Origin of the sequence: Nocardia sp. NPDC051911 (assembly GCF_040681035.1) — a bacterium.
Classification (GTDB): Bacteria; Actinomycetota; Actinomycetes; order Mycobacteriales; family Mycobacteriaceae; genus Nocardia; species Nocardia sichangensis.
The window spans coordinates 55,978-112,164 of the sequence record NZ_JBFAXY010000005.1 but is presented as its reverse complement, the minus strand read 5'-3'; the positions used below and the strand labels follow the sequence as shown (position 1 = coordinate 112,164).

Here is a 56,187-nt window from a genome sequence, read left to right as displayed (position 1 = left end):
GAGCACATAACTGGGAGGTGATGGCGTCCGGCGCGGCTCACCTGAGCGGTCGGCCGTGGCCCGATACGCCCCGAAATCCTCCCGTGACCGGTTCAGGGCGCCTCGAACGCGGCGTAGATTGTCCGTATCCCTCGGTTACTCACAAGTAGGAGGCAACGATGCCCGCGCCGGAAGCCGATGTATTCGACCGCCTCAGCGCGCTGGCCGCGATCGAGGCGCCCGCAGATCGTCAGCGCAGGACGATCGCCGAGACCTTCACCGGAAAGCCGCTCGGCAGCGTGCCGGTCGGCACGGCAGCTGATGTCGCCGCCGCCTTCGAGAAGGCCAGGGCCGCGCAGCGGAGCTGGGCGGCCAAGCCGGTGGCCGAACGCGCCGCCGTGCTGGATCGTTACCGCGCGCTGGTGGTGGAGCACCGTGAATTCCTGATGGACGTCGTGCAGGCCGAGACCGGCAAAGCGCGCTGGGCGGCCCAGGAAGAGATCATGGGCCTGATGTTCGCGGCCCGCTATTTCGCCAGGATCGCACCGAGCCTGCTGGGCGGCCACCGAGTACCGGGCGCCTTTCCGGTGCTCAACCGCGCCTCCGTGCGGTACCAGCCCAAAGGCGTGGTCGGCGTCATCGCTCCGTGGAACTACCCGCTGCTGCTGTCGATCGGCGATTCCATACCGGCGCTCATCGCGGGTAACGCCGTGGTGGTCAAACCCGACAGCCAGACTCCGTTCTCCACGCTGGCCGGTGCGGAATTGCTCTACCGGGCCGGTCTGCCCCGGGAGCTGCTCGCGGTCGTCCCCGGGCCGGGCGGCGTTGTCGGCACCGCGATCGTCGAGGCCTGCGACTACCTGATGTTCACCGGGTCGTCGGCGACCGGCCGCACCCTGGCCGAACAGTGCGGCCGCAGGCTGATCGGCTTCTCCGCCGAACTCGGCGGGAAGAATCCGATGATCGTGGCCGCCGGCGCCGACCTGGACAAGGCCGCGCGGGCGGCCGTGCGCGCCTGCTTCTCCAACGCCGGGCAGTTGTGCATCTCGATCGAGCGGCTCTATGTCGAGCGGCAGGTCGCCGCGGCGTTCACCGAAAAATTCGTCGCCGCCACGAACGCCGCCAGACTCGGTGCCGCCTACGATTATTCGACCGACATCGGCAGCCTCATCTCCGAAGCGCAACTGGAGACGGTGTCCAAGCACGTCGCGGACGCCACCTCCAAGGGAGCGAAGGTCCTCACCGGCGGAAAGGCCCGCCCGGATCTGGGTCCGCTGTTCTTCGAGCCGACCGTCCTCGCCGAAGTGACCGACGAGATGGAATGCGGCCGCGACGAAACCTTCGGACCGCTGGTGTCGATCTATCCGGTCGACGATGTCGAGGAGGCCGTGCGCCTGGCCAATGACACCGCCTACGGTCTCAACGCCTCGGTGTGGGCGGGAAGCAAGTCCGAAGGCGAGCGGATCGCGGCGCGGCTGCACGCGGGCACGGTCTGTGTGGACGAGGGCTACGCGCCGGCATGGGGCACCACCGGGGCGCCGATGGGCGGTATGGGTATCTCCGGTGTGGGGCGCCGCCACGGGCCGGACGGCCTGCTCAAATTCACCGAGCCGCAGTCGATCGTAGTCACCCGTTTCATGAACCTCGACGCGCCGAAACTGTTCCCCAAGGGCAAGTGGCAGCCGTTCCTGATGACGGTGGCCCGGAGTCTGCGTTTCCTGCCCGGGCGCTGAGACACGACGTCCGTCCGGGTGGTCGTGCCCACCCGGACGGACGACCCGCCGGTTCGGTCGTGCAGGGGTCACGCCAACCGGTCGGCTCCGGTGCGCGGCGGCCCGCCCGCCGCCAGCGCCGCTGCTTCTTCGTCGGTGAGCAGCCGTGATCTGATGACGAAACGCATGTCCTCGAGTGCGTCCGAGGGGCCGCCGCCGGGCTCGTCGGCCACGTCCACGGTGAGGTGGGCGTGCTTCAAGTGCTCGTATTGCTCCCCGCTGATCCACAATTCGGTGTGCCAGGGAAGGCTGCCCAGCAGAACGTCCTCACCGCCGATCCGGGACTCCCGGATGGGCAGGCAGCGCGGCGAGCCGCTGTCGTGGTGTCCGCCGGATTGGTGCAGCAGCACGGCCCCGTGCTGGTCGATCACGTGGCGCAGCACGGCCCTGGCGCGGTCGGTGATGTCCACCCGATGCGTTCGGTGCGCCGCCGTACCGCGTGGGCGACGGAGCCGGGCATCGGGTAGTCGGCGATGCCGGAGTCCGGCCCCCGGTCTGGTGTAGCTCATGATTCCTCGCAGATATCTCGGACCGACCCACTATGGTCCGCCGAGGTTGGTGCGAGGTTGGTGGGAAAATCTCAGTCGCGCAACGCGGTATGCAGCCGAGCCGCGACCAGGGGGCGGCGCACGTCGTCAGGCGGCAGCAACCGCAGCGCGTGCTCGTGCACCGCGATGTCACGGGGCACGCGTTCGCCGAACGCCACCGCGTGCTCGGCGCGGTCCCCGGCGAGCACGGCGGTGCGCACACCCACGTCGAGATGATCACGCCACTGCAGCACGGCGGGCGCTTCCGATCCGGGCAGCAGCGGCCCCCGGTACAGCCAGACCGCCGAGGTGGTGTCGCCCGCGGTGACGGCGGCGAGCAGGTCGACGGCGTCGCAGGACACCGGACCGGTGAGGGCATAACGGCGATTGCTGATCTCGCCGCCGATCGCGCGGCGCAGGTGCGAGACGTCGGCTTTCAGCGTGCTGATGGAAACCGCGCGGTCGCCGTAGAGGGCGGCGTGCAATTGCTCCGGGGAGAAGCCGTCCGGCTGGAGCGCCAGCAGCGCGAGGATCTCCAATTGCCGAGGCGGCAGGGGCAGCGGCACGCCGTCGCGCACCAGTCGCGCGGCGCCGAGGCATTCCAGCCGGATTCCCGGCTCGGGCACGGGCGCGGCCGTGCGCAACATCGTCTCCACCGCCGTCACCAGCGCGCGCACCGAGGTCCGCACCGCGGGATGGGAACGGTCCCAGGTACTGGACAGATCCAGCGCGCCGACCTGCCTGCCGTCGGGGCCGTGGATCGGTGCGGAATAGCAGACCCAGCCGTGCAGGGCGGCGACCAGGTGCTCGGCGGAGAACACGGAGGCAGGGCGATCGGTGTGCAGCGCGAGGGCGAGGCCGTTGGTGCCCATATGGCTTTCGTCCCAGCAGCCGCCGGGTGCGAGATTGACCTGCTCGGCCTGCCTGCGCAGGGTGCGGTCACCGCAGGACCACAGGACGGTGCCCGCGCTGTCGGTGACCACGGCCAGATAACCGGAGTCCTCGGTGACGGCGCGCAGTTCACCTGCCAGCGCCGTCACCGGATCGCGCAACGGGGAAGCGGCCCAGCGGTCGCCGATGTCGTCCACTCCCGGCGCGCCGGTGGTGCCCGGATCGACGGTGTGCAACGACCGCCGCCATGATTGCGCTACTTCGTTGCGCAGGACGGTGTTCCGTGGCTCCGGTGTCGCCCGCGGAGCCGTCGCCCAACGCTCCCATTCTCTTTCCAGTTCGACCCGCTGTTGCGTGAGGGTGCGGAACCGCGCCACGTGGAAGACCCATCGTCGTGTGAGCTCGTAATCGCACTCTCATTCTGGCGGACGCCGGTGACGGTGGCGAACTGTTCGAGCCCTACCGGCCGGTCACGCCATAAGCTGCTGGCATGGCGACCGGTACTCCACGTGCACGGCTCGCCGACGTGCACGCAGTGGCCTCGGGCATGCCCCACGTGACGCGCGTCGACGGACCACGCGGCAACCCGATCTACCAGGTCGGGGGCAAATCGTTCGTGTTCTTCCGCAACCCGCGTCCGGACGCGGTCGACCCGGCGACCGGCGAGCGCTATGCCGATGTGATCGTGATCTGGGTGCCGTCGGAGTCGGACAAACAGGCGCTGGTCCAGGACCCGGACTCGCCGTTCTTCACCACGCCGCATTTCGACGGACATCCGTCGGTCCTGGTGCGCGCGGCCGAACTCGGCGAACTGAGCCGTCGGGAACTCACCGAGGTCATCCAGGACGCCTGGCTGGCCCGGGCCTCGCGTAAGCGCGCGGCGGACTGGCTTGCCGCCCATCCGCCGCGCTGAGCGGTCACTTCCGGATGAAAATGCCTGCGACGTCGGCGTTCTTGATCGGGGTGTCGGCATTGGCCTGGGCGCCGCACAGCAAGTCGACCGAGACCATCGTCGCGTCCACCACGGTCCCCGCCGGCTCGCGGTCGTCCTTGCTCTGTTGCTTGACGAACTTGGTGATCGTCGTGCGCTTGGTGTCCTGGTCCTGCTTGATGTACTCGCTGCACGGGGTGTCGCCGCCGCGGTTGAGCGCGCGTTCGATGTCGGTGCAGCCCGCGAGCGCCATGGCGACCATCGCGATCCCGAGGCCGGTTCGGCCGGTCCGTGACAGCGTGGCGTTCATGGGACTCCTCCTGAGGTTCGGCGGCGCTGCCCGCCGCGATCGGACTCCAGACTAGAGCGCTCCCGGGCGTATGTTCACCACGACAGGGGCTAGGCGCGAAAGACGCACAGCGGGACGTCGATCTCCGCGGGGGTGAGCGAACCGTGGTGACCGACCAGCCGGGACTGCAGCGGTTCCGCGCCGGTCCGGATGACGCCGCGCCGCCCGTGGGCGACCACGACCAGATCGCCGATGCGCTGGGCGATCGCGGGGTCCACGGTGGGCCCGAACCAGCCTCGGCTCACGGCTTCCGCTTTGCCGAGCACCTCGAAGTCCGCGCCGAGAGTAGCCTGCCAGGCTGCCGCGACATCGGGTTCGGCGCCCGGCTCGGTGTAGACGTGCCGGGCGCGGGCTTCACCGCCGAGTGCCCGGACACCCTCTTGCAACACGGGAGTGGTGTCGAAATCGATACGGTCGTCCAGCAGCACCATGCCGTGATCGGCGGTCACCAGCAGCGCCGCTCCGGCGGGCAACTCCTCGGCGAGCGCGGCGGCGAGCTGGTCGGCATGCGCGAGTTCCAACTCCCAGGATCGCGAGGCGGGTCCGCGCACGTGTCCGGTGAGGTCGAGATCGCCGTGGTAGGTGTAGACCAGGGAGCGTGGACCGGCGCGCAGCGCCTCGCTCACATTGGCGACGAGATCGCCGAACGACAGCTGGGGACGGAACTCGCAGCCGCGCAGAACCGCCTCGGTCAGTCCCGATCCCGCCTGATCGCGCGGCGACACCTGTGCGACGGCGATGCCGTCGGCGGCGGCGCGCTGGAAAACCGTTGTGCGCGGCTGGAACTCCGTCGGAGCGAGTTCCTTCCGCAGATCGGACTTCGGTACGCCGTGCAGCCGCCAGGACAGCGGAGTGAACAGCGAGTCGTAGCCGGGGACGTGGAACAGATAGCCGACGATGCCGTGCTCGCCGGGAGGAACACCCACCCCGAGCGAGGCCAGGCTGGTGGCCGTCGTCGTCGGGAAACCGGCCGTGAGCGAGGTCGGCGCGAGACCGGACAGGAAGGGCGCCGCAGCGGGATTCGCGACCAGATCGTGGTAGCCGAGCCCGTCCACCAGCAGGACGCAGACCTGGTCGGCGTCGAGCTCCAGCCCGAGGCGGTCCGCCTCGCCGGGCACGCCGAGACCGGCGAGGACGGAGGGGAACAGGTCGGCCAGGGAACCCGTACCGTAACGCGGCGCGACGAACACGAAGGTCAGGATGTCAACGCGGACGGCAAACTGGCAAGGGCATTCACGCCTGCCCGGTCTCGAAACGGCTCACCTTGCCTTCGCGCAGGACGAATCGCCAGGTGGTTCGCATCGAGCCCCAGCGTGTATTGGTGTAGTCGGCGACCAGTTCGGTGCCGTCGTCGCCGACCGACTCGACTTGCATGCGGGCATTGCTGTCGAAGATCTCCGCTTCGGTCCACTGGGCGAGGTTGCGCTCCACACCGTCGTCGGACATGGTGGCGTCGTCGGTGAGCACCGCGTAGAACCGGTCTTGATCATTGGCGTTGAGCGCGTCGACGAACTCCTGCACCGTCGGATCCAGCTGCGCGGTCATCCGTGTCGTCCTTTCGGATCGGTGTGGGGAGCATCGGAGGAGCAAACGTCTGGCGTTCACTCTAGGGCAGCGGCGGCGCGCCGGGTTCGATCAATGTCGCGAAGGTCCGCATCACGTCGTCCACCAACGCCGAGCCGGTGGTGCCGAACTGTCCCGCGCGCTTCTCCAGCTGTCCGTCCAGCCACAGCGAGGCCAGGCCGTGGCCGAGTCCCCAGAACATGACGGCCAGTGTGTCGGCTTTGTCGGCGGGCAGCGCGCCCGCGCGAACGCACTCCGTGATCGCGTCGGCCAGCACTCCGAAAGCCGCGTCGCCGGCTGCCATGGTGTCGGGATGCTTGTCGGGCTGGGAGAGTTCGGGCCGGAACATCAGGCGGAAGTAGGCCGGTTGCTCACGGGAGAACCGCACATAGGTGTTCGCCAGCGCGGGCAGGGCGGCCATGGGCGTTTCCGCCTCGGCGCGGGCGGCCGCCAGTTGCGCTCCGAGCATCTGGAAACCCTGGGTGGACAGTGTTGCCAGCAGCGCGGCTCGGTCGGGGAAGTGGTGGTACGGCGCCGCGGTGCTCACGCCTGCCTCGCGAGCCACCCGGCGCAGGCTGACCGCGGCGAGCCCTTCGGTTTCGATCAAACGCAGGCAGGCGGCCAGCAGCGCGTCGCGCAGGGCGCCGTGGTGGTAACTGGTCCGCGTCACCGTCCGAGCGTATGCGACGTGTCCTGGACAACCTAACTATGCGGTGCTTAGATTATCTGAGCGTCGCTCAGATGAGTGCGGCGCAACCAGGCAAGTGGGGTCCAGTGGCGCGAAAAGTCGCGCTAAGCCTGTCCGGTGGGGTCGGATCGACCGATTCGGCCGATTGGTGAGTGTTGTTGCGGTGGGGGTGGTTTCATGAGCGGCTGTGCGGGATGAGGGTGCGACGCCGGGGTACGGCCAGTTCGGAGTTCTGACGCGGGTTGAGCTGGAACGGTTTTTCCATCTCGACGACCAGGACCATGAGCTGATCGCTCAGCGCCGTCGCGACAGTAATCGCTTGGGCTTCGCCGTCCAGCTGGTGACGGTCCGGTACCTGGGGATGTTCTTGCCGGATCCGCTGGACGTGCCCGCCGATCTGATCGACTACTTGGCCGAGCAGCTGGGCATCGACGATCCGTTGTGTGTAAAGGCGTACACCGACCGCAAGCAGACCCGGTACGACCATCAGGCCGAGATCATCGGCAAGCATGGACTGGTCGAGTTCGCCAAAATCGAGGGCGAGCTGTCGGCGTGGGTGGCTGATCAGGCGTGGATGACCGGCGACGGCCCCCGGGTCCTCGCCGCGGGCGCGGTGCGGTGGCTGCGGGAGAAGGGCGCGCTGCTACCCGGCGTCACGACGCTGGAGCGGCTGGTCGCCGAGTGTAAGCAGGCCGCTGATCAGCGGCTGTGGGCGCACCTGGCCGGCCAGCTGACCGCCGGGCAGTCCGGGGTGCTGCTTGGGCTGCTGGACACCCGGGAGGAGAACCGCCGCAAGTATGTGGAGCTGGAGCGGCTGCGCAAGGGTGCGTTCGCGCCGTCGTCGACGGGGATGCGCAATGCGCTGGCGCGGGTGCGGGATCTGACCGCGGTGATCCCGGAGTCGGTGGACCTCTCGCAGGTGTCGGCGCGTCGGCTGATCGTTTTGGCGTCGCACGGGTTGACCGGCAAGACCGCACATCTGCGGCGGATGCGGCCCCAGCGGGAGCGGCTGCTGGCGCTGTTGACCGCGACTGTGTTCACGTTGCGGGCCAAGGCGGTCGACGACGTGCTCGAGTTGTTCGACCTGCTGATTGTGACGAACCTGATGGCCAAGGCGGAGCGTCAATCGAAGGAGGAGAAGCTGCGTCGGTACCCGCGGATGAGCAAGAACGCCGGCAAGCTGGCGCGGGCGGTGCGGGTGCTGCTGGAGATGACCGAGGCCGAGCCGGAGCTGTCGTTGCAGCTGGTGTGGGATCTGATCGAGAACACCGTGTCCAAGGCGGAGCTGCGGGCGGCGGTCGCGGTGATCGATGAGCTGGTGCCGCAAGCGGATCCGGAGTTCGACACCCAGCGGCTCGAGGAGCTGGCGGGCCGGTTCGCCACGGTGCGAGTGTTCCTGCCGGCGATGATGCGGCACATCGAATTCGACGCCGTCGGTGACGGCGTGCCGGTGCTGAAGGCGATGCGGGAATTGGCGGACCTGATTGCGTCGCAACGCGGTCGCAACATTCCGGCGCGGTGGCTGGACGCGCGGCAGGTCGATCACGACCTGGTGGGCGGGGGCTGGTCGCGGCTGGTGTACCCGGGCGAGCGGCCGGAAGAGACGGTGGACCGGGCCGCGTACACATTGTGCCTGCTCGAGCAGTTCCACCGGCATCTGAAGTACCGCAACATCTTCGCCGAGCACTCGTCGAAGTGGCGTGACCCGCGGTCGCATCTGCTGTCGGGGATCGCATGGGAAGCCGCGCGCGGCGGCGGCATGAACGCGCTCGGGCTGCCGGACAATCCGCATGAGCTGCTGGCCGATCTCGGGGAGGACCTGGACGCCGCCTATCGGGAGCTGGCCGGCCGTCTCGGCGACGACACCCCGGCCTCGGTGGATGAGGACGGGAAACTGCATGTGGCCGCATTGGCGGCGTTGCCGGATCCGCCCAGCCTGATCGACCTGCGGCGGCGGGTCGCGGCGATGATGCCGCGCGTGGATCTGCCGGAGATGGTACTGGAGGTAATGAGCTGGTGCCCGGAGTTCGCCGAGTCGTTCACCCACGTCGCCGGGACCAGCGCGCGGGCGGCGAATCTCGGGGTATCGGTGGCGGCGGTGCTGTGTTCGCAGGCGATGAATGTCGGTCTGGCACCGGTGGTTTCGCCAGGCTCCGACGCGCTGACCCGCGACCGGCTCCGCCACGTCGACCAGCATTATCTGCGAACCGAGACGATGGCGGCCGCGAACACAGTTCTGGTCAACGCCCAAGCAGCGGTCCCATTGGCGCAGCTGTGGGGCGGCGGTGTCCTCGCCAGCGTGGACGGGATGCGGTTCGTGGTGCCGGTGCGCACCATCCATGCCCGCCCAAATCCTAAATATTTCGGGCGTAAGAAGGGCGCAACCTGGCTGAACATGCTCAATGACCAGGCCGCCGGCTTGAACGCGGTCGTGGTGTCCGGCACCCCGAAGGACTCGCTGAACTTCATGGACGTGCTGCTGCGCCAGCCTGAGGGCAGCAAGGTGCCTGAAGACATCGTCACCGACTCCGGGTCGTATTCCGACATCGTGTTCGGGCTGACGCACCTACTGGGGTACAAGTACCGGCCGCAGCTGGCGAACCTGCCCGACCAAAGGTTGTGGCGCATCGACCCGGCCGCCGACTACGGACCGTTGGACCGGGCAGCGCGAGGGAAGATCGACGTAGGCAAGATCGCCTCCCACTGGGAAGACATGTGCCGCGTGGCGGTGTCGATGTTCCGCGGCGAGGTGTCCGGCCACGAGGTAACGCGGATGGTGTCCAGGGACGGAAACCCGACCAGTCTCGGGCAGGCGATCGCCCACTACGGGCGGATCTTCAAGACCCTGCACATTCTGCGCATGGCTGACGACGAGCCGTACCGGCGCGAGGCCAAGGCGCAGTCGAATCTTCAGGAGGGCCGCCACGACCTGGGCCGCGCCATCTTCCACGGCCGCAAGGGCGAGATCACCCGCGGCTATCTCGACGGCATGGAGAACCAGCTCTCGGCGCTGGGCCTCATTTTGAACTGCATCGTGCTGTGGAATTCGGTGTACCTGGACCGTGCGCTCGACGAGCTGCGTGCCCAGAACTATCCGGTCCGCGACGAGGACGCCGCCCGCCTGTCGGCGTTCGTCCGCAAACACATCCGGCTCGAAGGCCACTACAGCTTCCACCTGCCGGATTTCGGCGGCCGCCATCGACCACTACGTGATCCAGACGCTACGGACGAGGACGACTGAACTACACCATCACCCTGCCGGACGGGACCCGTCTCACCGGTGGCCACGACACTCGTCTCCACGAGCTGGGAAAGATCCACATCGATCAATCCACCTCGAATCACAGTGTCCGCGACGGCTACTCGCAAGAACCTCCAGGCTGTAACAACTTCTCAGCGGAAGTGAGCGGGTCGTGTTCGGGCTTGGTCCACCAGGCCCGGATCGCTTCGCTCAACTCTTGTGGTGCGTCCGATTGCAGGAAGTGACCGACTCCGTGGAGCAGTGCGGTGGTGTGGTTGGGAAGCATCGCCTCCCAGCGTTCACGCTCCTTATCGCCAAAGGCGATGTCGGCGTCGGCCCACAGGATGAGCGTGGGGAGTTGCTCGAGGATCCTCAGGCGGTCAGCGACGCCGGTGAGAAACGTGCGACTGCCGATGATGGCGCCCGCAAGGACAGCGCTGGCTTGGCGGCGTTCCGGCGTGGGCAGGGCCTCGCGGTAATGAGCCATTTCGGTTGGGAATGGCTTCCTACGCTTGTGTCCCGCAGGAATAAGGGCGTTAACGAACAGATTGAACCGCCTGATGAGCTCGCGTCCGGCCGGTCCTCCCATGAGGCGGGAGGCCAGTTCGGCACGCAGGTCGCCGTTCATCGGCCACGCCCATGTGTTGGCCAGGACGAGGCGTTCGAACTTGTCTGGCTGCTGCTCGGCCACGTGCAAACCGATCGGGCCTCCCCAGTCGTGTGCAACCAGTGTCGCCTGCGACAGACCCAAGCGGTCGAGGAAAGAACCGACCACGGCGGCATGCTCCTCGGGCAGGTACCGGTAGCCGGGTGCTGCAACCGACAAACCGAACCCTGGATAGTCGAGGGCGATGCAACGGAACCGATCCCGCAGGGAGACGATGACCTGGCGGTATACGAAAGACCACGTCGGATTGCCGTGCAACATCAGCAGGGTCGGTCCCGAACCCTCATCGACGTAGTGAACGACGTGCCCGTCCAGCTCCACGAAGCGACTCTCGAAGGGAAACAACTCGTCGTCCACCCACGAAGGGCGTACACCGGCGGGCTGCTGGGTCGTCATATACGGACCTCCTCGGATCCTGCTCGCTTCAGGCAACGGTGTGGGTTAGAGGAATGCGGGTACAAAACGGTCGGCGGTACGTATCGCGAAGGCGAGAGGCCGTGCGAGGCTCGCCGCGAGCATGCCCTTCAGGCGTCCACGGCGCCTGGCCGACACCCGCGGCGGGAGCGCCGCGAACAGCGTCGCCAGCCCTGGCAGCGCACGGACGAAGACCGTGTAATCAACGATCTGTCCCTGTTCGTTGCAGCGCACCAGATTCATGGCCTCGAGTTCCACGCCGCGAACGCGCGCACGGAACGAGAACGATCCCGTGTCACCGACCGCGAGCGGTTCGCTGGTGATGAGGTCGTCCAGGACAGCGAAGATGTCGCGGTGCAGCGCCACGACCTCCTGCCTGCCCTCGAACCGTAGCCGCATCGTCATCGGAGAGTGAAAGACGACGTCGGGCGCCAACACCTCGGCGACCACATCAGCATCGCCGCTTTCCCCAGCGGCACGCAGAGCGGCGAGCGCCGCCGAGACCGGCGCGGCGGGACCGGAGACCGGCATGGTGAGCCCTTTCGTGAGACACATCGGATGTTGCTTGATAAAATCAATTCTTATGGAAGAAGTCAAGCAGAAGTCGGTGCGCTCCTACGGACAGTTCTGTGGTCTGGCGCGCGCGCTCGATGTCGTGGGCGATCGCTGGAGCCTGCTGATCGTCCGCGAGCTCCTGCCCGGCCCGCGGCGCTACGGCGAACTCGCGGCCTCGCTGGGCGGGATAGCCACCAACCTGCTCGCCGACCGCCTCCGGAGCTTGGAGTCCTCCGGGGTGGTCGAGCGGCGTCCGGGCCGGATCAGCGGTGTCGTGTACGCCCTGACACCGTGGGGTGAGGAGTTGCGTGAAACGATCGAGGCGCTCGTCCGCTGGAGCTTCCCGCTGATGACCAGCGGCCGAGGCGGCGATACTTTTCAGCCTCGCTGGCTGGCGGTCGCACTCGAAGCGCTGCTCCGCGGAAAGACAGCAGAGCCGTCGGCCGAGCTGGGCATCGAGGTAGCCGGTCTGTTCATGACCTTGCGGATCGACAACCATGGTCCCCATGTGATCGTTCAGCCCGACCAGCGCCCCGACACGATTCTCGAAGCGGAGCCGGAGGCGGTCCTGGGGCTGGCCACCGGTGCGATCACCCTCGACCAAGCACTCTCCTGGGCGAGCGTCCACGGCGATCCGAGCGTCGTCACCACGGTGCTGGCCGGGGCACAGACATGAACGAGCGAACACCAGAAGCAGCCGGGCTGCTCGACGAGGTCCTCACCGCCCACGGCGGCCTCGAACGGTGGCGGGCCGTAACTGCCCTGACCGCTCACGGGCGATTCGGCGGTCTCCTGCGCTCACGCTTTCCCGGAAACCGGATGGCCGAGGTGAGCGTGCGGGTGCAATTGGCGCACCAGCGCGCCGTCTTTCGCGGCTTCCCGCGAACCGACCAGCAAGCGGTATTCGATGGAGGCGCCGTACGGATCGAGACCCGCGATGGCGGCTTGATCAGTGCCCGGCGCAATGCCCGCGCCGCCTTCGCCGGGTTCAGCGGCCTGCGTCGCAACCTCCGCTGGGACGCACTCGACGCCGCGTACTTCGCCGGATACGCATTCTGGAACTACCTCTCGACACCCCTGCTTCTGACGCGGGAAGGAGTCGCCATCACCGAAGGCGATACCTGGCAGGAGGCAGGACAGCGGTGGTGGCGCCTCGAGGTCGACTTCCCGCCGGACCTCCACACCCACTCCCGACACCAAACCTTCTACATCGACGCTGCCGGCCTGATCCGCCGACACGACTACATTGCCCACCCAATCGGCCGGTGGGCACACGCAGCCCACTACTGCAGCGACCACCAACGCTTCGCGGGACTCGTCTTCCCCGCACGCCGACGGGTGTTCCCGCAAGGACCCGGCGGCCGAACTCTCCCTCATCCGATCCTCGTCGCACTCGACATCGACAACATCGAGATAGAGACATGACCGCAATCTGCTCTCACGGGTCAGGGGCGAACTCTTTCTCGTTGAGTTCGTGAATCACTTGCCGCACATGAGTGGTCGACGTCTCGCGGGCGCGGGCGTTCCCATCCAATCTGCGGGATATGCCGGAGCCGATCCTGTTGCTCGACGACCGCCACTGACCGCAGCCGAACTCGGGGCCCGAACCGCTCAGCGCCGCCGCCGGGCGGCGGGGTCGGTCTGGGCCTGCCACCGAATCAGCGCCTCCACGGATGGCCGGGAGTACTTACCCAGAGACCGCACCGAGGTATGTCCGCTCATTCGCATCAGCATCGGCGTCGACGCCCCATCCTCGGCGGCGTGCGTGAGCTTCGAATGACGCAGCTGATGCAGCGTGAACGGTCCGCGGCCGAAGTCGCCGGTGTGATGCTCGAACAACTCGGCCGCCCGCCGGTACGACAACCGCCCACGCAAGGTGGACGGGTCGATATCGCCCACGGCCACACCGGGTTTCGCCTTGCGGTCAGTCAGGAAAACCGGTCCCTTCTTCCGCCCTGCCAGCAGCCTCGGCAACAGACGCGCGGTGCCAGTCTGCCAGGCGACCACATCCCTGGCCCCTCCCTTGCGGGTGACCGTGCCGCATCGGTTCGCCATGTCCAGGTCCGGGATGTCGAGCAGCAGCAGTTCATCAGCGCGGGCGGCCGTCTCGTACAGCATGGTCCACAGCACCCGCTCCCGCAGCGGCACATCCTTCGTCAGCAGCCGGGCAACCTCGTCACGGACCATCGCCCGCGAGTGATCCGGCGGCACCTTCCGCGGCACCAACCGAACCAGCGGATCACCAACCAGCCACTGCTGCTTGCGCCAGTACTCGCACGCCCCACGCAACGAAGCGAGGCGTACGTTGAACGTCTGCGCCGAGCGGCTACCCCACTTGAAAATGAACCAGCCGCCGACCCGCTCGGCCTCCAGCAGACCCACATCGGAATCAGCACCGAAATCACGTACAAGCTGATTGAGGGCAATCGCGTAACCGCGGCGGGTGTTGGTGCTCGGGATCGTCGCAAGGTAGTTGGCCACCGCATCCCCCAGCCGCACACCCCGCACCGGCAGCGCCCGCACCTGTCCCACGATCATCCCTTCCGCCCACGTCGCCAGAACCCGATCGGCACTACCGCAGATAATTTGCGGAGTCGCCCCGCTCGACGCGGGGTGTAGCGCCTGTTCGCGATCGAGGCTACCACAGATAATAGGCCATTATCTGCGGTAAATCCTTAGCGCGACTTTTCACGGATTTGGGTAGAGCACTGCATCGGTCAAGCCGAAACGCATTGCTGTGCAATCCATCTTGTGAGTCACAGGCGTGTCAGAGATTGCTTAGCGTGACTTTTCTCGTCACTGGACCCCACATGCCAACCACTTCACGAGACGGATGAAGAAATGAGCACACGGGTATCGGTCACCGGCGCAACGGGTTTCGTCGCCGGTCACGTCATCGCCGAATTGCTGGAGCATGGCTACGCCGTGCGCGCGACGGTTCGCGACCTCGCCGACACCGGCAAACGGGCACACCTGGTCGAACTGGCCCGGCGAACCGGGGGCGAACTGGAGTTCGCGCAAGCCGACCTGAACGGCGACGACGGCTGGGCAGCCGCCGTCGCGGGTAGCGCCGCGGTGCTGCACGTCGCCTCGCCGTTCCCCACCACCCCGCCCGACGACGAGCGAGAACTCATCGACACGGCGGTCGAAGGAACGCTGCGCGTGCTGCGCGCCTGCGCCGCCGCGGGCACCGTCCGCCGGGTGGTGCTCACCTCCTCGATCGCGGCGATCGTCGCCGGGCACACCCAGGACGTTCTGCGCACCGAGGCCGACTGGACGGTGGTCGAGCGCAGCCCGGCCTATCAGAAGAGCAAGACGCTGGCCGAGCGGGCGGCCTGGGATTTCGTCGCACGGCTTCCGGCGGGCGAGCGATTCGAACTGGTCGTCGTCAACCCGGGAATGGTGCTGGGGCCGGTGCTGTCCACCACGACGAGCACCTCGCACGAGCCCATACGGAGACTGCTCGCCGGGGACGTGCCCGGCACGCCCCGCGTCGGCTGGGCGCCGGTCGACGTGCGCGATCTCGCCGTGGCGCATCGGCTCGCGCTGGAAACACCGGAGGCCGCAGGCAACCGCTATATCTGCGCGGGCGAGCACCTGTGGATGGGGGAAATGGCGCGCATCCTCACCGAGGAATTCGGGCCGCGCGGATTCCGGGTGCCGACCAGACAGTTGCCGAATTGGCTGGTGCGCGGCGTAGCGATCTTCGACAAGGGCGTCCGGCTGACCCTGCCGGCCCTGGGGCGCACCGAGTCGCTCAGCGCCGCGAAAGCCCGGCGCGAACTCGGCTGGACCATGCGCCCGGTACGGGAAACCGTGCTGGACACCGCCGAAAGCTTGCTGCAGCACGGGATCGTCGAACCACCGCGAGGCAAGTCCACCTCCCGGGCGGTCGCGCCGCGCGCCGTACGCGTCTGAGGGGGCGGGCATGCTGATCGCGACGTTGATCATCACCACGGTCGCCATGACGCGGCGCTGGTTCGCCCGTCGATCCCCGCGCGCGAACGCCGCAGCGCGCAACGCTCCCGGCCCGGTCCGTCGGGCGCTGCGCAGGCCGGTACCGGTGGTCGCCGCTGTCGTCGCGCTGCTCGGCATCGTGGTGGCCGCGGGTGCGCTCGCCCAGTGCTGAATCGGCCCCGAAGTACGGCGGTCCGGCCCGGTTCGCTAGACAGGACACGTGACTGCGCAGCGCCCCTTCCGGTTCGGTGTCAACATGGTGGTCCCCGAGTCCAGGTCGAATTGGATCGAAAAGTGCCGTCGAGCAGAGGAACTCGGCTTCGACGTGGTGGGTGTCGCCGACCATCTCGGCCTGCCCGCGCCGTTCCCCGCGATGATCCTGGCCGCCGAGGCGACCGAGCGGGTGCGGTTGAACACCTTCGTGCTCAACACCGCGTTCTACAACCCCGTCCTGCTGGCCCGCGACGTGGCCGGTGCCGACCAGTTCACCGACGGGCGGGTCGAACTCGGGCTCGGCGCTGGCTACGTGCAGGCGGAATTCGAGGCCGCGGGCATCCCCTTCGAAAGCGGGAGCAAGCGCGTCGAGCACCTGGAACAGACGGTGGTCACATTGCGCGGCCTGTTCGCCGATCCGGAGTATCAGCCGCAACCCGCACAGCCGTCGGGACCGCCCGTGCTCATCGGCGGATGGGGTGATCGCTTGCTCGCCGTCGCCGCGCGGCACGCCGACATCATCGCCTTCACGGGCGCGGCGGCCGCGCGCAATGGCGGACCACTGCAGATGGCCGGGCTCGACGAGATCGAGGAGCGCGTCGTCTATGTGCGGGATCTGCTCGGTCCGCGGCTGGACAAGGTCGAGTTCAACATCCTCGTGCAGCGGGTGGTGCCGCCCGAGGAGCGCGCGAGCGTGCTGGAGGTCTTCGGTCCGGCGCTGCCGCCCGACGTCGCCGACTCCCCGGAGGAACATCCGATCCTGCTCATGGGCACTCCCGAGGAGATGGCCGACCGCCTGCGCGATCGGCGCGATCGCTACGGCATCACCTACATCACCGTCCTCGAGGACAGCATGGAGAAGTTCGCCCCGGTCATCGCGTTGCTGCGCTGATCCGCCGGACGCGAGTCACGGCAGCGGATCGATGATGACGCGCGGATCGATCTGCCTGAGCCGTCTCGGGCGGCTGGTCAGGCAGGGCCAAGTGCGGGCGACCGCCTCGCGGGTGACATGGCCCGCGGCGACGAGGGCGTCGGCGGGGGCCGCGCCGCCGAGTGGAGTGAGCGGCGGGCTCACGGTGCGGTCGAACGATGGGACGACGGTGTGCGGCAGGCCGACCAGCACGGCCAGGATGTCGAGCCGATCGGCCGGAATGTGCGTGCGCGCCGCCGCGAGAACGGTGCTCGGAACGACGATGGTGTTTCCCGCGTCGACCGTCGCCCAGACGACCGCTTGGGCGTAGTTGGCGCGGTTGGCGAACGCGACGACGGCGGCGGCGTCGAAGACGACTCCGCCGAGTGCGCGGGTGGTCACGCCGCGCCTGCGTGCCGTACGTCCACCTCCTCGCCGGGTAGTAGCGGCGGCGTCGGCACGGCGTGGTCGGGCAGCGTGCGGATGGCCTTTCGCGGTCTGTGCTCCCGAAGCGGCGGCATGCCCACGACTCTAGCGGGGTGCGTCCTCGCGATGGACGATCACGCGGGTTTGTGCCACAGCAGTGTGTAGCGCCACATGAGCCGCCGCCGCATGCGCGCTCCGGGCAGGAGTTCCGCTGCGGCGGAGCGGATCTCGGCGTATCCGTCCACGGGGTCGCGCGTTCGCGCACTCGGCCAGGAGACGCGGTGCGCGAGGTCCATCGCCCGGATGAGCGGCACCAGCGGGAAGTAGTGGAAGTCCGTGCGCGGCGTCATCTTCCACAACCCGACCACGGCGAGCACGCCGCCGGGCGCGACCAGGTCGCGCAGTGCCGTGATCCCCGCCCGCAGCGAAACATGATGCAGCGTGGCCACGGTGGTGACGACATCGAAAGAGCCCGCGTAGTCGAGGAAGTCGGCCTGTTCGAGCGACACGCCCGTCGTGGCGGGGGCTGCCGCGATGATGTCCGGGTCGACGTCGATCCCGGTGACCGCCAGCCCGCGTCCGGCCAGTTTGCCCGCCAGCAGCCCGTACCCGCAGCCGATGTCGAGGGCGGTGCGCGCGGAGAGTGGCACCTGCTTCAACAGCCAGGAGTGGTAGCGGGTGTTGTGATTCCAGTAGGGATCGTCGCGCACGCTGTCATCGTAAGGCGGTGGCTAGCCGTTGGGCTCCGTCACCGTGAACCGCTGGGCACCGGTCACCCGGAGCAACTCCAGGGCCGACGCTTCCCGGCTGCCGGGCGCCGCCGAATAGACGACGACGGCTTGGTCGGTGTCCGGCACGAGCAGGGTGTCGCAGTCCAGCCGCAACGAGCCCAGGTCCGGGTGATCGATCGTCTTGGTCGCGCTGCGCCACTGCCCCGACCGCCGTGCGTTCCACAGTTGCTCGAATCGTGGACTGCGGGCGCGCAGTTCGGAGACCAGGCGTAGGAGGCCGGGATCGTCGGGGTAGCGCGCGCGGGCGCTGCGCAGGCTGGCGACCGAGAACGCCGCGGCATTGTCGGCCTCGGCGGGTGTCATCATCACCCGCCCGGGTTCGGTGCCGAGGAAACGCTGCCAGATGATGTTGCGCTGGGCGGGCGGCCACATGGAGAAATCGCCGAGCAGCGCGGTCGCCATCGGATTCCAGGCCAGCAGATCGGCTTTCGCCGACAGCACCAGCGCGGGCAGATCTGCCATCCGGTCCAGCAGACGCAAGACGCTGGGCCGCACCACCATGTCGATGCGGCCCTCCTGCGGAGGCGCCGCGCCCGCGAGCTGGAACAGCAGCGTGCGGTCCTCGTCGTTGAGCCGCAACGCGCGGGCCAGCGCGGCCAGCACCGAGCTGGACGGACGGGGACCGCGCCCCTGTTCCAGCCGCACCACGTAGTCCACGCTGACGCCAGCGAGCTGGGCGACCTCCTCGCGCCGCAGTCCCGGCACCTGCCTGCGCGAGCCCGCGGGCAGCCCGACGTCCACCGGACGCACTCGCTCGCGCGCCTGCCGGAGCAACGCGGCCAGCTCGGTTCGATCCACATCCCGATCATGCCGCAGCCGGTCGACGCCGGGGTGGGAGCGCTGCTCCCAGGAGTTGGCAGCCCTGGTGCGCGGTTGCCGGACACGTGACGCTGGCACCCGTGAACGATACGACTACGGCCCTGGTGACCGGGGCGAACAAGGGCTTGGGACGCGAAACCGTCCGCAGGTTGGCGGATTTGGGCTGGCGGGTGTTCCTGGCCGCGCGGGACGAGAAGCTGGGGGAGGCGGCTGCGGCGGAGCTGACCGCGACGGGGGCGCCGGTCGAGTTCATCCCGCTCGATGTCACCTCCGCCGCATCGATCGCGGCCGCGGTCGAGCAGCTACGGCAGCGCACCGCGCGGCTGGACGTGCTGATCAACAACGCGGGTATCGGAGGGACCCGGAAGCTGCCGGATCAAGTCGAGGCCGCGGACATGCGCGCGGTGTTCGAAACCAATGTCTTCGGTCCGGTGCAGGTGACGAACGCGTTCCTGCCGCTGCTGCGTGCCGCCGAGCAGCCGCGGATCGTGATGGTGTCCAGTGGTATCGGTTCACTGGCGCGAACCTCCGACCCGGCCCGGATCGAATCCACGTTGCTCGGCCTGCCGTATCCGGCGTCGAAGACGGCGCTGAACATGATCACCTCGCAGTACGCCCGCGCGCTTCCTGGCATCCAGGTCAACGCGGCCGACCCCGGCTACACCGCGACGGACCTGAACGGTCACTCCGGCTTCCAGACCGTCACCGAAGGGACCGACGCGATCGTGCGGCTGGCGACGCTCCCGCCGGACGGACCCACCGGCGGGTTCTTCGACCGCACCGGGCCGGTCCCGTGGTGAGCCGACGACGGGACCGGCTATCGACGCGAAGTCCGGACGGTGCGGGCCGATGGGTGCCTCGGTCCGGGCCTGCGCAAGTCAGCGGGCGCCTCCGTTGACATACAGCGTCTGGCCGCTGACGTAGCTCGCCTCGTCGCTGGCGAGGAACGCGATGACCGCCGCGACTTCGTCGGGCTGTCCCACCCGGCCCAGCGGCGTACGGTCCGCGGCGGCTTTCTGATGGTCTTCGGCCGTCACGCCGACCCGGTTCGCGGTGGCGGCGGTCATGGCGGTGGCGATATAGCCGGGCGCCACCGCGTTCACCGTGATGTTGTAGGGCCCGAGTTCGAGAGCGAGCGTCGCGGTCAGTCCCTGGATGCCCGCCTTGGCGGCGGCGTAGTTGGCCTGGCCGCGATTGCCGAGCGCCGACCGGCTCGACAGCGACACGATCCGGCCGTATCGCTGGGCCACCATGAACGTCTGCACTATCTGCGCACAGTGGTAGGCGCCGGTCAGATTGACCGCGAGTACCGCGTTCCAGTCTTCCTCGGTCAGGCGGAAGAACAGGTCGTCGCGCGTGATCCCCGCGTTGTTCACCAAGATCTGCGGACTGCCCAGATCGGTTGCGACACGGTCGAATACGTTCTGCACCGACGCGCGGTCGGTGACGTCGCAGACGTAACCGCGCGCCACGCCGCCCGCCGCGGTGATCCGCGCGGCGGTCTCGCTGGGCTCTTCGCGGTCGAGTACGGCCACGGCGGCGCCCTCGGCGGCGAGGCGCAGCGCGGTGGCCGCGCCGATGCCCTGAGCCGCGCCGGTGACAACGGCGACCCGGTCGGTGAAGCGGTGCATCGGATGTACTCCTGTCAGAACGCGGCGACGCCGGTCAGTGCGCGGCCGATGAGCAGTTTCTGGATCTGGCTCGTGCCCTCGTAGAGGGTCATCACCTTGGCGTCGCGCAGATACTTGCCGACGGGGAACTCGTCGATGTACCCGTAGCCGCCGAACACCTGCACCGCGCGATCGGCCGCACGGACCGCGGCCTCGGAAGCGAACAGCTTCGCCTTGGAGGACGCCAGGGCGAATTCCTCGCCGCGGTCGACGAGATCGGCGACCCGCCACACCAGCAGCCGCGCCGCGTCGACGTCCAGCGCGATGTCGGCGAGCAGTTCCTGCACCAGCTGGTGGGCCGCGATCGGCTTGCCGAACTGTTCCCGCTGGGTGGCGTAGCCGACGGCGGCGTCCAAGCACGCCTGGGCCAGCCCGACGCAACCGGCCGCGACCGACATGCGGCCCTTGGCCAGCGCCGCCATCGCCACCGTGAAGCCTTTGCCCTCGGCGTGCAGGCGGGCGCTGTCGGGGACGCGCACCCCGTCGAGCACGAGTTCGGCGGTGGCCTGTCCGCGCAGCCCGAGCTTGCCGTGGATCTCCCGCGCAGTGAAGCCGGGGGAGTCGGTCGGGACCAGGAACGCGCTGATGCCCCGATGCCCTTCGCCGCCGGTACGCGCGAACACCAGCGCCACATCGGCCCACGTGCCGTTGGTGATGAACATCTTCGTGCCCGACAGCACCCAGTCCGAGCCGTCGCGCACCGCGCGGGTGCGCAGCTGGGCGGCGTCGGATCCGGTACCGGGCTCGGTGAGCGCGAAACAGCCGAGCGCCTCGCCGGCGACCAGTCGCGTGAGCCAGGCCTGCTTCTGCTCCTCGGTGCCGAAGTGGTGAATCGACTTCGCGACCAAGCCGAGCGACACCGAGACGATGCCGCGCACGGAGGAGTCGCCGCGCCCTAATTCCTCCAGGACCAGGCAGTACGTGAGGTGGTCGCCCGCGCTGCCGCCGTACTGCTCGGGGATGGTGAGCCCGAGGAAGCCCAGTTCGCCGAGCCGGGCGACGATCGACCGGTCCACCTGTTCGTCGCGATCCCACCGGGTGGCGTGCGGCGCGATCTCCCGGTCGACGAAATCGGCCGCCAGCTGTCGCGCCGCCGTCTGCTCGCCGGACAGTTCGAGGTTCATGCGCGGTAGGCTAGCGAAGAAAAAACTTGCACCGCAAGTTTTCGGCGTGGAGCGTTCGCGGAAGGCTGGGCAGGCCGTCGTTTCACCCGCGAATGCCTCGTGCCGCTATCGGCCCGTCGCACATGGCCGTGGCGACCGCGCGAGCAGTCCCGAAGGGAGGAGCCGTGATCGGAGGTGGGTTAAGCGGTGACCGCTCCGAATTCCGTCGCGAGCCAGGCGGGGAACTCGGTGAGGTCGGCAAGCACCACGTCCGCGCCCGCCGCGCGCAGTTCGTCGGCCGAGCACGGCCCGGTGCTGACGCCGACCGCGAAGACGTCCGCGGCGCGCGCGCCGTTCATGTCGCCGACGTGGTCGCCGACGAACAGATTCGCTCCCTGTTCGCGCAGCGTCGCCGCCTTGCCTGCCGACCAGAGGTCGCCCGCGAGATGATCGACGCGCCAACCGAGTTCGGCGAGGTGCAGCTGTGCGAGCGGGGCGTGCTTGCCGGTGACGACGACCACTCGTCCGTCACGTGCCTCGACGGCCGCCAGTGCGGCTTGCGCGCCGGGCATGGGGGGAATGCTCGACACGATCGTCGGATAGAGCGCGCGGTAGCGGGTCACCAGGGCCGGGACGAGATCCTCGGGTGCGCCCGCTTCGACGAGCAAGGTGGCCAGCGGCGGGCCGAGCCGATCGGCGAAGGTCGTCCCGTTCAGCGGCAGATCGAATTCGATGCCGAGCAGGTCGATGGCCCGCGCGACGCCCGGCCGCGAGTCGATCAGCGTCATGTCGAGGTCGAATCCCACGGTCCAGGTCACCTGACCGACCCTAATCGCCCGTGCCGCGGCGTGCCGGTCCGGATGTTGTGATTCACAACTCGGCCGCGCGAGTGGTGGGATCGTCCGGAGCGTGTCGCCTGGTGGCGGTGCCCGTCGTGATCCACGTGGAACCGCCGATGCACTCGATGCCGGATAAAAGATTGTGCCGCAGAATGTTTCGGCAGTGAGTGCAAAGCGGCGTCAGGTGTATCGCCGAGTCAGGATCCCGTCGGCGGGGCGGCGTCCAGCCGCGGCTCGGCGAGGGTGGAGCGCTTGCGTCCGTATCCGAGGTAGACCGCGATGCCGACCAGCACCCACACGCCGAACCGCACCCAGGTCAGCGCATCCAGCGTGGTCGCAAGCAGCAGGCACCCGACCAGCGCGAGCACCGGAACCACGGGCACCAGAGGGGTGCGGAACGGGCGTTCGCGCTCGGGCTCCACCCGGCGCAGCACCAGCACGCCCACGCACACCACCGCGAACGCCGACAGCGCGCCGATGTTCACCAGTTCCACCACGATGTCGATCGGCAGCAGTCCCGCGATGACCGCGCCGAGCGCTCCCAGCAGCAACGTCAGCCGCACTGGAGTGGCACGTTTGCCGGTGGCCGCGAGGGAGTAGGGCAGCAGCCGGTCGCGGCACATCGCGAACATCAACCGCACCTGCGCGTACACGATCAGCAGCAAACCCTTGGTGAGCGCGATGATCGAGGCGATCACGATGACGTCGCCGATCCAGCCGATGCGCACCGCGCCGAACGCGGCGGCGATCGGTGCGCTGTTGTTCAGCGTCACGAACGGCACCATGCCGGTGAGCACCGCGCTGACCAGCGCGTAGAGCACGGTGGCGATGAGCACCGTGCCGATGATGGCGAAGGGTACGTCGCGCCGAGGGTTGCGCGCCTCCTCCGCCGACGCGGCGACCACGTCGAAACCGAGGAAGGCGAAGAACGCGATCGCGGCGCCGCCGATGATCCCACCGAGCCCGAACGGCGCGAACGGGGTCCAGTTGTCCACGCTCACGTGCGGGGTGCCGACGGCGATCACCAGCACCAGCACACCGATGGTCACCAGGACCAGCGCCTTGGTGATGCGGGCGGTGAACGTCACCTCACCCACCAGCACCGCGACGACGGCGGCGACGATCAGTACGGCGGGCAGGTTCACCACGCCGCCTTCTCCTGGCCCCGCGACGAGTGCGTGCGGGACGGTGATGCCGAACAGTGAATCGAGCGCGGACACCGTGGTCGCCGACCAGCCGATCGCCACCGCGGCGCCCGCGATGACGAACTCCAGCAGCAGGTTCCAGCCGACCAGGAACGCCGGTGCTTCGCCAAGGGTCGCGTAGGTATAGGTGTAAGCGCTGCCGGAGACCGGCACCATCGCCGCGAGTTCGCTGTAGCACAGCGCCACCAGCGCGCACACCGTTCCGGCCAAGGCGAACGACAGCATGATGGCGGGCCCGGCTTTCTCCGCTGCCGCCACGCCGGTGATGACGAAGATCCCCGCGCCGACGATGGTGCCGACGCCCATGGCGGTGAGATCGAGCCGACCGAGCCTGCGCGCCAGCGTGGGCGCGCCCGCTTCGGTCGCGGTGTCGGGCAGGCGGCGGCGCCATCGCCGGGCTGATGCGGTGGTCATGACTCCCTCAGGAACGGTCCGTCGGTCGCGGCCGGTGTGCCGGACAGATAGACCATTCTCGCCGCGTAGCAGCGCGTGGGAATAACTGGGGTGTTGCGCTCAGCTGCCGGATGACGTCGCGAAGGGCGTGGCGGCGGCGATGTGCTCGGTGCGGTTGGGATGCCGCCACAGGCCTTTGCGCTCCAGGATCGGCAGCACGCCTTCGCCGAACCAGTACGCCTCTTCCAAGTGCGGATAGCCGGAGAGGATGAAGTGGGTGATGCCCAGGCGCGCGTATTCGGCCAGCCGTTCGGCGACTTCGGCATGCGAGCCGACCAGTGCGGTGCCCGCGCCGCCGCGGACCAGGCCGACGCCCGCCCAGAGATTCGGCGCGATCTCCAGCCGTTCGGTGCTGCCGCCGTGCAGTTCCAGCATGCGCCGCTGGCCTTCGGATTCGCTGCGCGCCAGGTTCGCCTGCACCCGCTCGATGTCGGCGGGGTCGATGCCGGCCAGCAGCCGGTCGGCCTCGGCCCAGGCCTGCTCGGAAGTGTCACGGCTGATCACGTGGATGCGCAGGCCGTAGTCGAGGACGCGTCCGTGGTCCACCGCCAGACGGCGGATCCATTCCAGCTTCCTGCTCACCGCGAGCAGCGGCTCGCCCCAGGTCAGGTAGGTGTCGCTATAGCGGGCCGCGATCGGGCCCGCGGGTTCGGAGGAACCGCCGAAGAACACCGGCGGCACCGGGTCCGGTCGATTGCTCAGCAGTGCCTGCTCGACTCGGATGTGTTCGCCTTCGAACGTCACCGGCTCGGTGGAGGTCCACAGTTCCCGCACCACATGCAGGAATTCGCCGGTGCGTGCGTAGCGCTGGGACTTGTCCAGGAAGTCGCCGTAGGCCTGCTGCTCGTGCGGCTCGCCACCGGTCACCACGTTGAGCAGCAGCCTGCCCCTGGAATGCCGCTGGAAGGTGGCCGCCATCTGTGCCGCGAGCGTCGGGCTGACCAGGCCGGGGCGGAATGCCACCAGGAACTTCAGCGTCTCGGTGGTCTCCACCATCATCGCGGTGGTCAGCCAGGCGTCCTCGCACCACGCGCCGGTGGGGGTGAGCACGGCCTCGAACCCGTTGTCCTCGGCGGCGGCGCCGATCTGGTTCAGATACCGCAGGCTGGCCGGGCGATCACCGGACATGAAGGTGCCGTGCCCGCCCGCGACCAGTCCGCGGGAATCGCCGTAAGTGGGGAGGAACCAGTGGAACGACAGACTCATGCTGAGCCAACTCCCTTCCGGAGACCGCGGCCGAGCCACCGCGGTGACCAGCGCGCACGCGAAGCGACCCGAACCGGTGTCGCGGTCACAACGGCCCCGCGGCACCTTGGGTGGGACAGATCGGGCGGTGCGCCTTGTGGGCGCGCCGCAGTGATCCATGCTGGGCGCTCCGCCGGCTCAGGTCACGATTTGAAACCAGGCCGGTTTTTATTCCGGTCTCGGTACGTGTCACTATTCGTGACTAGACGTAACCACGAATAACACGTAATCTGGCCTCAGCACGCACCCTCAGGTGTGCGAGGCGGACCGGACGAAACGAGTACCTCAATGACGCGGCATGTCGACGTATTGATCATCGGCGCTGGGCTGTCCGGAATCGGCATGGCCTGCCATCTCACCAAAGAGCAGACGGGACGCAGTTACGCGATCCTGGAACGCAGGACCGCCATCGGCGGCACCTGGGATCTGTTCCGTTACCCCGGCATCCGCTCCGATTCCGACATGTACACCTTCGGCTACGGCTTCCGCCCGTGGAACGGCACCAAGATCCTCGCAGACGGCCCGCACATCCGCCACTACATCGAGGAGACGGCGGCCGAGTACGGCGTCACCGAGCACATCCGGTTCGGCCGCAAGGTCACCACGGCCCGCTGGTCGAGCGAGACGGCCACCTGGACGGTCGAGGCGCTCGACGAGCAGACCGGCGAGACCGAGATCCACACCAGCGACTTCCTGGTCGGCTGCACCGGCTACTACGACTACGACAACGGCTACCGTCCGCAGTTCCCCGGTGAGGAGAACTTCGGTGGGCGCATCGTGCATCCCCAGCACTGGCCGGAAGACCTCGACTACGCAGGCAAGAGGGTGGTGGTGATCGGCTCCGGCGCCACCGCGATCACTCTGATCCCGGCCATGAGCGACGCGGCGGCGCACGTCACCATGCTGCAACGCTCGCCGACGTACATCACCGCGCTGCCCGCCGACGACCCGGTCGCGGTGGGGATGAAAGCCGCCAAGGTGCCGGAGAAGCTGGCCTACCGGATCGGCCGGGCCCGCAATATCGCCTTGCAGCGCGCGAGCTTCCAACTCTCCCGCACCAACCCGGAGGCGGCGAAGAAGCTCCTGCTGGCCGCCGTGCGCATGCAGGTCGGCCCCGGCATCGACATGCGCCATTTCACGCCGAACTACAACCCGTGGGACCAGCGGCTGTGCGTGGTTCCCAACGGTGACCTGTTCAAGGTGTTGCGCAGCGGCAAGGCCTCCATCGTCACCGACCGCATCGAGACCTTCACCGAGACCGGCATCCGCTTGGCCTCCGGCGAGGAACTGCCCGCCGATCTGGTCATCAGCGCCACCGGCCTGAGCGTGCAGATGCTGGGCGGCATGACCCTGGAGATCGACGGCGAGCCGGTGGTGACCCGGGACCGGGTGGTCTACAAGGGTGCCATGCTCGACAGCGTGCCGAACGCGATGATGGTGCTCGGCTACACCAACGCGTCCTGGACGTTGAAAGCGGACCTGGCGGCCGAGTACTTCTGCCGGGTGCTCAACCACATGAGGAAGAACGGTTTCACCCGGGTCGAGGCCGTCGCCACCGAGCGCGACCGAGGCGCCGACTCGGTGATGGGCGGGGCACTGACCTCCGGCTACATCCAGCGCGGCGACGCGGTGATGCCGCGGCAGGGCACCAATGGCCCGTGGCAGGTGATCAACAACTACTTCCGCGATCGCAAGCTGCTGCGCAAGGGCGCGCTCGAAGACGGGGTGCTGACCTTCAGGCGGACCGAGAAGTCGACCGCCACACGGCCGCTGGAAGGTACGCGCAGCGCCTGATCGCGGGGCGTCGCACCGCGGCGGGCACGACGATGTGCCTACCGCGAGCGCGTGTCGTTTTCGAATCGCGCCGAAGACAACCCTGGACACGAAATAGCGCATGCTCAACGATCGCTGCACTGCGACGCGATGGCGCGTCGGCGGATGTATCGAGGGAGAGTATGAGCGTGATAACGCGCAGCAAGTTTCTGATAGGCGCGGTAGTCGCCACAACTCTGGCATTGCTTTCGACCGCATGCGGTGGCGGGGAGGTCCGCACCTCCGGCGGTGTGCCGGTCCTGCGGTATCAAGGCTGGGCCTCGCAAGTCGTCATTCCCGAACTCGCGGAGGATCTGGGCTTCTTCGACGGCAAAGTGAAGCTCGAATGGCAGGGCAATACCATCAGCGGTCCGCAGGACATCCAATCGGCGGCGACCGGTCAGGTCGATTTCGGCGGCGCGTTCGGCGGCGCGGTCGCGAAACTGGCGCAGGGCGGTGCGCCGATCACAGCGGTGGTGAACTACTACGGATCCGATGCGAAGACGTTCACCGGATTCTATGTTCCCGAGAACAGTCCGATCAGAACTCCGAAGGATCTGCTGGACAAGAAGATCGGGGTGAACACCCTGGGTGGTCAGTCCGAGGCGGACATCCACACCGCGCTGAAGAAGGTCGGTTTCACCGAGCAGCAGATCAAATCGGTTCAGCTGGTGGTGTTGCCCCCGCCGAATACCGAGGACGCCGTGCGGCGCGGCCAGGTCGACGTGGCCGCTCTGAGCGGACAATTCCAGCAGCGCGCGATCGCCAATGGCGGCCTTCGTCCGGTCTTCACCGACTACGAGGAGTTCGGTCCCTTCAACGGCGGCCAGTACGTGTTCCGCAACGACTTCATCGCCAAGAACCCCGACAGTGTCCGGGCATTCGTCGACGGGGTCGCCAAGGCGATCGAATGGCAGAAGACGACTCCTCGTGACCAGGTGGTCGCGAAGTTCACCGAAATCATCGAGAAGCGAAAGCGTTCGGGGGAGGACGCCTCGTCGGTGAAGTACTGGCTTTCGGTCGGAGTGCCTGCCGTCAACGGCGTGATCGTCGATGCCGACTTCGTGCGCTGGGAGGATTGGTTGCGGGATACCGGCGCCATCACCGGTTCGTTCGAGCCGTCGAAGTTCTACACCAACAAGTACAACTCGCAGGCTCCGAAGTAATGCATGCGACGGATCGGGCGTCGTTGCGCGCGAGCCCGATCCGTCTTCCTCATTTGGTCGGCTGAGAACGGTAACTACGGCTGAACTGCGCGATAGCTCGGTTTGGGCCAAGGGATGTACACCGGAATGTATCGCGCCATCACCCCGGCGCCGAGGGCCGACACGCCTCCGATGGCGAGGACCGCCACGACCAGCGGACCGATCGCCGCCAATCCACTGATCACCAACGGGCCCACGAAGAAGCCGCCGTCGTGGGTGAGCCGCCACGCGGCGAGGAACTCGGCACGGCTTGCGGCGGGCGCGATATCGGCGCCGATGGTCATGATGACACCGTTGCCGATGCCGTTGCCGATTCCCATGACAATCTCCTGCCGTACCGGTCCATCAAATGGCCTGCGGGATAGGCGCACAGTACATCGAGGCCCGCCCCGATGCCGAAAATCAGGCTCGCGGTAGCAGCGTCGACGCCGAGATGATCGGCCCAGAGCGGCAGTACGGCTTCCCGTGACGAACGCGCCGCACCCATCAACAACGACCCGGCGCCCAGCGTCAGTAACAGCGCGCGATGTGCTCGCGTGATCTCGACTAGGGACAGCGGCGGTTTCGGGGGTATCGCTCCGGCGGCCGAGGTCTGCGGGTCCGGCAGCCGAGCCATCAGCCATCCGGCGATCGCGATGGCGATCAACTGGACGACGAATCCGCCGCGCGTGCCGAGGCCGGTGATAGCGGCCGCACCGAGAAACGGTCCGGCGAAGAATCCCAGTCGCATGGCTCCGCCGAATAACGACATCGCCCGCGCTCGGCGTTCGAACGGCACCACTTCCGACAGATAGCTCATTCGAGCCAATCCCCAGACCGCATTGGACAGTCCGACGATTATCAGCCCTGCACCCAGAATCGGCACCGCCGGTGCGAACAAGCACAACAGCACGCCGATCGAACCCGCCGTACTCGCGGCGATGATGGAGATCCGCTCACCGAGCCGGGCGACGACCTGGCCCGCGGGAATGTCGCCGAGTATCTGCCCGAGGCCGACCAGGGCGACGGTCAGACCAGCGACGGCGGCCGACGCGCCCAGGTCGAGCGCCGTGAGTGCCATGACGGGCGCCGCGGCTCCCATGCCGATCCCGTACGCCGCCGCGGGTACGTAAACGGTGAACAACAATGGCCGAAGTGAGGGAAGTTCGACCGACGATCCGTCCTGCCGGTAGGTGGTCATGCGACAACTCGAATATGCGCCGGTAAGTAATGCGCCCTGCACAGATAGGATGATGGGACCATATGGCCCCACGGTACGGATGTTCTTATCCGCTCCATATTGTGAAAATCGAGGTGATTTTTACTTCGGGACCGCCGGGTCCCGCTCTCGTGTTCGCGTCAGGAATCCGTGCGAGCCGGTGTCCGTACGGCTATTTCGCCGCTCAATGCGTAGTCGCCGGACAGTTGCAGTCGGTCTCCGCTCCAGAATCGGCCCGGGTCGTACCAGTCGGGGCTGCGGCGCTCGGGCAGCAGCCCCATCGCTTGGTATGTGGCGGCGACGATTTCGGCACAGTACGCGTTCTCCAGCTCGCGGGCGGTCGATCCACTCGTCTTCCTGCGGGGCAGACGCGCACGACCGCGGAGCCAGCGCCCCGCCAAGCCCGCGGTGGAGGGGAACGGAGTGCCGTCGAGCCGGGCGATGGCGCGCAGCGCGCCGTCCTCCATGGCGCGGGTGGCGGGAGGGTTCAACTGGCGCAACCATGCCTGCTGACCGTAGCGGTGTGCCCAGACCAGAACGGCATCGCGCAGATTGTGCAACTGGGCGCCACGGTGCGCGGTCCCCGACCACATGTCGGTCAGTGATCGTCCGAGCTCCGCGTGCCAGATCAGCGCGGGCAGGTCGTCGATCACGACGGACATCCCGACATGGTTCACCGGACTGTTCGTCGTCATGCGAATCACCCGGTCGGCTGTGGAATGGCCACGGAAAAGCCAGATGTCACCCGTCCTGGTGACCTCGACCGCTCGGTCGAGATCGATGCCCGTCCCCGTCATGGTCGTAGCCTATGCGGTATGAGGTGGTGGAAGGCAGTGGGATTGGCGGGTGTGGCCGGTGTGGTTGCCACCGGTGTCGTGGTGGTGCGCGCCGAGCGCCGCCGCCGTGCCTACACCCCGGACCAAGTGCGCGAACAACTGCACGCGCGATTGGCCCAGGCGGCGTCGGCCGCGGCGGACGCCGAAACCGCCCGTGCGCAGCCGCAACCCGCGCCGAGTCTCAGCGAGCGCGTCCGGCGATTGTTCCGTCGTTGGTCGGGACGCGGGAAGTAAGCGCGAGCCGAGCGCAGACGGCGGTTCACAAAGTGATAGGCGCCATCGGGGCGAGGCCGAGTTCGGCGAACGCGGCCGCGCCGCGTGCGGCGTGCTCGCCACCGGCGAGCACCACGGTGCGCGCCGACTGGTAACGGCAACCGGCGGCGTCGAACGCGGCCGCCGTGGCGAGCAGCCGCTGCCGGTCACCGGCGTGCAATGCCGCGGCGCGCTCGACGATGGCACCGGCGATGGGGTTTCCGGCGACGATGGTCCTGGCCTCGGCGAGGCGATCGGCGGCATCGGGGGCCTTGGCGAGCACGGCGGCTTCAGCCCGCAGCGCCACATACCAGTGCAGCCAGATCCAGGTGACCCATCTCCATACCTCGCCGGGATCGGCTGCCATCCGTTCCAACGCCGCGCTCACCTGCCCGCGGTGGAGCATGGCGAGTGCGTCGAAGACCGCGCCATAGCCGTGGATATGCGCTGGTGGCGTGCCGAGTCGGGCTACGACGGCGTCCCATTCGGCCCGAGCGTCATGGTCGCCGCGTAGGTCGTGGATCATCGCCACGCCGGCTACCGCCGGACCGAGGACCGACTTGACGGGGTTGCCGACCCGATGCCACGACTCGAGGAATCGGACGCTGTTGGTGCGTACCTCCTCGACATTGCCCGCCAACGCGTCGGTCACCAGCAGCCAGCTCGTCGCGCGATGTCCGACCTCGGCGAGCAGCGGATGATCCGCGAGCTGCTGGGCCCACCGGCGGGCGCCCAGCAGATCACCCGCGCCGAGTTCGGCCTCGGCGGCCTCGCCGAGCGCGTCGATCAGCTCATGGGTACCGGCTGGGGTATGCGGAGCGGAGTTCAACAACACCATTCGGCTACGCGCGACGGCCGCTGCGGCGAAGGTGTCACCGGCCATGCTGTGCGCCCCGGCGAGTGTGTCGAGCGCAGCGGACTCCGCGAGCGGATCAGCCGTGTGCCTGGCGAGTTCGACGGCACGTTCGGCGCGCGCGACGGTCTCGGACACAAGGTCGGATGAGTGCAGGCCGGTGAGGGCATCGGTGAGCGCTCGTCCGGCTTCGGCCAGCGCCACGGCGGCCTGGGCGGGCGGGTCGACACCGGCGAGCTGCCGCGCCTCGGTGATGAGCGCGATGGCTTCCTCCGGTGCCAGGGGCCGGACGAACTTACTCGCGAACCGGTAGCCGTTGGCAGCGGCGGTCGCCAGGTCGCGGGCGGCGCCGGCGGAGTCGCCGGACCTGAGGGCCGCCTCCGCGGCCGCGCGGTGCAGGCGGTGCATATCGTCGCCCCGCATCTGACCTCCGGCCGCGGCAGCGGCATGGCGCAGCATCGAGGCGGCGGCGGACGGGTCGTCGGCGAGCGCGGCCGCCTGCTCGTAGCGCATCTGGGACTCACCGATCAGATTTCGGGTGAAGCACAGTCGCGCCAGATGCTGGGCGAACCGGAAGGCATCCGCGCGGTGCTCCGGCTGATCGTTCGCCCACGTCATCGCGGCGCGGAAGTCGTCGGCCACCGCGTCGAATCGTGCCCGCCAGTCCGCTTTCACCACCGTCAGCTCGGCGGCCTCGGCCAGGCACCAGCGGAGGTGCCCCGCACGGGTGCCTGCCAGTTCACCGGCCTGCGTGAGCTGCTCCGTCCCGTACTGGCGGATGGTTTCCAGCGCCCGGTATCCGGTCCCACTCGGGTATGCCGTCACCGCGAGCAGGCTCTGCTCGGCGAGTCGGGCCAGTCCGTCTGCGACAACGGCTTTCTCGGACGCCGCTACCTGCGCCGCCGCCTCGACGGTGAACGCGCCCATGAAGACCGACACCCGGCGCAGTAGCACTCGATCGTCCGGCTCCAGCAAGGCGTGGCTCCAGTCCAGCGCTGCCCGGACCGACCGGTGCCGGTCCTCGGCGCGCGGTCCCCCGGCGAGCATCCGGAGCTGGTCCGACAGTCCGGCTTCGAGACCATCCAGCCCGAGCGTCGTCCAGCGTGCGGCAGCCAACTCGATCGCCAGCGCCACACCATCGAGTCGCTCGCAGAAGGCGGCGACCTGGTCGCGAAGGGCGTGATTCGGCGGCCAGCCGCCGGCCGCCGCGCGGTCCATGAACAGCCGGACCGCATCCGAGTCGCCATCGCCGGCCAAGGACATCGGCGCGACCGTGTACACCCGCTCGAACGGCACCATCAGCCGGGCCCGGCTGGTCGCCAGCACCGTCAATCGCGGACATGTCGCGAGCAGTCGTTCGATGAACGGCGCCACCCCGTCGCGCACATGCTCGCAGTTGTCCAGCACCAGTAAGGCGTGCCGGTCGGCCAGCGCGGTGAGCACAGACTCGTCCATGCCGCGGCCGGGCTGCTCGCCGAGGCCGAGCGCGAGGGCGACCGTACCGGCGATCACGCCGGTGTCCGCGCTGGTGACCGGCACCAGGTCGACGAACCACACCCCGTCGGTGTACGCAGCGGCCATCTCCGCCGCGACGGCCAGCGCAAGCCGGGTCTTGCCCACTCCGCCGGGACCGACCGCGGTCACCTGCCGGTATTCGCCGATCATCCCGGTCAGTTCCGCGCGCTCCCGGCCGCGGCCGATGAAGGAAGTCAGCGGCCTCGGCAGGACCGGCGCCGGGTGCGGCCGGTCGTCGCGTACCGAAGCGGACGCGCGCTGGGCCAGTGCCCGCCGATCGGGCACCTCCAGTTTGCGCAGCAGTGAGGAGACGTGGCTTTCCACGGTGCGCACGGAGATGAACAGCTTCGCCCCGATCTCGGCGTTACTGAGATGTTCCCCCACCAGCGCCAGCACCTCGGCTTCCCGAGCCGAGATCTCCACCGTCGCCACCATGGCACCGATTCTGCCGTATCCCTTCGCCCCCATACTTCTCGGTCTGTTCCCCGGTTGCGGGTTGCTGCCGTAGTCGATCGGTGGCCCGATCAGTGGACGGTTCCGTGGTCGCCACGGATGTGGGTCGGACTCGCCGGGAGAGATGCTGTGAGCACGCCCGGTTCGCCCGACAGAACGGCACACCGGGACAAAGTGACCGACGAGTTCAGGAGTGATCATGACCAGCTCTCCCACCCAGGGAATCAAGACCGTGCTGCATCCCGTGTCCGACCTGGCGGCAGCCAAGGCGCTGTTCACCGCTTTGCTCGGCACGGCGCCGCAGACCGACTCGCCTTACTACGTCGGCTTCGAGGCCGAGGGCCAGCACATCGGGCTGGTGCCGAACGGCGGACCGCAGGGAATGACCGCACCGGTGGCCTACTGGCACGTGCCGGACATCGAGGCGAAGCTGGCGGAAGTGACCGCCGCGGGCGCCACTGTGGCGGAGTCCGCCCACGATGTCGGCGGCGGCCGCCTGGTGGCCACCGTCACCGACGTCGACGGCCACGTCCTCGGGCTGATCCAGGACCGATGAGCGCCCGAACCACCATCGAAATCACCCCTGTCCGAGACGAAGGAGACACACTCATGACCGCGCAGAAGTCCGCCACCCGCACCAACGCCAAGACCAAGACCGCGGTGGGATTCACCGACGAGGAACGCGCCGCGATGAAGGAGCACGCCCAAGAGTTGAAGACGGCCGCGCGCCGCGGCTCGCGCGCGACGAAGGCGGACGGGGAGAAGGACGTGCTCGAGAAGATCGCCGGAATGGCCGAATCCGATCGCGTCATGGCCGAGCGGGTGCACGCCGTCGTCCGAGCCAGCGCTCCGGATCTGTCGCCGAAGCTGTGGTACGGCATGCCCGCCTACGCCAAGGACGGCAAGGTCGTGTGCTTCTTCCAGAGCGCGGAAAAGTTCAAATCGCGTTACGCGACTCTCGGTTTCAGCGATATCGCCACCCTCGACGACGGCGCCATGTGGCCGACGTACTTCGCGCTGACGAAGGTGTCCGCCGCCGAGGAGGCGAGGATCGGCGAACTGGTGCGGAAGGCGGTTGGCTGAGCGCCGAAGTGTCAGGTCACGATGCGGAGTGGATGTTCCAGCAGGTCCTTCAGCTGTTGCAGGAACTGTGCGGCCACGGCTCCGTCGATGGCGCGGTGGTCTGCGGACATGGTGACCCGCAGAATCTTGCGGGTCACCACTTCACCGTCGTCCAGACGCAGTTCGTCCGTGGCCGCGCCGACGGCCAGGATGGCGGCCTCCGGTGGGTTGATGACGGCGGTGAAGTGCTCGATGCCGAACATACCGAGGTTGGAGATGGTGAAAGTGCCGCCGCTCATCTCGTCGGTCCGCAACTTGCGCTCGCGGGCGCGTTCGGCTTTGTCCCTGCTCTCGGCGGCGATCTCGGACACGCTCTTGCGATCGGCGTCGCGCAGCACGGGAACGAGAAGGCCCGCGGGCGTCGCGACCGCCATACCGAGGTCGATGCCACGGTGCCGCAACAATTTGTCGCCTGCGAAGGAGACATTGACCGCAGGGTTGTTCCGCAGCGTCACGGCGACGGCCTTGAGCAGCAGATCGTTGACGCTGACCTTCACACCTGTCTGCGCCAGCGTGGCGTTGACCTGTGCGCGGAAGTCGAAGAGGTCGGTCACATCGATCGCGTTGGTCAGATAGATGTGCGGAGCTTGTTGTTTGCTCTCGGTGAGCCGCGTGGCCGAGACACGCTGGATGGTGGTCAGCGGAATTTCCTCGTAGTCGCCTGCGGCCGGAGCGGAAACCTCGCTCGGGAGAGCGGGGACGACCTTCCGCGGCGGATCGAGTTCGGCTGCACGATGGGCGGATTCGACATCCTGCCGGATGATGCGCCCACCGGGGCCGGTGCCGACGACGGTGGTGATGTCGACGCCGAGTTCGTCGGCGATCTTGCGCGCCAGCGGCGACGTCTTCTTTCGCCGCACCGTTGCGCGGGAGTCGACGGTGGGTTCGGTCACCGTGACAGCCGGAACCGGGCGAGTGTCCGGCTCCGCACCGTGTCCGGCAGGAGCTTGCTCCTCGGCGGGGGCGGGCGTACCCCCGTTCGGGCCGCTCGCGGTAGTTCCGCTGCCGTCGCCGATGACGCCGATGGGTGTTCCGATCGGCACCCGCGCGCCCTCACCGGCGAGGATTTGCTCGAGCACGCCGCTGTCGTACGCCTCGAGCTCCATGAGAGCTTTGTCGGTTTCGATCTCGGCGAGGATTTCGCCTTGTTCGACCGGATCGCCCACCTGCTTGAGCCAGGAGACGACGACGCCTTCCTCCATGGTGTCGGAGAGGCGGGGCATGGTGATTTCGGGCATGAATGTCCTCTGGTCTTTCAGCGTCGCTTGCCCACTGCCGCAAGGGTTTCCACTGCGGCGGTGTACAGCGAATCGGCCGACGGCAGGGCGAGTCGTTCGAGCGGCTTGGCATAGGGCAGCGGCACCTCGGCCATGGCCACCCGGCGAACCGGGGCGTCGAGGTAGTCGAACGCGCCGTCGGAGATGGAGGCCGCGACCTCTGCGCCGATGCCGTAGGTGAGCCAGTCGTCTTCGCCGATGACGGCGCAGCCGGTCTTACGGACGGACTCGATCAGGGTGGCGCGGTCCAGCGGACGAAGGCTGCGCAGGTCGATGACCTCTGCCGAGAAACCGTCGGCGGCGAGTCGTTCGGCGACCTCGGAGCAGATCGTCGCCATTCGCGAGTACCCGATCAGCGTGATGTCGGAGCCGGTTCTCGTGACCGCGGCCTTGCCGATCTGGACGCTCGGAAGATATTCCGGCACTTCGCCTTTGGTGTTGTACAGCGACAGGTTCTCCAGGAACAACACTGGATCGTCGTCTTCGATGGCGGCTTTCAGCAGCGCACGCGCGTCGGCCGGAGTGCTCGGCGCGACCACCTTCAAGCCCGGCACGAAGGCGTAGTACAACTCCACGTTCTGCGAATGCGTCGCGCCCAGTTGCTGCCCGCCGCCGCCCGGGGTGCGGATGACCATGGGCACGCTGGTCTGGCCGCCGAACATGCCGTAGATCTTCGCGGCGTGGTTGACGATCTGATCCAGCGCCAGCAGCGAGAAATTGATCGTCATGATCTCGACGACCGGGCGCAGTCCGAGCATGGCGGCGCCGATGGCGGCGCCGACGAAACCCTCCTCGGCGATGGGAGTGTCGCGCACCCGCTTCTCGCCGAATTCGGCCAGCAGTCCCGCGGTGATCTTGTAGGAGCCTTCGAAGATGCCGATCTCCTCCCCGATGAGGAAGACATCGTCGTCGCGCCGCATCTCCTCGCGGAGGGTCTCGCGCAGCGCTTCACGATAGGTCATGACAGCCACGGTGATGTCCTTAATGGGTGAAGAGCGGATCGGCGGGCAGGCGATGCGAATCGCCCGCCACAGGGGTCGCGTAGTTGTAGTCGAACAGGCTCGACGGCTCCGGATGGGGGCTTGTGTCGGCGAATTCGACCGCAGCGGCGACCGCGGCCGTCACCTCCGCTTCGAGCGCGGCCACGGACCGATCGTCCAGCACACCGGCGGCGAGCAGCGCGTCGCGCCAGCGCACGATGGGATCGTTGCCGCGGGCGATCGAGACGGCCTCTTCGGTACGGTATTTCGCCGGGTCGACCACGGAGTGGCCTTTGAGGCGGTGACTGACCGCCTCGAGCAGCGCGGGTTTCTTCTCGCGCCGAGCTGTTTCGATCAACTCACCGGCCACATCGCGGACGGCGAGCACATCGGTGCCGTCGACACGCTCCCCGCGCATGCGGTAGGCGGCGGCGCGCTTCCACAGATCCGGCTCGGCGGAGGACCGCTCGACCGTGGTGCCCATGCCGGTCTGGTTGTTGATCACCAGGAACACCACCGGCAGGTTCCACAGGGCCGCGATGTTGAGCGACTCGTGGAACGCACCGATGTTCGTCGTGCCCTCACCCATCTGGCACACCACCACGTCGTCCTCGCCGCGGTAGTCGATGGCCAGCGCCGCGCCGACGGCCAGCGGAACCTGGCCGCCGACGATGGCGTAACCGCCCAGCATGCGAGTCGCGGTGTCGTACATGTGCATGGAACCGCCCCAGCCCTTGGAGGTGCCGGTGGAGCGGCCGTACAGTTCCGCCATGACGCGGCCGGGCTCGATGCCTTTGGCCAGCGCGTATCCGTGCTCGCGGTAGTTGGTGAACAAATAGTCGGTCGGGCGCATGGCCGCGCCGAGACCGATCACGGTGGCTTCCTCGCCCAGGTTGAGATGGCAGTAGCCGCCGATCTTCGCCTGCTGATAGCTCTGGGCGGTGCGCTCCTCGAACCGGCGCACGAACAGCATGTCGCGGTACAGGCCGCGCAGGCTGTCGGGATCCTCCGCGGCGATGCGCGCGTCGGCCGGAACGGAGTCGTCCTGCGTCCGTGCGGGTTCGGCGGCGTCGCTCTTGCGCTCCTCGGCGACCGACGCGGAGGTGTGTGCGGCCGTCGACCGAGCCGTCTTGCGACTCGGTTTGCGAGATGCGGTGCTGGTGGTCACGGCAGGCTCCTCAACGCTTCCGGGGCGGGATGTGCACGGGCAGTCCGAGTCCGGCCATGGCCGCCTCCATGCCGATCTCGCCGAGAGTGGGGTGGGCGTGGATGGTGTCGGCGAGTTCGTCGAGGGTCGCCTCCAGCGCAATGGCCAAGGCGCCTTCGGTGATCAGGTCGCTGGCCGACGGGCCGATGATGTGCACCCCGAGCACTTCTCGATGACGCTGTCCGGCAATGATTTTGACGAAGCCCTCGGTTTCGCCGAAGGTCTTCGCCCGGCCGAGTGCCGCGAAGGGGAATCGGGCGGTGACGACGTCGTGCCCGGCGGCGCGGGCCTTCGCCTCGGTGAGCCCGACGCTCGCGATCTCCGGGTGGGTGAAGGTGGCGGCCGGGATCGCGGTGTAGTCGATGTGCGCCGGATGGCCGGCGATCACGTCCGCGGCGGTGAGGCCCTGATGCGAGGCGACGTGTGCGAGCAGGGCACGCCCGGTGACGTCACCGATGGCGTAGACGTGTTCGACGCCGGTGCTCAGCCGTTCGTCGACGGGGATGAAGCCCCGCGGGTCGGTGTCGATTCCCGCGCGGTCCAGGCCGAGGTCGGCGGTGTTGGGACGGCGTCCGACGCCGACAAGTACCACGTCCGCGTCGAGTTCACCGGCGTGCTCGCCCGCGACGGTGACGCGCAGGGCATCGGTTCGCGCGATGGCTTCGACGGTCGAGCCGGTGAGCACGGTGATGCCGCGCTTGGTGAACGACCGTCCCAGGGCGGCGCCGACGTCGGCGTCCTCCAGCGGCACCAGGGTGTCCTGTAGCTCGACGACGGTGACCCGGCTGCCGAAACTCGCGAACAGGCTGGCCCATTCCGCGCCGACCGCGCTGCCGCCGATGACGACGAGGCGTTCGGGCACCGCGGTCAGCCCGAACGCGCCGTCGGAGGTGATGACGCCCGGCAGATCCGCGCCCGGAATCGGCAGCCGAGCGGGCACCGATCCGGTCGCGATGATCACGTCGCCCGCGCTGATCGTCCGGGTGGCGGTGGCTGTCGGAGCGGCGGCGTAGCGGGGGCCGCCGGGGAAGATCGGCGATTGTCCCGCCTCGAATACCTCGACGCTGGTCGGACCGGTGAAGCGGGCGTGTCCCTCGATCACCGTCACGCCGTTCGCGGCGAGCAGGCTCGCCACACCGTCGGTGAGTTGCTTGACGATGCCGTCCTTGCGCTGCCGCACCGCGGCGAAGTCATAGCGCACGTTGTCGGCGTATACGCCGAAATCAGCTGCGGCGGTGACGGTTTGGAAGATCTCGGCGGACCGCAGCATCGCCTTGGTCGGAATGCAGCCCCAATTGAGGCAGACGCCGCCCGGGCGCTCCTTCTCCACCAAGCCGACCCGCAGGCCGCGCTGGGCCGCGCGGATGGCGGCGACGTACCCGCCCGGGCCGCCGCCGACCACCAGTAGATCGAAATCCGGCACTCGTGGTGCTCCTCGTCCTCGATGATCCGATCCGCCTCCGGTTGTGGGGCGAATCATCGCTATCGAGTGTTGCCGTAGCGAAGTGCACAGACAATTGCCACGAAGCCCAGTAGTGCGATCGCCAGATTGGGCGCGGCGCCCAATCCGATGAGGTCGGATCAGGCTCTCTCCGATGACCGGACGAGATCGAGGGCGGCCAGGGCCAGCGACAGTTCCACATAGCTGCGCTGGCCTTCGAGCGGACGGCCGAGCAAGGTCGAGACGCGATGGAGGCGGTTGATCACGGTATTGCGGTGGCAGTGCAGCCGTGTCGCCGCATGGGCCGCCGAGCAGTCGTGCGCCAACCATGCCGCGAGCGTGTCGAGCAAGGTCGTGCGCTCGGCGGCGGGCAGTGCGAGTACCGGACCGAGGGTGTGGGCGACCAGCATGTCGGTCACGTCGGTGGAGCGCAGCAACAGCGCATGTTGGAAGCGTTGGTGCAGCGGCACGAGTCCTGTCGCGTCCGCGGGCAAGGTTTGCAGGGTGAGCAGTGCCCAGCCGTGTGCGGTGCCGACCTGCGCCAGGCCGCCGACGGTCGGCGAGGCGCCTGCCCGTCCGCGAACGTGCGGTTCGATCCGTCGCAACACCGAGGCGACGTCGTGGCGTTCGACCGCTATCAGCCCGACCGTCGAGTCGACGCGATCGTGCCACACCGAACGAATGCCGACCGCGGCCAAGGCCGCCTCGGTGCCGGTGTGCATCGCCTCGCCCGCACCGCAGGCGACGACCACGAGGTAGTCGCTACCGGCCGGAAGGTTCAACTCACGCGCGGCGCGCGCGGCGAAGGTGGTGTCGTTGCCCCGGCCGGCGAGCAGGTCCTCGATCAGGGCGTGCCGACGGCGTTCGTCGCTGCGCAACTGCTCCAATTCGGTATTCCGGTAGGACGTGACCAGCGACGTGGACAGCCCGTCGATCACGGCCCACAACGCGGTGCCCGCCGCGCGGATCTCGCCGGGAGCGAGATCGTCCGCTCGGTCGAGCAGGACCTCCCAGACGATCCGGCCGCCGAGCCGGAACGTGCGCAACATGGCTTCCAGCGGTACGCCCTGTTCGGCACGGCGGCGGCCGATGGACGCGGCGACATCGTCGTCGAACGCGGTCGTCGGAGCGCCCAAACGGTCGAGGATGCGGGTCACGTACCGGCGGCAGCCGTCGACCAGATCCGCGCGGGGTACCCGCGAATAATCGGTCCATTCGGGGTTTTCGGTGAAGATCTCCGAGATCAGCCGATCGGTCAGCGCGGGGATCTCCGCACGGCAGGCGGCCACCAATTCCTGCGTGCACGCGTCCGGATGCGCCTTCTTCGATATCGACATGTCGCTCGGGTTCCTTGTCGTCTGCCATGCGCCACGACTGCGCGAGCGGTGGCCTACCACGACCGTATAGCCGTCGGATTGCCGCATCGACAGGAACGCTCCACACCGACGGGTAGGTGACATCGCCGCACCGCGGCGCAGTCCGGCTTGTGAAGACATCGACAACGCCCTGCCGTCACGAGAAGCCGCCGGGCGCGGGCGAACGAGAGTACTCGAAGTAGCGGATCTGACCGACTATCTTTACCGTGAATGCGGCAATAAACTGTCGCTTGTGTCGAATCTACGGATCAGTGAGGCCGCCGCGTTGCTGGGTGTCAGCGACGACACGGTGCGTCGATGGATCGATCAGGGCCGTCTGACCGCGATTCAGCTGGACAACGGCCGCAAGGGTGTCAGCGGCCGCGAGCTCGCCGAGTTCCTGCGCGCCACTGCCGAGGCGCCCGCACCCGGTGCGACGGTCGCGGCGTCGGCCCGCAACCGGATGCGCGGGATCGTGACCCGGGTGGTCAAGGACACGGTGATGGCGCAGGTGGAGATGCAGGCCGGACCGTTCCGGCTGGTGTCGTTGCTGAGCCGGGAATCGGTGGACGAGCTCGGTCTGGAAGTCGGCAGCGTCGCTGTCGCATCGGTGAAGTCCACGCACGTCGTCGTGGAGATACCGGAAAGTTGACGAGGATGAGGATGATTCGCAAGTGGGGTGTCGCCACCGCGACGGTGCTGGCCGTGGTGACCGCGGCCGGCTGTGGTTCGGACGACACGACCGAACACACCGGCGCCGAGCATGTCTCGGGCACGGTGACCGTGTTCGCCGCCGCCTCGCTGACCGAGACGTTCACCGAACTCGGCAAACAGTTCGAGGCCGCGCACCCGGGCGTGAAGGTGATCTACAGCTTCGGCGCGAGTTCGGCGCTCGCCGAACAGATCGATCAAGGCGCACCGGCCGACGTGTTCGCCTCGGCGGCGCCGAAGAACATGCAGCAGCTCCGCGACAAGGGGGAAGTCACCGCCGCGCCGGTCACCTTCGTGCGCAACAGGCTCGAGATCGCGGTGCCCAAGGACAACCCGGGACACATCACCGGGTTGGCCGATTTCGGCAGAACCGAGCCCAAGCTCGCGCTGTGCGCGGAGCAGGTGCCTTGCGGCGCGGCGGCCAAGACGGTGTTCGAGACGGCGAACATCATCCCGCAACCCGATACCCGCGAGCAGGACGTGAAGGCGGTGCTGACCAAGGTGACGCTCGGCGAGGTCGACGCGGCGCTGGTATACCGCACCGACGTGAAGGCGGCGGGCGACAAGGTCGAGGGCATCGACTTCCCGGAGTCCGGCAAGGCGATCAACGACTACCCGGTAGCGCCGCTGGCGCACGCGCCGAACGCGGCCGCCGCGGCGGCGTTCGTCGACTTCGTGACCTCGGACAAGGCCGAGACGGTCTTCGCAGCGGCGGGATTCGACACGCCGTGATCGCGCCCTCGCGGCGGCGGGCGGTGCTCGGGCGGCGACCGGTCGCGCTGATGCTGCCCGCAGGCTGCGGGCTGGCGTTCCTCGTCGTACCGCTCATCGGGTTGCTGGCGCGAGCGCCGTGGGCGACCATGCCGGATCGGTTGTTCAGCGTCGAACTCGGCCAGGCACTGCGGCTTTCGCTGGTGTGCGCGACCGCGGCCACGGCGATCTGCTTGGTCCTCGGCATCCCGCTGGCCTGGGTGCTCGCGCGCGCCGAACTGCCGGGGCGCGGGCTGATCCGCGCCTTGGTCACCGTACCGCTCGTGCTGCCGCCGGTGGTCGGCGGTGTCGCACTGCTGCTGGTGCTGGGACGGCGCGGGCTGATCGGGCGGTATCTCTACGAATGGTTCGGTGTCTCACTGCCCTTCACCACCGCCGGGGTGATCGTGGCCGAGGCATTCGTGGCCATGCCTTTCCTGGTGATCTCCGTCGAAGGAGCGCTGCGGGCGGCCGATCCTCGCTTCGAGGAGGCGGCCGCCACGCTCGGCGCCACCCGCTGGTACACCTTCCGCCGGGTGACCCTGCCGTCGGTGTTGCCCGGAGTGGTCGCGGGCGCGGTGCTGTGCTGGGCCCGCGCGCTCGGTGAGTTCGGCGCCACCATCACCTTCGCCGGTAACTTCCCCGGCCGCACCACCACTATGCCGCTGGCGGTCTATCTCGCGCTGGAGACCGATCCGGACGCCGCGATCGTGCTCAGCCTCGTTCTGCTGGCCGTCTCGGTCACCGTGTTGGTCGCGTTGCGCGAACGGTGGATCCGGGGAGCGATATGAGCTTGGAGGCCGACCTACGGATCGACCGAGGGCATTTCGCGCTCGAACTGCCTCTCGCCGCCGCACCGGGCGAGGTGACCGCTCTGCTGGGACCGAACGGGGCGGGCAAGACCACTGCCCTGCGAGCCCTGTCGGGGCTGATCGCGCTGACGGGCGGGCACATCCGGCTGGACGGAACCACCTGGGACGCCCCACCGTCGGCGTTCGTGCCCGCCGAACGCCGACAGGTAGGCGTCGTGTTCCAGGACTACCTGTTGTTCGGGCATTTGTCGGCACTGGAGAATGTCGCATTCGGGCTGCGCGCCCGCGGATGTCGGCGTGCCGTCGCGCGGGAGCGGGCCACCGAATGGCTCGCGCGGGTCGGACTGGCCGATTACGCACTTCGCAAACCCCGGGCACTGTCCGGAGGACAGGCGCAACGGGTCGCCTTGGCCCGCGCGCTGGCCACCGAACCGCAGCTGTTGCTGCTCGACGAGCCACTCGCGGCACTCGACGCCGGTACCAGGGTCCAAGTGCGCTCGGACCTCGCCCACCATCTGCGCGACTACCCCGGCCACACCGTCCTGGTCACCCATGACCCCCTCGACGCCATGGTCCTCGCCGACCGGCTGATCATCCTCGAAGACGGCAAGATCGTCCAGCAAGGACCGCCCGCGCAGGTCGCGGCGAGACCACGCTCGGACTACGTGGCGACTTTGATGGGCCTCAACCTCTACCGCGGCACGGCTCGCGGCATGACTGTCGACCTGGACGGTGGCGGCAGCCTCACCATCGCCGAACCCGCGGAGGGGCGAGTCCATGTGGCCTTCGGCCCGAACGCGGTCGGCCTGCATCCGGAACAACCCGTCGGCAGCCCCCGCAACAGCTGGCCGGTCACGATCACCGGCATCGAGCAACACGCGCACATCACCCGGATTCGTCTCGACGGCGCGCCGCCCGTGCTCGCCGACATCACACCGGCCACCGTCGCCGAGCTGCGACTGCGTCCGGGCCAGCGGCTGTGGGCTGCGGTGAAGGCCACCGAAACTCGTTCCTACCCGGCATGATCCAGTGGCCGCGTCCAGCCGCCGTGTCGTCGGTCGAGCCGCCGAGATGCGCTGCGGCCAATTGCAAGCCGATGGTCTCCGCTGCGGCTGTCTAGTCGGAAGCGAGCTGAGCGACAGGCGCGGGTAGGTCGGGGCGATACGCCGTAGTCGCCTGTTTCAGATTTGCTATGTATAAGCTGTTCACTTTTTCGGTCGGCATGGAGCACACTGTGAGGGTCGCATCTCTCGAATGAGGGATGCGGCGATCGGTTGCGCTGGGCTGAGTTGTCCGTTCGGTCGATGCCACTGGAGGATTGCCATGAACGCGTATCCACCGATCGCGGAGCACGGCATTGTCGGTGATCTACAGACCGTGGCGTTGGTGTCCTCGGTGGGCACCATCAACTGGTGGTGTACTCCGCGATTCGACTCGCCGAGCGTCTTCGCCGCACTGCTCGACAGCGAGCGTGGTGGTAGCTGTCAGTTGTCTGCCGATCTGGCCGAGGCGGAGGTGACGATTCGTCAGCTGTACCTGTCGGACACGGCCGTGCTGGTCACCCGGTTCATGGCCGAGAGCGGGGTCGGCGAAGTCATCGATTTCATGGAGCCGATCCGTGATCGCGCCCCGATCGACCGGCATCGGCTGGTGCGGATTGCGCGGGTGGTTCGGGGCACTCTGCCGTTCGCGCTCAGCTGCCGACCACGGTTCGACTATGCGCGCGCCGCCCACACCCTCACAGTGCACGATCACCGGTCGGTGACCTTTCGCGGGCCGGGCACCGATCTGCGCCTGCAGGCAACCGACCCGGTGGCGTTGCGCGCCGAAGGGGATGATGTGTCCGCGCGGTTCACCCTTTCGGCAGGGGAGACGGCGGTGCTCGTGTTGACGAGCACGGACAGCGGGGGCGCCGCACCGGCGCCCCCGGAGCGGCAGGCTGTGCTCGCGGAGTTGGACGCGTGCCGCGCGTTCTGGCAGACGTGGTTACGATCGTCCACGTATCGGGGTCGCTGGCGGGACATGGTCAATCGTTCGGCGATCACGCTGAAGCTGCTGACGTATGCGCCCACCGGGGCGCCGATCGCCGCGGCAACCATGGGGCTGCCCGAGCAGGTGGGCGGCGAACGCAACTGGGATTACCGCTATACCTGGATCCGGGATGCGTCCCTGTCGGTGCGGGCGCTGAACGATTTGGGTTTCGCCGAAGAGGCGTATGCCTTCCGGCGCTGGTTGCGCGAGCGGCTGGAAGCCGGTGACACCACTTCTGGTGAGCCGTTGCAGATCATGTATCGCATCGATGGCGATCCTCGACTGGAAGAGGAGATTCTCTCTCATCTCGAGGGTTACCGCGGATCGGCGCCAGTGCGAGTCGGTAACGCGGCGGCCGATCAGATCCAGCTCGACATCTACGGTGAGGCGGCCGACGCGTTGGCGCAGATGTCCGATATCGGCGGAATCTCGGGCTGGCGGGCGATCGCGAACCTGATCGACTGGCTCACCGAGAACTGGGACCGGCGCGACGAGGGGATTTGGGAAACTCGTGGTGGTCAACAGGAATTCACCTACAGCCGTCTCATGACCTGGGTCGCGTTCGATCGCGGTGTACGGCTGGCGATCGAACACTCTCGGCCCGCGGACGTCGCGCGCTGGACACGGGAACGGGACGCCGTGTTCAACCAGATCATCGAGCGCGGCTGGAGCTCGAAGCGGCAGGCGTTCGTGCAGCACTACGCCACCGAGGTGCTGGATGCGTCGCTGCTGCTCATGCCGCGGATGGGCTTCCTGTCCTCGCAGGATCCGGCGTGGCTGAGCACGCTCGACGCGATGGACGAGGAATTGGTCAGCGACAGCCTGGTCTACCGTTACGACCCCGAAGCCTCCCCGGACGGCTTACGCGGCGTCGAGGGCACGTTCAATCTGTGCAGTTTCCTATATGTGGAGGCGCTGGCCCGTGCTGGGCGATTGACCCAAGCCCGCTACGCGTTCGACAAGATGCTCACCTACGCCAATCACGTCGGTCTCTTCGCCGAGGAGATCGGCCCGTCCGGCGAGCAATTGGGCAACTTCCCACAGGCGTTCACGCACCTGGCCTTGGTCGCCGCGGCGATGGCGCTGGATGAACAGCTCGACCGAGCCGAAGCTCGGCCGGACGGTTCCTGACCCGGGGCGCGCGGATGGCGGAGACGACCGGGTCCAGACCGCGCGGGGTGCTGCTTCCCCTCGCGCTGGCGCAGTTCATCTGTAGCTTCGCCGGTTCGAACATGAACGTGATGATCACCGACATCAGCGCCGACCTGAACACCACCGTGCACGGGGTGCAGGTGACGATCACGATCTTCCTGCTGGTGATGGCCGCGCTGATGATCCCCGGCGGAAAGCTCACCGACCGATACGGTCGCAAGCGATGTTTCGTCGTCGGCTTGGCCGTCTACGGCGTCGGCGCCGTGCTCAGCGCTCTCGCACCGGCGCTCGGTGCGCTGATCCTGGGCAATTCGATCCTCGAAGGTGTCGGCACCGCGCTGCTGATCCCACCGGTCTATATCCTCAGCACCCTGCTGTTCACCGAGACGACGTCTCGCGCACGGGCCTTCGGCGCCATCATGGCCATGGGCGGCATCGGCGCCGCGGCCGGACCGTTGATCGGCGGACTCATCACCTCCGGGCTGAGCTGGCGCGCCGCCTTCGGCTTCCAGGCTCTCGTCATCGTGGCGATCATCCTGCTCAGCCGCCGCATTACCGACCCGCTGCCCGCGGACCCCACGCGGCCTTTCGATCTCGGGGGCGCGATTCTGTCGGCGGTCGGCCTGACCCTGTTCGTCATGGGCATTCTGGCCGCCGACGACAATTTCTGGTTGATGCTGGCGCTGCTGGCACTCGGTGCGATGTTCCTCGCCTGGTTCTTCGTCTCTTGCCGCAACAAGGAGCGCGCCGGGCATGAGCCGCTGCTGTCGACCGGCTTGTTCCGCAACCGCACGTCGAACCTCGGCCTGGTCACCCAGAACATCCAGTGGTTGCTGTTGATGGGCACCTCGTTCGTCGTCTCGGCGTATCTGCAGGTTGTGCGCGGATACAACGCCATCGAGACCGGCGTCATCTTCACCGCCGCCACCATCGGCCTGCTGGTCTCGTCACTGTCGGCCGGACGACTGGCGAGGCGCCGCGCCGCGCGCACCCTCATCATGGGTGGTTACCTGGTGACCATCATCGGCGTGGTGGTGCTGCTGGCATTGGCGGGCAGCGCGCTGAACCCGTGGGCGTTCGCCCCCGGACTGTTGTTGATCGGGCTCGGCCTCGGCGTGATGCTCACCCCGTCGGTCAACGTGGTGCAGTCCAGCTTCGGTGAGGAACTGCAGGGCGAGATCTCGGGGTTGTCGCGCAGCGTGTCCAACCTCGGTTCCTCGCTCGGTACCGCGGTGGCCGGGACCATCCTGGTCGCCGATCCCGGCGGTCACGCCTACGCGGCCGCGATGAGCGTTCTCGCCGCGATCGGCCTCGGCGGACTGCTCGCCGCGGCGCTGCTGCCCCGCCGCACGGTGTCGGCGCCGCCCGTGGCGTCGCGCGACACCTGACCCGCACCGGCACCGCGGCCGCTGCCGGTCACATGCGGCTCGGCTCCCAGGTCGTGACCGCCCAGATCACGACGACGTCCAAGGCGATGACAATGGTCGACCACCACGGGTAGTACGGCAGCCACAGGAAGTTGGCCAGGATCGACAGCGCGGCGAGGAACACCGCTGTGACCCTCGCCCACATAGCGCCGGCGATCAGCCCGACCGCCGCGATCACGACCAAGATGCCGAGAACGAGATGGATCCAACCCCAGGTGGTGGTACTGAACTGATAGGTGTAATTCGTTCCGGAGACCAGAAGATCGTCCTTGGCGATCGCGGAGATCCCCTGGAAGATCGACAGGAGCCCAGCGGCCAACAGCAGGACCGCGGCGCCGATCGAAGTAGTGGCCGCGACCGCCTGCTTGACGGAATGGTCATTAGTTGCTGACATTTGCCGGTCACCTCTCTCATCGGCGATGCACGGAGCGATGCGTCGGTCTGACGGGGCGTCTTGCCCGATCCGCATGGGACGTACCGAAAACCTGGAACAACAGAGCCCGCACACGTCGCCGTGCGCCGGTGTTCAGCATAATCCCCAGCGATCTTCTGGCTACTATTTAGTAGGCCTTGCCGCGGGCTCGGCACGACTCGGAAAGACGGATGGCCCGGCGACGAACTCGGTGGGAGGTCGATGGAAGCCAGCAGACATGCATTCCTACACGGACCGCTGTTCTCCCGGAGCGCTCCGCTGGACCGCCGCAATGCGGCCAGCCGGATCAGCGCCTACGTCTACGGGAACGTGCTGATACTCGCGGCGCTGATACCGGTGACGACCTCCGCCGAACACGTCGGCATCTTGATCGTCCTCGGGACGGCTTTCTCGACGTTCATCGCACACTCTTTCGCCGAAGGGGTCGGCCAGAGCGTCCAGCAGAACCGTCCGATCTCCGCTCGGGAGCGCTGGATGGACATGCGGGACTCCGTGCCGATCCTCAGCTCGGCGGTGCTACCTTGCGTGATCCTCGGCATCGCCGGTCTCGGATGGCTCGAACCGCGCACTGCGCAGCTGCTCGCGGAGGTGGTCATGCTGATCCGGATCGGCGGGATCGTGTTCGTCATCGAGCGGCTCAACGGTGCGCGTCCCCGGCGTTCGACCTTGCTCGAGGCCCTGCTGCTGGTGGTTGCGGCCACCACCGTGGTGGTGGTCAAGGTGATCATGACCCACTGATCGCGCGGATGCTGTGGCCGAACCCCGCCTGCTCTGCTTCAATCGATATATGTGCAGGTGGATGGCTTATTCAGGGGAGCCGATCCGGGCCGAGGACCTTTTGTTCCGGCCGACGCATTCGTTGATCGACCAGAGCTTGCACTCCCAACTGGGTGCGACGACCACGAACGGTGACGGCTTCGGGATCGGCTGGTACGGCGATGGCCCGCGACCTTCGGTGTTCAAGAACACCGAACCGGCATGGAACGACCGCAACTTGCGGGAGATCGCGGGCGCGGTGCGCACGTCGCTGTTCTTCGCGCACGTGCGTGCGTCGACCGGGACCTCGGTGCAGCGCAGCAACTGTCACCCGTTCCGGCACGGGCACTGGTTGTGGATGCACAATGGAGCGCTGCGCGGGTTCCGGCAGTGCAAGCGTGATCTGATGACGGCGGTCGATCCGCTCCTGTTCGCCGATATCGAGGGATCTACCGATTCCGAGTTGCTCTTCTTCCTTGCCCTGACCTTCGGGCTCGTCCACGACCCGTTCGAGGCGGTCGCCCGCGCGGTCGGCCTCGTCGAAGACGTCGGCCGGGCGCACGAGGTCGAGGCTCCGGTACAGATGACCGTCGCGACCACCGACGGTGAATCCATGTGGTTCTTCCGGTATTCCACCGAGCGGCAGACGCGATCGCTGTTCTATTCCAACGATGTCGCGAAAGTGCGCGCCCTGCATCCGGAGGTGAAATCTCTCCGCGGGCTGGGGGAGGAGGCCCGGTTCGTGGTCTCCGAGCCGCTGCGTGACCTGCCGGGAGCGTGGAACGAAGTCCAGGAATCGTCGGCAGGCGTCGTCCGCCTCGGTCACGATGAAACGCGACCGTTCGAGCCGGTCGCACCGTGACCCACCGGACGGCCGCGGTGAACGATCGGATCGCCACCCGCGCCGAACGTGCCGAGCAGGGTGAATCCGCTCGGCGGACTACCCCTTTCGCCGCTCTCGCCGAACACGACGCCACCGGCAGGGACCCGGTCGACCTGCTCGATCGGCAGGCTCGATCCAGGATTCCGGAACTGGTTCCGGTGCGGTACGGCCGCATGGCGAACTCACCGTTCGCCTTTTATCGCGGCGCGGCCCTGGTCATGGCGGACGATCTGTCCCGAGCGCCCACGACGGGGCTGCACACTCAACTGTGCGGTGATGCCCACCTGAGCAATTTCGGAATCTTCGCGACACCCGAACGCCGCCTGGCCTTCGACATCAACGATTTCGACGAGACATACCCCGGTCCGTTCGAATGGGATGTCAAACGGCTCGTCACCAGCCTGGCGGTCGCCGCCGGAGAGAACGGCTTCTCCGCCAAACAGCGGCTGAAAGTCACGCTAGCGTGTGCGGCGGAATACCGGACCACGATGCGGGACCAAGCCGAGCGGAGCACCACAGCCGTGTGGTACTCGCGCATCGATCCCACGGCCGAATTGCCCGAATTGCGCGACGAGCTGGACACCTCGACCCAGGAGCGGGTGCGCAAGGCGCTCGCGAAGTCGCGGACGCACGACAGCCACCACGCCCTGGCGAAGCTGACCACCCGTGTCGACGGCAGGCCGCGGATCATCAGCGATCCGCCCCTGCTCGTCCCGCTCGAGGAACTCTTCGCCGATGTCGACGCCGAGCAGCTGTATCGCGAACTACGCCAACGTCTCAGCGATTACCGTGCGACTCTGCAGGACAATCGCCGCGCGCTGCTGGACCAATTCGAGTTCGCGCAAGCCGCGCGCAAGGTGGTCGGCGTGGGGAGCGTGGGCACCCGCGCTTGGATCGTCCTGATGCTGGGAGTCGACGGGGATCCGTTGTTTCTGCAGGCGAAAGAGGCCCAACCGTCGGTATTGGCAGGGTATCTGGCGGGCCCGTCGTATCCGAACCAGGGGGAGCGGGTAGTGCGTGGGCAGCGGCTGATGCAGGCGGCGAGCGACATCCTGCTGGGCTGGCAACACGGTCCCGACATCGACGGCGAGCAGCGGGACTTCTACTTCCGGCAGCTACGCGACGGCAAGGGCTCGGCGGTGATCGAGACCATGGGTCCCAAGGGACTGCGACTCTACGGCCGACTGTGCGGGCGGGTGCTGGCTTACGCACACGCCCGCGCGGGCGACCGGATAGCGATCGCTTCGTACCTCGGCACGACAGACGAGTTCGACCATGCCATGGCGGAATACGCCGAAACCTACGCCGACCAGAACGCGCGCGACCATGCCGAACTCGAGCGCGCGATCCAGGAAGGCCGCATCACCGCACGAACCGGAATGTAAGACCATCGTCGTCTGCGAATACCCGTGGGCGCCTTGCTCATTGCGCAGGACGGTTAGGCTGCGACCTTGTGCGCGAGCTGTCGTCGGTGTCGAGGTTGTGGGTCGTTTGGGTGGTTACTCGATTACTGATGGTGGTGTTCACCGGTGTGACGGCGTTGCCGCACAGCGTCTGGGATGCCTCGGCGGCGGACTTGACCCTGTACGGCGCGTGGGCCGAACATATCGTGCACCAGAACGCTTTCCCGTTGGACGACGAACGCTGGCAGTACCCGCCCGGGGCGGGTGCGTTGCTGGTGGTGCCCTGGCTGATCGGCGGTGGGTCGGGCTACAACTGGTTGTTCTTCGCGCTGGTCGCGGCAGCGGACGCCGGTGTGCTCAGCTTGTTGATCAGGGCGGCGCGGGCTGACGGGCTGCGGACAGCGCAGGCCGGGCCGTGGATTTGGACGCTCGGAGTGGCCTTGCTTGGCCGGGTCTGTTACGGCCGATTCGATTTGATCGTAGCCGCGACCGCGATCGCGGCACTGTTGTGGTCAGCGCGCCGACCGGCGGCGGCAGGCGTGGCCGCCGCCGCGGGTGTGTTGCTGAAACTGTGGCCGGTGGTGGTCGTGCTCGGGCTGCGCCGACGGACGCTGTGGCGCATGAGCGCGGCGGCGGCCTGCGCCGGTCTGGTTGCGATGGCGGGATTGACCGCGTTGGGTCCGGGCGCGTGGTCGTTTCTGGAGTTTCAGTCGAAGCGGGGATTGCAGATCGAATCCGTCGCTGCCACACCGTTGTTGGTTGCTCGGCTGATGAACGGCGGCTGGACCATCGTGCATCGTTATGGGGCGGAGGAGCTGTCCGGCCCTGCGGTGTCCGCCGTGGCCAGGGGATGCGTGGCCGTCATGATCATCGGCGGCGCGGTGTTGCTGATCACCTGGTGGCGCGTGCGTCCTCCGGCGACGGATCTGGCATTGGCGGCGGTGCTCCTCGCCTTGGCGGCCAGTCGGGTGCTCAGCCCGCAGTACTTGGTGTGGGCGGTCGGGGTCGCCGCGGTCTGCGCGCTCGACCCGCGCACCACGCAGCGGCCTGTGCTGGTGCTGGTACTCGCGACGGCACTGGCGAGTCAGGTGGAGTTCCCGTTCCTCTACGACCGGGTCGCCACCGGAAGCGGACCGGGAGTAGTGGTCCTGGCAGTGCGCAACGGCCTGCTGCTCTGCGCAACCGCGTGGTCGCTTGTACGTCTGTGGCGCGACAACTTCCAACCGTCTCGTGAAAGCCCGGAAGTGCCGATAACGGTCGTCGGGGCCGCGTCGTCGGCCTGAACGACGCCGTGCACTTCCGGCGCGTGCGGCCACATCCCCGAACTTTCCACTGGCGGGAGGGGCAGTCGAGCCGGGCGATCGATGTTCCGGGAAAGATGACGTGTCGTCGGCCCCCGGACCGGCAGCTCAGCGTGAGAAGGAGCCGAATTCGATGAGGATCACCCGAACACTTCGCCTCGGTATCGGGGCGATCGCCGTCGCCCTCGTCGCCGCCGCCTGCGGTGGCGGCAGCGACCCCGCGACCACCGCCGATCACGTGCGGGACGGCAAGCTGACCATCGGCATCAAGTTCGACCAGCCAGGACTCGGATTCCGTGAAGCGGACGGCTCCTACCAAGGGTATGACGTCGAGATCGCCAAGTACGTAGCGAGCAAGCTCGGCGTGCGGCCCGACGGCATCACCTTCAAAGAGACGCCGTCGGCCCGGCGGGAGACGATGATCATGAACGGCGAGGTGGACTTCATCGTCGCCACTTATTCGATAACCGACACGCGCAAGGAGAAAGTCGACTTCGCCGGACCGTATTTCGTGGCCGGGCAGGCGCTGCTGGTGAAGAAGGAGACCACCGATATCACCGGTGTCGAGTCGCTGAACGGCAACAAGAAACTTTGCTCGGTCAAAGGCTCCACCCCGGCGCAATACGTCAAGGATCACTACGCCAAAGATGTTCAGCTGGTGGAACTCGACACCTACTCGCAGTGCATCGAAGCTCTGCGCCGCGGTTCGGTCGATGTGGTGACCACCGACGACATCATCCTCGCCGGTTTCGCGGGGCAGGCGTCAGGGGAACTGAAGCTGGTCGGCAACACGTTCACCACCGAGAAGTACGGTATCGGCCTGAAGAAGGGCGACCAGGAAACCCGGAACAAGATCAACGACGCGCTCGAGCAAATGGTGGCCGACGGTTCGTGGCAGAAGGCGTTCGAGGAAACGATCGGGCCGCTGCGTGATTCGACGTTGACGCCGCCCGCCGTCGACCGATACTGATCGGAACTCACCGCTTCCGGCAGCCGCACGGACAGCATCCCGCTGCACATTTCGAGCACGCGGACGGCAATCCACCGTCGTGTCGAGCAAGCCCGGTTTCGGGCGGAGGTGAGGTAGCCGGTTGTCACGTCCGCGACGCCTACTGACACCCCCGTCGGCAATCCCCGCCACCCGGGCCGGGCGTGCGTACCATCACCGGCATGCAGCTATCTACCCGCAATCAACTTGACGGCGCCGTCGTCTCGATCACCCGCGGCGAAGCCATGGCCGTGGTCCGGGTCCGGCTCACCGGGGGTGACGAGATCACCTCCTCGATCACCCGCGACGCAGTCGAAGACCTGCGACTCACCGAAGGCACACGCGTCAAAGTCCTCATCAAGTCGACCGAGGTGGCGCTCGGCGTCGAATAGCCGGGCGCCACCGTCGCCAATTCCGCTGGGACGACCCTGTATTCGTGGGTCACATCAGCTGCGGACCGGATATTGTCGGCAGATTCCGCTTCGGCTCATCTACACGGCGGACGCGCCGACCCTGCGAGGCATGCTGAGGTCGAGAAGCGTGGACCGGCCACCCGACGCGTGGGTTGATGCTTCCTGCCACACCGAAGCGAACGCACTGGCCGAATGGGGGATGGGTGCTGCCACGATGTCCATACCGGGCGCGGACGGGGAAGAACCAATTGCTCTTCCCTTTTAACATATATCGCACTGGGGGACTTGCGGCAAGGCCCGGGTCGTGCTGCAAAATCTTCGGCCGAAGCCAGAACCTGCGGAAATCGGCGATTCGCGAGGCACGTGCGCTCGCGGATTTCCGCCGGACCAGCTGGCCGAGATGCGACACCTACGGATGGGCGGTTCATGTTTGACGTGATCATTGTCGGCGGCGGACCGACCGGCTTGATGCTGGTCAGCGAGTTGCGGCTGCACGGCGTGCACACGCTGGTACTGGAGAAGGAGACGGAACCGTCCACGCTGTCCCGGGGGCAGGGCCTACACGCGCGCAGTGTCGAGATGATGGACCAGCGCGGCCTGCTGGACCGGTTCCTCGCGGTCAGTAAAAAGTTCCAAGTCGGCGGTCTTTTCGGCGGCATCGTCAAGCCGTGGCCGGAACGGTTGGACACGGCGCACCCGTACGGCCTCGCCACTCCACAGCCCGTCACCGAACGGCTGCTCAACGAGCACGCCCTCGAGGTCGGCGCCGAGATCCGGCGCGGCTGCGAAGTGGTGGGGCTGAGTCAGGACGAGCACGGGGTGACCGTCGCGTTGGCCGACGGCACGCAACTACGCTCGCGCTACCTCGTCGGCTGCGACGGCGGCCGCAGCACGGTGCGCAAACTGCTCGGCGTCGGCTTCCCCGGCGAACCCACCAAAGTCGAGACGTTGCTCGGTGAAATGGAGGTGACCGAGGACCCGGCGAAGGTGGCCGCGATCGTCGAGGAAGTCCACAAAACGCAGAAGCGGTTCGGCGCCGCCCGCTCCGGTGACGACGGAAGGCTGTTCCGTATCGTCGTGCCTGCCGAGGGCGTGTCGGACGATCGTGCGGCCCCGACCCTGGAGGAGTTCAAGCGGCAACTGCGGGCGTTCTCGGGCACCGACTTCGGGGTGCACTCCCCGCGCTCGCTGTCCCGCTTCGGCGACGCTACGCGGCAGGCCGAGCGTTACCGGGTCGACCGGGTGCTGCTGGCCGGCGACGCTGCGCACATCCATCCGCCGACCGGCGGGCAAGGGATGAACCTCGGCATCCAGGACGCGTTCAACCTCGGCTGGAAACTGGCCGCCGAGGTGAACGGCTGGGCGCCGGAGGGACTGCTCGACACCTATCACGCCGAACGACACCCGGTGGGCGCGCGTGTGCTGGAGAACACCCGCGCGCAGATCACGCTGATGGGAACCGATCCGGGCGCGACCGCGCTGCGCGAGCTGTTCTCGAAGTTGATGGACTTCGAGGAGGTCAACCGGTATATCACCGAGATCATCACCGCGGTCGGGGTCCGCTACGACTTCGGCGAGGGGCACGACCTGCTCGGCCGGCGGATGCGGGACGTCGGGCTGAAGCGGGGTCGTCTCTACGAACTGATGCACGGCGGGCGTGGGTTGCTGCTCGACCAGACCGGCCGGCTTTCGGTAACGGGGTGGGCGGATCGGGTGGACCACGTCGTCGATGTCAGCGAGGAACTGGAGGTGCCCGCCGTGCTGCTGCGGCCGGACGGCCACGTGGCGTGGGTCGGTGCAGACCAGCAGGATCTGCTCGAGCACCTGCCCCGGTGGTTCGGCACCGCAGCGGGCTGATTCGCCGACTGGCCGCCGGACCCGCGAGTGCACCGGCGACAGCGGGGTAGGGCGGTCAATGGGTGTCTCGGTCTGGCGGTGTACGCATGGTCTGCCGGCGCCGCCAGGCCGAGGGCCCGGTCCCGCGGGCGCGTCTGAACGCGACGCTGAAAGCGAAGGCGTCGTGGTATCCGACTTGACGAGCGATGGTCGCGATGGTGGCGTCGGTATCGCGAAGTGCGTCCGCGGCGAGGGTCATTCGCCAATCGGTGAGATAGGTCAGCGGCGGGCGTCCGAGCAGGGCGGTGAAGCGCGCGGAGAAGGAGGCCCTGGACATGTTGGCCTCCTCGGCCAACGCGGCAACGGTCCAGCGGTGGGCCGGATCGTTGTGGAGCGCGTGGAGAGCACGGCCGATCCGCGGGTCGATCATCGCGTGATACCAGCCGGGTGGTGTCGCGCCGGGCGCGGCCCACCAGGCGCGCAGCGCCAGCACGAGCACCAGATCGAGCAACCGATGCAGGACGGCGTCTTGTCCCGGCTCGTCCCGGGCGGCTTCGGTGGTGAGCAGATGCAACGC

Annotated in this window: 54 protein-coding genes and 1 pseudogene (1 of these 55 only partly in view); 27 read left to right on the top strand and 28 right to left on the bottom strand. The window is 67.8% G+C overall.

Annotated elements, in window-relative coordinates:
* The first annotated feature begins 158 nt into the window (after positions 1-158).
* Positions 159-1,712, top strand: coding sequence for a succinic semialdehyde dehydrogenase (locus AB0L97_RS08145; RefSeq protein WP_364426356.1), 1,554 nt, complete (start codon positions 159-161; stop codon positions 1,710-1,712).
* A 68-nt stretch (positions 1,713-1,780) separates the two neighbouring features.
* Here AB0L97_RS08145 and AB0L97_RS08140 read toward each other — a convergent pair whose 3' ends face one another.
* Both AB0L97_RS08140 and AB0L97_RS08135 read right to left on the bottom strand, forming a co-directional pair.
* Entirely contained in the window at positions 1,781-2,260 is a 480-nt protein-coding gene (locus tag AB0L97_RS08140; protein ID WP_364426353.1) for a DUF779 domain-containing protein, read from the bottom strand.
* Between the two features lie 71 nt (positions 2,261-2,331).
* Positions 2,332-3,546 carry a transcriptional regulator gene (locus AB0L97_RS08135; RefSeq protein WP_364426350.1) on the bottom strand — a complete coding sequence of 405 codons (1,215 nt, stop codon included), beginning with the start codon at positions 3,544-3,546 and terminating at the stop codon, positions 2,332-2,334.
* Between the two features lie 113 nt (positions 3,547-3,659).
* On the opposite strand from AB0L97_RS08135, the gene AB0L97_RS08130 reads away from it, so the two are divergent.
* Positions 3,660-4,082, top strand: a complete 423-nt coding sequence (locus AB0L97_RS08130; protein ID WP_355073953.1) for an MmcQ/YjbR family DNA-binding protein — start codon at positions 3,660-3,662, stop codon at positions 4,080-4,082.
* A gap of 4 nt (positions 4,083-4,086) precedes the next feature.
* Here AB0L97_RS08130 and AB0L97_RS08125 read toward each other — a convergent pair whose 3' ends face one another.
* The 4 genes from AB0L97_RS08125 to AB0L97_RS08110 all read right to left on the bottom strand — a co-directional run bounded on the left by AB0L97_RS08125 (position 4,087) and on the right by AB0L97_RS08110 (position 6,682).
* Complete coding sequence (locus AB0L97_RS08125; RefSeq protein WP_355073951.1) at positions 4,087-4,410, bottom strand: hypothetical protein; 324 nt, start codon at positions 4,408-4,410, stop codon at positions 4,087-4,089.
* Positions 4,411-4,499: 89 nt separating this feature from the next.
* The gene (locus AB0L97_RS08120; protein ID WP_364426345.1) at positions 4,500-5,639 is read right to left on the bottom strand and encodes an alkaline phosphatase family protein; all 1,140 of its coding nucleotides are present in this window, start codon (positions 5,637-5,639) and stop codon (positions 4,500-4,502) included.
* A 43-nt stretch (positions 5,640-5,682) separates the two neighbouring features.
* A complete protein-coding gene (locus tag AB0L97_RS08115) occupies positions 5,683-5,994 on the bottom strand; it encodes a nuclear transport factor 2 family protein (protein WP_355073947.1) in 312 nt (103 codons plus the stop codon).
* A gap of 61 nt (positions 5,995-6,055) precedes the next feature.
* Positions 6,056-6,682, bottom strand: a complete 627-nt coding sequence (locus AB0L97_RS08110; RefSeq protein WP_364426342.1) for a TetR/AcrR family transcriptional regulator — start codon at positions 6,680-6,682, stop codon at positions 6,056-6,058.
* Between the two features lie 205 nt (positions 6,683-6,887).
* Here AB0L97_RS08110 and AB0L97_RS08105 point away from each other — a divergent pair, with 205 nt between their 5' ends.
* Positions 6,888-9,941 carry a Tn3 family transposase gene (locus tag AB0L97_RS08105; RefSeq protein ID WP_364426339.1) on the top strand — a complete coding sequence of 1,018 codons (3,054 nt, stop codon included), beginning with the start codon at positions 6,888-6,890 and terminating at the stop codon, positions 9,939-9,941.
* A gap of 118 nt (positions 9,942-10,059) precedes the next feature.
* Here the strand turns inward: AB0L97_RS08105 and AB0L97_RS08100 are convergent, their stop codons facing one another.
* Together AB0L97_RS08100 and AB0L97_RS08095 are read right to left on the bottom strand one after the other, a co-directional pair.
* Positions 10,060-11,004, bottom strand: coding sequence for an alpha/beta fold hydrolase (locus AB0L97_RS08100; RefSeq protein ID WP_364426336.1), 945 nt, complete (start codon positions 11,002-11,004; stop codon positions 10,060-10,062).
* 45 nt (positions 11,005-11,049) lie between these two features.
* The gene (locus tag AB0L97_RS08095; RefSeq protein ID WP_364426333.1) at positions 11,050-11,577 is read right to left on the bottom strand and encodes a nuclear transport factor 2 family protein; all 528 of its coding nucleotides are present in this window, start codon (positions 11,575-11,577) and stop codon (positions 11,050-11,052) included.
* Between the two features lie 28 nt (positions 11,578-11,605).
* Between AB0L97_RS08095 and AB0L97_RS08090 the strand changes: the two genes are divergently transcribed.
* Positions 11,606-12,253, top strand: a complete 648-nt coding sequence (locus AB0L97_RS08090; RefSeq protein ID WP_364426330.1) for a helix-turn-helix domain-containing protein — start codon at positions 11,606-11,608, stop codon at positions 12,251-12,253.
* Complete coding sequence (locus AB0L97_RS08085) at positions 12,250-13,002, top strand: hypothetical protein (RefSeq protein ID WP_364426327.1); 753 nt, start codon at positions 12,250-12,252, stop codon at positions 13,000-13,002. The genes AB0L97_RS08090 and AB0L97_RS08085 overlap by 4 nt, the downstream gene beginning before the upstream one ends.
* 186 nt (positions 13,003-13,188) lie before the next feature.
* Here AB0L97_RS08085 and AB0L97_RS08080 read toward each other — a convergent pair whose 3' ends face one another.
* Positions 13,189-14,100 carry a site-specific integrase gene (locus AB0L97_RS08080; RefSeq protein WP_364426324.1) on the bottom strand — a complete coding sequence of 304 codons (912 nt, stop codon included), beginning with the start codon at positions 14,098-14,100 and terminating at the stop codon, positions 13,189-13,191.
* A 318-nt stretch (positions 14,101-14,418) separates the two neighbouring features.
* Between AB0L97_RS08080 and AB0L97_RS08075 the strand changes: the two genes are divergently transcribed.
* From AB0L97_RS08075 to AB0L97_RS08065, 3 genes are read left to right on the top strand one after another with little or no spacing between them, the layout of a single operon-like run.
* The gene (locus tag AB0L97_RS08075) at positions 14,419-15,495 is read left to right on the top strand and encodes an aldehyde reductase (RefSeq protein WP_364426321.1); all 1,077 of its coding nucleotides are present in this window, start codon (positions 14,419-14,421) and stop codon (positions 15,493-15,495) included.
* 10 nt (positions 15,496-15,505) lie between these two features.
* On the top strand, positions 15,506-15,706 hold the full coding sequence (locus AB0L97_RS08070; RefSeq protein WP_364426318.1) for a hypothetical protein: 201 nt from the start codon (positions 15,506-15,508) through the stop codon (positions 15,704-15,706).
* Positions 15,707-15,754: 48 nt separating this feature from the next.
* Positions 15,755-16,639, top strand: coding sequence for an LLM class F420-dependent oxidoreductase (locus AB0L97_RS08065; protein ID WP_364426315.1), 885 nt, complete (start codon positions 15,755-15,757; stop codon positions 16,637-16,639).
* A 15-nt stretch (positions 16,640-16,654) separates the two neighbouring features.
* Here AB0L97_RS08065 and AB0L97_RS08060 read toward each other — a convergent pair whose 3' ends face one another.
* From AB0L97_RS08060 to AB0L97_RS08045, 4 genes are read right to left on the bottom strand one after another with little or no spacing between them, the layout of a single operon-like run.
* A complete protein-coding gene (locus AB0L97_RS08060; protein WP_364426312.1) occupies positions 16,655-17,059 on the bottom strand; it encodes a hypothetical protein in 405 nt (134 codons plus the stop codon).
* Positions 17,056-17,178, bottom strand: a complete 123-nt coding sequence (locus AB0L97_RS08055) for a hypothetical protein (protein ID WP_355073936.1) — start codon at positions 17,176-17,178, stop codon at positions 17,056-17,058. Before AB0L97_RS08055 ends, AB0L97_RS08060 begins: the two co-directional genes overlap by 4 nt.
* 39 nt (positions 17,179-17,217) lie before the next feature.
* Positions 17,218-17,793, bottom strand: a complete 576-nt coding sequence (locus AB0L97_RS08050; RefSeq protein ID WP_364426308.1) for a class I SAM-dependent methyltransferase — start codon at positions 17,791-17,793, stop codon at positions 17,218-17,220.
* 21 nt (positions 17,794-17,814) lie between these two features.
* The gene (locus AB0L97_RS08045) at positions 17,815-18,771 is read right to left on the bottom strand and encodes a helix-turn-helix transcriptional regulator (RefSeq protein WP_364426305.1); all 957 of its coding nucleotides are present in this window, start codon (positions 18,769-18,771) and stop codon (positions 17,815-17,817) included.
* Between the two features lie 2 nt (positions 18,772-18,773).
* Between AB0L97_RS08045 and AB0L97_RS08040 the strand changes: the two genes are divergently transcribed.
* Positions 18,774-19,493: an SDR family oxidoreductase gene (locus tag AB0L97_RS08040; protein ID WP_364426302.1), complete on the top strand. Its 720-nt coding sequence runs from the start codon at positions 18,774-18,776 to the stop codon at positions 19,491-19,493.
* 78 nt (positions 19,494-19,571) lie between these two features.
* Here AB0L97_RS08040 and fabG read toward each other — a convergent pair whose 3' ends face one another.
* The 5 genes from fabG to AB0L97_RS08015 form a co-directional block, all read right to left on the bottom strand.
* The gene (fabG, locus tag AB0L97_RS08035) at positions 19,572-20,324 is read right to left on the bottom strand and encodes a 3-oxoacyl-ACP reductase FabG (protein WP_364426299.1); all 753 of its coding nucleotides are present in this window, start codon (positions 20,322-20,324) and stop codon (positions 19,572-19,574) included.
* 14 nt (positions 20,325-20,338) lie between these two features.
* Positions 20,339-21,487, bottom strand: a complete 1,149-nt coding sequence (locus tag AB0L97_RS08030; protein WP_356964311.1) for an acyl-CoA dehydrogenase family protein — start codon at positions 21,485-21,487, stop codon at positions 20,339-20,341.
* Between the two features lie 179 nt (positions 21,488-21,666).
* Positions 21,667-22,284 carry an HAD hydrolase-like protein gene (locus tag AB0L97_RS08025; RefSeq protein WP_355073927.1) on the bottom strand — a complete coding sequence of 206 codons (618 nt, stop codon included), beginning with the start codon at positions 22,282-22,284 and terminating at the stop codon, positions 21,667-21,669.
* Positions 22,285-22,502: 218 nt separating this feature from the next.
* Entirely contained in the window at positions 22,503-23,924 is a 1,422-nt protein-coding gene (locus tag AB0L97_RS08020) for an amino acid permease (RefSeq protein ID WP_364426294.1), read from the bottom strand.
* A gap of 99 nt (positions 23,925-24,023) precedes the next feature.
* Positions 24,024-25,169 carry an LLM class flavin-dependent oxidoreductase gene (locus AB0L97_RS08015; protein WP_356964308.1) on the bottom strand — a complete coding sequence of 382 codons (1,146 nt, stop codon included), beginning with the start codon at positions 25,167-25,169 and terminating at the stop codon, positions 24,024-24,026.
* Positions 25,170-25,496: 327 nt separating this feature from the next.
* On the opposite strand from AB0L97_RS08015, the gene AB0L97_RS08010 reads away from it, so the two are divergent.
* A complete protein-coding gene (locus AB0L97_RS08010; RefSeq protein WP_364426289.1) occupies positions 25,497-27,002 on the top strand; it encodes an NAD(P)/FAD-dependent oxidoreductase in 1,506 nt (501 codons plus the stop codon).
* Between the two features lie 161 nt (positions 27,003-27,163).
* The gene (locus AB0L97_RS08005) at positions 27,164-28,186 is read left to right on the top strand and encodes an ABC transporter substrate-binding protein (RefSeq protein ID WP_364426286.1); all 1,023 of its coding nucleotides are present in this window, start codon (positions 27,164-27,166) and stop codon (positions 28,184-28,186) included.
* A 74-nt stretch (positions 28,187-28,260) separates the two neighbouring features.
* Here the strand turns inward: AB0L97_RS08005 and AB0L97_RS08000 are convergent.
* Positions 28,261-29,405, bottom strand: a pseudogene (locus AB0L97_RS08000) (MFS transporter).
* A gap of 158 nt (positions 29,406-29,563) precedes the next feature.
* Positions 29,564-30,220, bottom strand: coding sequence for a hypothetical protein (locus AB0L97_RS07995; protein ID WP_355073917.1), 657 nt, complete (start codon positions 30,218-30,220; stop codon positions 29,564-29,566).
* 18 nt (positions 30,221-30,238) lie between these two features.
* Between AB0L97_RS07995 and AB0L97_RS07990 the strand changes: the two genes are divergently transcribed.
* Complete coding sequence (locus AB0L97_RS07990) at positions 30,239-30,493, top strand: hypothetical protein (RefSeq protein WP_364426281.1); 255 nt, start codon at positions 30,239-30,241, stop codon at positions 30,491-30,493.
* A 25-nt stretch (positions 30,494-30,518) separates the two neighbouring features.
* Here the strand turns inward: AB0L97_RS07990 and AB0L97_RS07985 are convergent, their stop codons facing one another.
* Positions 30,519-33,314, bottom strand: a complete 2,796-nt coding sequence (locus AB0L97_RS07985; protein WP_364426278.1) for a LuxR C-terminal-related transcriptional regulator — start codon at positions 33,312-33,314, stop codon at positions 30,519-30,521.
* A gap of 217 nt (positions 33,315-33,531) precedes the next feature.
* Here AB0L97_RS07985 and AB0L97_RS07980 point away from each other — a divergent pair, with 217 nt between their 5' ends.
* Positions 33,532-33,888: a VOC family protein gene (locus tag AB0L97_RS07980; RefSeq protein ID WP_356964301.1), complete on the top strand. Its 357-nt coding sequence runs from the start codon at positions 33,532-33,534 to the stop codon at positions 33,886-33,888.
* Positions 33,889-33,941: 53 nt separating this feature from the next.
* Positions 33,942-34,415 (top strand): DUF1801 domain-containing protein, encoded by a 474-nt coding sequence (locus tag AB0L97_RS07975; protein WP_364426274.1) that lies wholly within the window; start codon positions 33,942-33,944, stop codon positions 34,413-34,415.
* A gap of 11 nt (positions 34,416-34,426) precedes the next feature.
* Here AB0L97_RS07975 and AB0L97_RS07970 read toward each other — a convergent pair whose 3' ends face one another.
* From AB0L97_RS07970 to AB0L97_RS07950, 5 genes are all read right to left on the bottom strand, one after another.
* Positions 34,427-35,692 carry a dihydrolipoamide acetyltransferase family protein gene (locus tag AB0L97_RS07970; RefSeq protein WP_364426271.1) on the bottom strand — a complete coding sequence of 422 codons (1,266 nt, stop codon included), beginning with the start codon at positions 35,690-35,692 and terminating at the stop codon, positions 34,427-34,429.
* Positions 35,693-35,709: 17 nt separating this feature from the next.
* Complete coding sequence (locus tag AB0L97_RS07965; RefSeq protein ID WP_364426268.1) at positions 35,710-36,693, bottom strand: alpha-ketoacid dehydrogenase subunit beta; 984 nt, start codon at positions 36,691-36,693, stop codon at positions 35,710-35,712.
* A gap of 19 nt (positions 36,694-36,712) precedes the next feature.
* Entirely contained in the window at positions 36,713-37,879 is a 1,167-nt protein-coding gene (gene pdhA / locus AB0L97_RS07960) for a pyruvate dehydrogenase (acetyl-transferring) E1 component subunit alpha (RefSeq protein ID WP_364426265.1), read from the bottom strand.
* 10 nt (positions 37,880-37,889) lie between these two features.
* Positions 37,890-39,341, bottom strand: a complete 1,452-nt coding sequence (lpdA, locus tag AB0L97_RS07955; RefSeq protein WP_364426262.1) for a dihydrolipoyl dehydrogenase — start codon at positions 39,339-39,341, stop codon at positions 37,890-37,892.
* Between the two features lie 158 nt (positions 39,342-39,499).
* Positions 39,500-40,696, bottom strand: coding sequence for a helix-turn-helix domain-containing protein (locus tag AB0L97_RS07950; RefSeq protein ID WP_364426259.1), 1,197 nt, complete (start codon positions 40,694-40,696; stop codon positions 39,500-39,502).
* A gap of 271 nt (positions 40,697-40,967) precedes the next feature.
* On the opposite strand from AB0L97_RS07950, the gene AB0L97_RS07945 reads away from it, so the two are divergent.
* The 6 genes from AB0L97_RS07945 to AB0L97_RS07920 all read left to right on the top strand — a co-directional run bounded on the left by AB0L97_RS07945 (position 40,968) and on the right by AB0L97_RS07920 (position 47,558).
* Entirely contained in the window at positions 40,968-41,366 is a 399-nt protein-coding gene (locus AB0L97_RS07945) for a TOBE domain-containing protein (RefSeq protein WP_355073899.1), read from the top strand.
* Positions 41,367-41,377: 11 nt separating this feature from the next.
* Entirely contained in the window at positions 41,378-42,157 is a 780-nt protein-coding gene (gene modA, locus AB0L97_RS07940; protein ID WP_364426255.1) for a molybdate ABC transporter substrate-binding protein, read from the top strand.
* Between the two features lie 50 nt (positions 42,158-42,207).
* Positions 42,208-42,966 carry a molybdate ABC transporter permease subunit gene (gene modB / locus AB0L97_RS07935; protein ID WP_364426777.1) on the top strand — a complete coding sequence of 253 codons (759 nt, stop codon included), beginning with the start codon at positions 42,208-42,210 and terminating at the stop codon, positions 42,964-42,966.
* Positions 42,963-44,012: an ABC transporter ATP-binding protein gene (locus AB0L97_RS07930; protein ID WP_364426252.1), complete on the top strand. Its 1,050-nt coding sequence runs from the start codon at positions 42,963-42,965 to the stop codon at positions 44,010-44,012. The genes modB and AB0L97_RS07930 overlap by 4 nt, the downstream gene beginning before the upstream one ends.
* A 229-nt stretch (positions 44,013-44,241) precedes the next feature.
* Positions 44,242-46,149 carry a glycoside hydrolase family 15 protein gene (locus AB0L97_RS07925; RefSeq protein ID WP_355073894.1) on the top strand — a complete coding sequence of 636 codons (1,908 nt, stop codon included), beginning with the start codon at positions 44,242-44,244 and terminating at the stop codon, positions 46,147-46,149.
* A 14-nt stretch (positions 46,150-46,163) separates the two neighbouring features.
* Positions 46,164-47,558, top strand: a complete 1,395-nt coding sequence (locus AB0L97_RS07920) for an MFS transporter (protein ID WP_364426248.1) — start codon at positions 46,164-46,166, stop codon at positions 47,556-47,558.
* 28 nt (positions 47,559-47,586) lie between these two features.
* Here AB0L97_RS07920 and AB0L97_RS07915 read toward each other — a convergent pair whose 3' ends face one another.
* Positions 47,587-47,991: a hypothetical protein gene (locus AB0L97_RS07915; protein ID WP_364426245.1), complete on the bottom strand. Its 405-nt coding sequence runs from the start codon at positions 47,989-47,991 to the stop codon at positions 47,587-47,589.
* Between the two features lie 240 nt (positions 47,992-48,231).
* On the opposite strand from AB0L97_RS07915, the gene AB0L97_RS07910 reads away from it, so the two are divergent.
* From AB0L97_RS07910 to rox, 7 genes are all read left to right on the top strand, one after another.
* A complete protein-coding gene (locus tag AB0L97_RS07910; protein WP_364426242.1) occupies positions 48,232-48,768 on the top strand; it encodes a hypothetical protein in 537 nt (178 codons plus the stop codon).
* Positions 48,769-48,829: 61 nt separating this feature from the next.
* Positions 48,830-49,648 (top strand): class II glutamine amidotransferase, encoded by an 819-nt coding sequence (locus tag AB0L97_RS07905; protein ID WP_364426239.1) that lies wholly within the window; start codon positions 48,830-48,832, stop codon positions 49,646-49,648.
* Positions 49,645-51,054 carry a DUF2252 domain-containing protein gene (locus tag AB0L97_RS07900; RefSeq protein ID WP_364426236.1) on the top strand — a complete coding sequence of 470 codons (1,410 nt, stop codon included), beginning with the start codon at positions 49,645-49,647 and terminating at the stop codon, positions 51,052-51,054. The genes AB0L97_RS07905 and AB0L97_RS07900 overlap by 4 nt, the downstream gene beginning before the upstream one ends.
* A gap of 128 nt (positions 51,055-51,182) precedes the next feature.
* Positions 51,183-52,355, top strand: coding sequence for a glycosyltransferase family 87 protein (locus tag AB0L97_RS07895; RefSeq protein ID WP_364426233.1), 1,173 nt, complete (start codon positions 51,183-51,185; stop codon positions 52,353-52,355).
* A gap of 151 nt (positions 52,356-52,506) precedes the next feature.
* Entirely contained in the window at positions 52,507-53,343 is an 837-nt protein-coding gene (locus AB0L97_RS07890; RefSeq protein ID WP_364426230.1) for a glutamate ABC transporter substrate-binding protein, read from the top strand.
* Between the two features lie 200 nt (positions 53,344-53,543).
* On the top strand, positions 53,544-53,753 hold the full coding sequence (locus tag AB0L97_RS07885; protein ID WP_355073881.1) for a TOBE domain-containing protein: 210 nt from the start codon (positions 53,544-53,546) through the stop codon (positions 53,751-53,753).
* 447 nt (positions 53,754-54,200) lie between these two features.
* Positions 54,201-55,631 carry a rifampin monooxygenase gene (gene rox / locus AB0L97_RS07880; protein WP_364426225.1) on the top strand — a complete coding sequence of 477 codons (1,431 nt, stop codon included), beginning with the start codon at positions 54,201-54,203 and terminating at the stop codon, positions 55,629-55,631.
* A 55-nt stretch (positions 55,632-55,686) separates the two neighbouring features.
* On the opposite strand, the gene AB0L97_RS07875 is transcribed toward rox, so the two are convergent.
* Positions 55,687-56,187, bottom strand: partial view of an AraC family transcriptional regulator gene (locus AB0L97_RS07875; protein WP_364426222.1) — the 3' portion only. The gene runs 477 nt beyond the window's last position; 501 of the gene's 978 nt are visible here — the last part of the coding sequence; its start codon lies off the right edge, out of view; the stop codon is at positions 55,687-55,689.

Bases quoted from the DNA above. Each gene is read 5' to 3' on its own strand.
- modA (WP_364426255.1), top strand. From the start codon at position 41,378: ATGATTCGCAAGTGGGGTGTCGCCACCGCGACGGTGCTGGCCGTGGTG.
- fabG (WP_364426299.1), bottom strand. From the start codon at position 20,324: ATGCACCGCTTCACCGACCGGGTCGCCGTTGTCACCGGCGCGGCTCAG.
- AB0L97_RS07905 (WP_364426239.1), top strand. From the start codon at position 48,830: ATGGCTTATTCAGGGGAGCCGATCCGGGCCGAGGACCTTTTGTTCCGG.
- AB0L97_RS07985 (WP_364426278.1), bottom strand. From the start codon at position 33,314: ATGGTGGCGACGGTGGAGATCTCGGCTCGGGAAGCCGAGGTGCTGGCG.
- modB (WP_364426777.1), top strand. From the start codon at position 42,208: ATGCTGCCCGCAGGCTGCGGGCTGGCGTTCCTCGTCGTACCGCTCATC.
- AB0L97_RS07970 (WP_364426271.1), bottom strand. From the start codon at position 35,692: ATGCCCGAAATCACCATGCCCCGCCTCTCCGACACCATGGAGGAAGGC.
- AB0L97_RS08075 (WP_364426321.1), top strand. From the start codon at position 14,419: ATGAGCACACGGGTATCGGTCACCGGCGCAACGGGTTTCGTCGCCGGT.
- AB0L97_RS08055 (WP_355073936.1), bottom strand. From the start codon at position 17,178: ATGCCGCCGCTTCGGGAGCACAGACCGCGAAAGGCCATCCGCACGCTG.
- AB0L97_RS08095 (WP_364426333.1), bottom strand. From the start codon at position 11,577: ATGTGTCTCACGAAAGGGCTCACCATGCCGGTCTCCGGTCCCGCCGCG.
- AB0L97_RS07975 (WP_364426274.1), top strand. From the start codon at position 33,942: ATGACCGCGCAGAAGTCCGCCACCCGCACCAACGCCAAGACCAAGACC.
- AB0L97_RS07925 (WP_355073894.1), top strand. From the start codon at position 44,242: ATGAGGGATGCGGCGATCGGTTGCGCTGGGCTGAGTTGTCCGTTCGGT.
- AB0L97_RS07930 (WP_364426252.1), top strand. From the start codon at position 42,963: ATGAGCTTGGAGGCCGACCTACGGATCGACCGAGGGCATTTCGCGCTC.
- AB0L97_RS07915 (WP_364426245.1), bottom strand. From the start codon at position 47,991: ATGTCAGCAACTAATGACCATTCCGTCAAGCAGGCGGTCGCGGCCACT.
- AB0L97_RS07885 (WP_355073881.1), top strand. From the start codon at position 53,544: ATGCAGCTATCTACCCGCAATCAACTTGACGGCGCCGTCGTCTCGATC.
- AB0L97_RS08130 (WP_355073953.1), top strand. From the start codon at position 3,660: ATGGCGACCGGTACTCCACGTGCACGGCTCGCCGACGTGCACGCAGTG.
- AB0L97_RS08070 (WP_364426318.1), top strand. From the start codon at position 15,506: ATGCTGATCGCGACGTTGATCATCACCACGGTCGCCATGACGCGGCGC.
- AB0L97_RS08015 (WP_356964308.1), bottom strand. From the start codon at position 25,169: ATGAGTCTGTCGTTCCACTGGTTCCTCCCCACTTACGGCGATTCCCGC.
- AB0L97_RS08115 (WP_355073947.1), bottom strand. From the start codon at position 5,994: ATGACCGCGCAGCTGGATCCGACGGTGCAGGAGTTCGTCGACGCGCTC.
- AB0L97_RS07890 (WP_364426230.1), top strand. From the start codon at position 52,507: ATGAGGATCACCCGAACACTTCGCCTCGGTATCGGGGCGATCGCCGTC.
- AB0L97_RS08030 (WP_356964311.1), bottom strand. From the start codon at position 21,487: ATGAACCTCGAACTGTCCGGCGAGCAGACGGCGGCGCGACAGCTGGCG.
- AB0L97_RS07980 (WP_356964301.1), top strand. From the start codon at position 33,532: ATGACCAGCTCTCCCACCCAGGGAATCAAGACCGTGCTGCATCCCGTG.
- AB0L97_RS08100 (WP_364426336.1), bottom strand. From the start codon at position 11,004: ATGACGACCCAGCAGCCCGCCGGTGTACGCCCTTCGTGGGTGGACGAC.
- AB0L97_RS07895 (WP_364426233.1), top strand. From the start codon at position 51,183: ATGGTGGTGTTCACCGGTGTGACGGCGTTGCCGCACAGCGTCTGGGAT.
- AB0L97_RS08125 (WP_355073951.1), bottom strand. From the start codon at position 4,410: ATGAACGCCACGCTGTCACGGACCGGCCGAACCGGCCTCGGGATCGCG.
- AB0L97_RS07965 (WP_364426268.1), bottom strand. From the start codon at position 36,693: ATGACCTATCGTGAAGCGCTGCGCGAGACCCTCCGCGAGGAGATGCGG.
- AB0L97_RS07910 (WP_364426242.1), top strand. From the start codon at position 48,232: ATGGAAGCCAGCAGACATGCATTCCTACACGGACCGCTGTTCTCCCGG.
- AB0L97_RS07920 (WP_364426248.1), top strand. From the start codon at position 46,164: ATGGCGGAGACGACCGGGTCCAGACCGCGCGGGGTGCTGCTTCCCCTC.
- AB0L97_RS08145 (WP_364426356.1), top strand. From the start codon at position 159: ATGCCCGCGCCGGAAGCCGATGTATTCGACCGCCTCAGCGCGCTGGCC.
- rox (WP_364426225.1), top strand. From the start codon at position 54,201: ATGTTTGACGTGATCATTGTCGGCGGCGGACCGACCGGCTTGATGCTG.
- AB0L97_RS08010 (WP_364426289.1), top strand. From the start codon at position 25,497: ATGACGCGGCATGTCGACGTATTGATCATCGGCGCTGGGCTGTCCGGA.
- AB0L97_RS08085 (WP_364426327.1), top strand. From the start codon at position 12,250: ATGAACGAGCGAACACCAGAAGCAGCCGGGCTGCTCGACGAGGTCCTC.
- AB0L97_RS07995 (WP_355073917.1), bottom strand. From the start codon at position 30,220: ATGACGGGGACGGGCATCGATCTCGACCGAGCGGTCGAGGTCACCAGG.
- AB0L97_RS08020 (WP_364426294.1), bottom strand. From the start codon at position 23,924: ATGACCACCGCATCAGCCCGGCGATGGCGCCGCCGCCTGCCCGACACC.
- AB0L97_RS08140 (WP_364426353.1), bottom strand. From the start codon at position 2,260: ATGAGCTACACCAGACCGGGGGCCGGACTCCGGCATCGCCGACTACCC.
- AB0L97_RS08005 (WP_364426286.1), top strand. From the start codon at position 27,164: ATGAGCGTGATAACGCGCAGCAAGTTTCTGATAGGCGCGGTAGTCGCC.
- AB0L97_RS07950 (WP_364426259.1), bottom strand. From the start codon at position 40,696: ATGTCGATATCGAAGAAGGCGCATCCGGACGCGTGCACGCAGGAATTG.
- AB0L97_RS07990 (WP_364426281.1), top strand. From the start codon at position 30,239: ATGAGGTGGTGGAAGGCAGTGGGATTGGCGGGTGTGGCCGGTGTGGTT.
- AB0L97_RS08090 (WP_364426330.1), top strand. From the start codon at position 11,606: ATGGAAGAAGTCAAGCAGAAGTCGGTGCGCTCCTACGGACAGTTCTGT.